Raw genomic sequence first — 46226 nt, 5'->3', positions numbered from 1 at the left:
TCTCGGAAGCTCCCGTCTACAGCCCGTCAGGGCTTAGCGGGAGAGGATGTCACTTGGATACGCTCTATGCCTGCGTTAAGCTGCTGGAATACTCTCTTCAGCCGGGGGCCCGTTCGAGTTGCGGATCCCCTTGGTAGCCCCTTAACTCTTGCGGACTATGCTTGAAAACGCCATTGTGCTCATCACCGGCGCCAGCAGCGGCATCGGGGCAGCCTGTGCCACGCTTTTTGCCCGTTCTGGAGCCAAGCTGATCCTGGTGGCCCGCCGTCAGGAGCGGCTACAGGAGCTGGCCGCGGAGTTGCAGCAGGCTTACGGTGCTTCCTCATACTTGCTGACTTTGGATGTGCGAGATAGGGCAGCCGTGCAGCAGGCGTTCCAGTCTTTGCCGCCGGCCTGGGCTGAAATCGACATTTTGATCAACAACGCCGGCCTCAGTCGCGGCTTGGACAAGCTCCACAGCGGGGCTGTGGAAGATTGGGAGGAGATGATCGATACCAACCTCAAGGGCTTGCTGTATGTTACCCGCGCCGTCTTGCCCGGCATGGTGGAGCGGGGCCGGGGCCATGTGGTCAACATCGGCTCCATTGCCGGTCGCCAGACCTACCCCGGCGGCGCCGTCTATTGCGCTTCCAAGGCCGCCGTGCGGGCCATCTCCGAGGGACTGAAGCTGGATCTGCTGGGCACCTCCATTCGCGTCACCGAGATCCAGCCCGGCTTGGTGGAAACCGAGTTCAGCCAAGTGCGCTTCCGCGGCGATCGCGAGCGGGCGGCAGCCGTCTACCGGGGCCTCACCCCCCTGACGGCGATGGATGTGGCCGAGGTGGTGCTGTTTGCCGTTACCCGTCCCCCCCACGTCAACCTGAGCGAAGTCTTGCTGCTGCCCACCGACCAGGCCAGCACGACGATGGTGCATCGTCGCTAGGGATGTGATGCCGTATCCGTCGTTGTTGGGTATTCACTCCCCCATGCCTGGGCGACAATGGCGGCAAAGGGGGTGGGCCCATGGGACTGGAAAGCGGGATCCTCATTGGGTTGGGCATCGGCCTACTCGGCACGCTGATTTTGCTCTGGCAGAGCCGGCGCCGCTTCGGCCGCCAATTGCAACAGTTGGGATCCCTGATGCACCTGGCCCTGCCTCTCAGCTCGCCTGAACAGATGCTCAGCCGGCTCAGCCACCACCTTCGCCAACAAGAACTGGAGTGGGCCCGCCAAAAACGATACCTACAGGACTGGCGGTATCTCAGCCACCACCTGCCCTGGGGATATCTGCGGGTAGACGAGAACAACGTGGTCTGGGAGTGTAACCCTGCCGCCCAGCGTCTGCTGCGCATCAGCCAGTGGCAGCCGGGCATCAAGCTCCTGCTGGAGTGGGTGCGCTCCTACGAGTTGGATCAGCTTATCGAAGCCACCCGCCGCCAGGAAGCTACCGCTCCCATCCAGAGCCGCGAGTGGATCTTCTACCCTTCCGGGGGCGAGGACAAACCGGTGCCGCTGCGGGCTTGGGGGCTGCCCCTGCCCCAGGCCCACGTGGCCATCTTCTTGGAAGACCGCCTAGAGGCAACTCTGCTGGCCCAACAACGGGATCGCTGGGCCTCGGATGTGGCCCACGAGCTGAAGACCCCCCTCACCTCGATTCGCCTGCTAGCGGAAACCCTGCACAGCCGCGTCGATGCCGCGCAAGCAGTTTGGGTGGAACGATTGCTGAACGAGACGCTGCGCCTCAGCCAGTTGGTGCAAGACTTGCTGGAACTGAGCGCCCTCAACCTGGGGGCCGCATCGCGATCCCAATGGCGCTGGGTGGATCTGGCAAGCTTGGTGCGCGAAGCCTGGCAGAGCCTGGAACCGCTGGCCAAGCCCCGCCAGCAGGAACTGGATCTAAGCGGCCCCTCCCAGCTCTATCTCTGGGGAGATGAACAGCGCCTCTACCGCCTCGTCCTTAACCTCTTGGACAACGCCATCAAATATGGCGGAACCGACTCCCCCATTCACGTGGCCCTGTCGGAACAGGAATCGCAAGTGCGGCTGGAGGTGTACGACCATGGCCCTGGCCTGCCGGAGGATCAATTTGAGCTGGTCTTTCAACCCTTTTACCGCACCGACGCGGCGCGGGCCCGCAGCAAAGGCGGCACCGGCCTGGGGCTGGCGATCGTGCGGCAAATCGTGGAACTACACGGGGGTACAATCCGTCTGCGCAATCACCCGCAAGCAGGTGGGCTGTGGGTGCAGGTGGAGCTGCCCCGGAAACACGCCGATGCCCTGTGAAAGCTGCCCAGAAGCGCTCCCATCAACATCACCAAGCCCTTCGACCTGAGAACTGCCCCAGATTTTCCTCCGGCGGGGCTATCCATGTTGGAGGGGATCCCCTAGAATTGGTCTAGGTAATCCTTACAGTTTGTACACTGGGCATTCGGAATGGGCGCAGACTATCATTCCGCTGATTTGTTGTCGGAGCGTGAGCTGCAGGTTCTCGAGTTAATCGCAGCGGGCCTGACCAATCAGGACATTGCAGAGCGCTTAGAGATTAGCAAGCGCACTGTTGACAATCACATCAGCAATATTCTGAGCAAGACGCGAACGTCAAATCGCGTCGCTTTGGTGCGCTGGGCCTTGCAATGGGGAAAAGTTTGCCTAGATCAGGTCAATTGCTGTACGTTGGCCAACGACAAAATTGCTTAGCCACATCTCGGAGACTCTCTCTGCCCCCTCTTTGTTTTGGCAGGCAATTAAATGCAGAGCAGGGCTTTTTTACCTCAAAAGTAGCGAGACATTCGCAAGATGTCATTGGCCGTTGTGGTGAAGCTGTTTGTTACCTGGATCCCTAGTTTCTCCTTTCCTTGCCTATCGTGAGCCTTGCTGAGTTGAAACGCTACGCTGTTCGTTATGATTCCATGCCCCTGATGGTTTATCGAGAGGTGGCTGCCCATCTGGCCTGCATTCCAGGGGTGGAAGCAGAGCTGGAATGCAGAAAAGACTCCATCTTTCGCTACTCCGATAGCCAAATCGAGGCGCTGCAAATTCGCCAAGAGGCCGACGCTGACCCAGAGCAAGTTCAGCGCGTTCTTGACCACTACGGGACATGGCAGTACAGCCCGTTACAGGACTAGCCCTCCTGCATTGCCGAAGAGGGATTACCGGAACGCCAGACCTTTGGGTTGTTTGGTGAGCACTACCACCTCCCCGCAGGGCGATACCGACCCACCTCCCAACTGGAACCGATAACTGGGCAGCCGCTCCAAACCAAGTCGAGACAGACCTTGAGCGCTCTGCGCCGCTAACGAGCTCGCGCTAGCGCATACAGGCCCCTCACCCTTAACCCCTCTCCCAAAAAAGGGAGAGGGATCCGCCGAGCAGCACAACGAACTGTCTTAGCAGGAATTGCCCGTACGACGGGGGTAACTCTGTCGATGGTTCTAGAAGCTCTGAGGCAGAGACTGTTTAGCGAGTTGGCTGACTTTGAGCAGGCAAGTGCAACTTACGAGCCAAACCCAGTCTTGCCAACACCCAAATGACCCAGTAGGTCATGTCAATTTCCCACCAGCGCAAACCTGCTTTCACGCACTTCGGGTCGGCGTGATGGTTGTTGTGCCAGCCTTCACCGTAGGTGAGGAGAGCCGCCCACCAAAGGTTACGGGCATTGTCGTCGCTCTCGAAAGTCCGGTAGCCCCAGAAGTGGCTGGCAGAGTTGATCAACCAGGTGCAGTGCAGCAGCAGCACTGTCCGCACGAAGATGCCGTAGATAACGAACGGCCAACCGCCGAGCAGGTAAAGCACTCCAGCCAGCGGCAGTTGCAGCAGCAGCCCATACTTGTCTAGCCAGCGATAAAAAGGATCCCGAGCCAAATCCGGCGCAAAGGCAGAATACTTCTCACGGTTAAAAAACTCTTCCCGTTGGTAAATGAGCCAGAGCATGTGGCTCCACCAAAAGCCCTTGCGAGCAGAGTAGGGATCCCGCTCTTCGTCTTCAGTAAAAGCGTGATGCTGACGATGGCCGGCCACCCAAAAGATCGGCCCCCCCTGGATGGCGAGAGCACCGAAGGTAGCAAAGACATATTCCAGCCACTTGGGCACTTGGAAGCTGCGATGGCTAAGCAGACGATGATACCCCAGGCAGATGCCCAAGCTGCCGAAGCACCAGTGAAGCAATAGGGCCACCCCCAAGGCTGGCCAGGAAAAGCAAACGATGCCGCCCACTAAAGCGAGGGCGTGAAAAACAACGAAAAAAAGAACAAATTCCCAGGCAAACCGAAAAGACTTTTGGGGCTCAGGCTGAGCTAGCGAAGCAAAACGGTTGGGATTGTCCAGCGATTGGGTGGGAAGGGAAACGGCCATGAACCAGCAAAACCTCAGAAAAGGAGTAAGGGCAGCGCAGGATCAAATACCTCCTCGCAAAGTTGCTTCTCATGCATAGGCCACCGCATCCCTGGCTTAGCTTACAACGAGCTCATGTCCCTGAAAGGCAAGCCGGGATCCCCAAAGGCCTGGCCAAGCAAGCTTCAGCAGTGAGAGCCGCTATGAGAGAGCAGAAAGGCAGCAGGTTTGATCTCGCCTGAGGCTAAGCTTAACGATATTTCACCTCAAATGCAAGTGCTGCTTGCAGATTGCCACTACCTTGAGCGCCTTCTCTTGACTCCTTACCCCATCACCTACCATGGCACGTCCTTCTTCCCGGCAAAGGCTGCTGAACGCGGCTCGAGACCTCTTCGTCCGCCAGGGCATCACTCAGACCACCACCCGTCAAATTGCAGACTTGGCCGGCGTTCATGAAGTAACCCTGTTTCGTCACTTTGGCAGCAAGCAGGGGCTGCTCCTGGCTGTATTTGCTGAGCTGGGAGTTTTCTCCGGCATTGCCGACTTACCCCTCCCAGCAGACCCCACTACCTTCCGGGGCTCTGAGCTACAAGCCATTCTCCTCCGCTATGTCCAAACCTGCTTCCAAGCTCTAGCTAATAACCCTGAGCTGGTGCGCTCGTTGGTGGGAGAAGCAGGCTTCTACTCCGAGGAGCATCGCCGCGCCTTGAGAGCAGGCTTCCTGCAGGCCCAAGAGCAGCTAGCCCACTACCTCCAGCAGCTCCCTAGCCCGGAGCTACAAGCCGTCGACTCTGGGTGCCTTCACGCAGCTGCTGGAGTTCTCCATCTGATGATTTTGGGGACGGCTGTATTAGCCGTTACCGCTGGCTTGCCTGCTGGCGACGGCGACCAGCCCTCCTCCGACCCAGCGGACAAGGGCACTTATGACAACAACAGCAGCACTCCCCCTCTCCTCTACGCCTGCGTAAAGCTGTGGATGGCAGCCTTGAGGGGCATGAAGGAAACCTAGTGCAAAAGACTCTCTCGGGGTTGGAAGGAGGCAATCCCAAAAAAAGAAGAAGAGATGAGGAGGTTGTAAGCCGGGTTCTGTAGTGGGGTGCTCCAAGGAGCAGCCCGCACTGGCGGTCATCTCTCTGGGAGTGATGTTGCCATCACCCTCTAGCGGCTCACCACCACCGAGACCACCCTCCCCCAACCGCTTGGCTGAGTACCGTGACCTCGGTGCAGCCGACAGGGGCGAAGAACAGCCATAGTCCTGCGGCTGCGGCCTTGCTTTCCACCGGGGTTTACCGAGCCAGCGCCTCACGACGCTGCTGGTGGGCTCTTACCCCACCTTTGCACCCTTACCTGTGCTGGGATCCCAGCCATCGGCGGTATGTTTCTGTGGCACTATCCTCGCGGTTTCCCGCACTGGGCTTTCCCCAGCGGTGTGTTCTTCTGAAAGCCCGGACTTTCCTCATCCTGCTGCCTGGTGGCGGCAGCGAGGACGCGACCGCCTGCCCCTCCTATCTCTTCATTTCAATCCTAGCGCATCCCCCCAGCGCAGAAAATCTCTCTGCGCCTAGGCTCCGCGTTGCTGGCCAGCCGGCCTGCAAAGCTGACCCCGCTGTTCCTGCTCCGCAGGGACTCCATCCCCCTAGGTCTACGTTCCTGGTCGAGGAAAGCGCTGCATCAGCTCTTGGACAGCCTCGGCATGGTAGGAGCTGCGGGTAAGCGGGGAGGACACCACCTGCAAAAAGCCCAACTCTTCCCCCACCTGTCGCCAGTGGTCAAACTCCTCTGGGGGCACGTAGCGCTCCACCGGCAGGTGTTTGGGGCTGGGAGGAAGGTATTGGCCAAGAGTGAGGATGTCGCAGCCTACCCGGCGTAGATCTTGCATTATCTGCAAAATCTCCTCGGCGGTCTCTCCCAAGCCCAGCATCACCCCCGACTTGGTGTAGAGGCCGGGATCCCATTGCCGCGCCAGTTCCAAAAGCCGCAGGGAACGCTCGTAGTTCCCCTGGGGGCGCACTCGCCGGTAGAGGCGGGGCACGGTTTCCGTGTTGTGGTTGAGCACCGTCGGGCGGGCGGCGAGAATTTGCTCCAAGGCCTGCCAGTTGCCGCACAGATCTGGGATCAAGACCTCGATGGTTGTCTGGGGCATGCGGCAGCGGATTTCGGTAATGCAAGCAACAAACTGGCTGGCTCCCCCATCGGGGAGGTCGTCCCGATTCACCGAGGTAATCACCGCATGGCGTAGCCCTAGCCGTTGCACCGCTGTGGCCACCCGCAGCGGCTCAGTGGGATCCAAAGGCGGAGGCCGTTTGGTGAAGTCGATATCGCAGTAGGGGCAGGCGCGGGTACAGGCCGGGCCCATGATTAAAAAGGTGGCGGTGCCGTTGGCAAAGCACTCCCCTAGGTTGGGACAGGAAGCCTCCTCGCAAACGGTATTCAGGCCCAAGTCCCGCAGCAGTTGCTGGACGGATCCGGCCCGCTGGGGGGCTTTGGCCCGCAGCCAGGGAGGTTTGCCGCTAGGCGAAGAAACAGCGCTCAATGAAACCCTCCAACCAGAAATGGCGGCAAGCGTATCTCTCAGCTTAGCCTGTCATTATTGCCCAGCCGAGACCGGGCTCGGTGGCCAAAGCCCGAAAAAGGATAGCTCAGTAGCCCCGCCCTTAAAGGCGAAGCAAACTTTAGCTGCTCGCCAATGGTATAGTTGTCACCGAGGCGTACCGTTCTCAGGCGAGCCCCTAGTCACGGTGAAAAACCCAACCGGTGGCAAGCGTCCGGGAAATGCCAACGTCTCAGCCAACCTGCCCAGACAAGCCAGCAGAACCTTGGGGCCTTGCCTCAAGGAACTGTCTAGAGGCATCTTGACAGCGCCTTGACGAGAATCCCCCGCCTTTAGGCGGTGGGCGTGTCAAGGCATACTGGAAAGCGAATGTCGAGCGATAGGGATCCCCACATGGTTGTTGCTGCTCCTCCCTCTCTGGAACAACTTGCCATCAACACGATTCGTTTTTTGGCGGTGGATGCTGTTCAGAAAGCCAACTCGGGTCACCCCGGCCTGCCAATGGGGGCAGCACCCATGGCCTATGTGCTTTGGCAGCAGTTCCTGAAGTTCAATCCCCGCAACCCCAAATGGGTGGATCGGGATCGCTTTGTCCTCTCGGCAGGCCACGGCTGCATGCTGCAGTATGCTCTGCTGCACCTGACCGGCTTTGATGTGAGCCTAGAGGACATCAAGCAGTTTCGCCAGTGGGGATCCAAAACCCCCGGCCACCCGGAAAACTTTGAAACCCCCGGTGTGGAGGTAACCACCGGACCGCTGGGGCAGGGGGTGGGCAACGCCGTTGGGCTGGCCATTGCCGAGGCCCACTTGGCCGCCCGTTTCAACAAGCCCGGTCACACCATTGTGGATCACTACACTTATGTGATCTTGGGCGACGGCTGCAACATGGAGGGGGTGGCCTCGGAAGCGGCCTCGCTGGCCGGCCACCTCAAGCTGGGCAAGCTGATCATGCTCTACGACAGCAACCACATCTCCATCGACGGCAGCACGGAAATTGCCTTTACCGAAGATGTGGGCAAGCGCTACGAGGCCTACGGGTGGCATGTGCAAAAAGTGGAAGATGGCAACCACGACCTGAAGGGAATTGCCGCCGCTATCCAGAAAGCTAAAGAAGTTACCGACAAGCCTTCCTTGATCATTGTCGAGACCACCATCGGCTACGGATCCCCCAACAAAGCCGGCACGGAGAGCGTCCACGGGGCGCCGCTGGGGCCAGAGGAGGTGAAACTCACCAAACAAAATCTGGGCTGGCCGCTGGAGCCGGAGTTCTACATTCCCGACGAGGTGCTGGCCCACTTCCGCCAGGCCATCGATAAGGGGGCCAAGGCCGAGGCGGAGTGGAACGAGCGCTTTGCCGCCTACGAGAAGGCCTACCCGGAAGAGGCCGCCGAATTCAAGCGCATCATGGCCGGGGAGCTGCCCGCAGGCTGGAAAGAAGCGTTGGCTCCCATTGCCGAAACCGGCAAAGAATCCACCCGCAACCTCTCCAAGTTTTGTCTCAATGCTTTGGCCAAGGCGGTGCCAGAGCTGCTGGGCGGATCCGCCGATCTGGCCCACTCCAACATGACCTATTTAAAGGGGATCCCGGAGTTCCAGGCCGGCTCCTATCATGGGCGCAACTTCCGCTTTGGCGTACGGGAACACGGTATGGGGGCGATTGCCAACGGCATAGCCCTGCACGGCGGCCTCATTCCCTACGACGCCACCTTCTTGGTCTTCAGCGACTACATGCGGCCGGCCATTCGCCTGTCGGCCCTCTCGCGGGCGCGGGTGCTCCATATTATGACCCACGACTCCATTGCCCTGGGAGAAGACGGCCCCACCCACCAGCCCATTGAGACGCTGGCTTCCCTGCGGGCCATCCCCAACCTCTACGTCATCCGCCCCGCTGATGCCCGCGAGACGGTGGGAGCCTACCAAGTAGCCCTTGAGTCCACCTCCACCCCTTCGGTGCTGGTGTTTACCCGGCAGGCGGTTAACCCCGTGGAAGGCACCTCCATTGAGGGGGTGGCCAAGGGGGCCTATGTAGTGGTGGATACTCCCAACCCAGAACTGATCCTAATCGCCACCGGCTCAGAGCTGGAGCTGGCGGTGAAGGCCGCTGCCCAACTGCAGCAGGAAGGCCGGGCGGTACGGGTGGTCTCCATGCCCTGCATGGAGCTATTTGAGGCCCAGCCCCAGAGCTACCGCGACGAGGTCTTGCCCCCCAAGGTCACCAAGCGCGTCTCCGTCGAGGCGGGATCCACCTTTGGCTGGCACAAGTACCTGGGCTTTGAGGGGGTGGCCATCGGCATCGACCGCTTCGGCGCTTCTGCCCCCGGCCCCGTGTGCATGGAGAAGTTCGGCTTCACGGTGGAGAATGTGCTCAATACCGCGCGCCGTCTCCTAAGCTAAGGTTTCTGCTCCTCCGGCCTAAACCCAGCAGGGATCCCTTCTCTGCTGGGTCTTTTTTGCTGCCCAATGGTGGCACAACTTGACAAGACTTAGCGAAGGCTGACAACTTGTTCAGCAGGACTTGCAAAACATTGCAGTTGTTTCAAACAAGGTTAAGACCCTTGCCCCCTCCCCCCCACCTCCTTTCCCCTTGTGGGAGAGGGGAGCGAGAAAGTTGTTTCATAGTTTCATAACTTTGTTTAAAACGACCCCAGATCCGCTTTCCTCTGGAAAGCTAACCCTTTCCACCCCCGCCTTGAAGGGAAAACGTTGGCTTCTGGCGACATGCTGATGTTCCTGGAGCAACTGAGGATCTGACAGCTCGGCCTACTGCAGGAAGCCCGCCAGCAAAATCACCGCTCCCCCCACGACGGCCAAAATCGTCAGTACCCGGCCTGCGTTGGCACTGCCCTTCCAGGAGTAGTTTTTCTCCGGTTTTTCCAGTTTTTCTGGCATAGCCATGCCTCTTTATGCCCCGTTAACTCTAATTTAACCTTCTCCCCCGGAATTTCTGCCGTGCGGTGCTGCGGTAGCTGGAAGGGGAGCTTGCTGAGGCGTACCCTTGAAAAAACAGCGACCACCTGGCCCGGCCAGCCCTTTTTGGGAACAATACAAGCAGGCAAGGAAGGGGATCCCAATTTCAAGGCGCATTCTGAGGCAGAGGCATGAGGTACGCGAAAGGAAGCAAAAGACTCGGCTTGATCATGGTCGCTTTGTCAGCCTGGGTGGGTGGACACCGTGCTGTCGCTCAGCCTGCCTTTCGGACAGTGCCGCTGCCTCGCCTGCCGGTGGGTGTGGATCAATTGGTCTTCGATCGCCCGGTGGCCCGCTTCAACCCCAACCTGCCTGCTGAGCTGGTGATCCACAATCGCACCGGCCTGCCTCTGGAATACGGCTTTACCGATCCGCGCCAGAAGGTGTCGGAACTTCCGCCGGGAGAAACGCTGCGTCTGAGCAACCTGCCGATCCCCAACTGCATGGCCATCAACACGCCGATGTTGTCCCCAGTGGGCTACCGGGTGAGCGTGGATCCCTTGAATGTAATCACCGTAGAGGTGCGCCTGGTCAACGATGTCTCCGGCGACCATTGTCTCGATTTACAAGAGACAGGCGCTATTTTCGTGAATTGATGCCAGCTTGAACGGGCAAAAGATAGCCTTTGGGATCCCGACCGGGTTCTAAACTTTGCGAAGATGAACGCCGCATCCCCCTATATCCCCCCGTACACGGGGGGACTGGGGGGCGGGGGGATCCGGGAACGTAGCCACCGACCGCCGCGCAGCAAAACCGAGCGTCGGCGGTCCAATAGTTGGGCGTTCTATCAACTGAGGCAGTTTGTGCACTACAAGGCAGCGAGAGCAGGGATCCAGGTTGTGGTGGTGCCACCTGCCTACAGCTCGCAGACCTGCCACCAGTGTTTTTGGATTGAGCAACGGGAAGGGAAGCATTTTCGTTGTGTGAACCCGCTCTGTGGTTGGGAAGGGGATGCAGATTTTAACGGTGCCAACGGGATTGCACTTTTGGGGGTTGCTGTAAACCAGCCCCCCTACATCCCCCCGCATGCGGGGGGATGTAGGGGGGCCCGTGGTTGGCTTGCCAACTGCAGGCCTACCAAAAGCCCGCTTCGTACCCCCCTCAATCCCCCCGCCCCCCTGCCCCCGTATACGGGGGTTGGGGGCTGGAAGGGGGGCGGTCGGAGCCGGGTAGTTTACATGGCAGTCAACCTTACTCGAATCTGACGTTGGAGCTGGGTCTGTTGGAGAGCCAACCCGAGGTTTAGGCGTATCGACAGCAATCGACCCCTATGACAGGATGCAAACAGGATGTCCAGGTCGATGTTCTTGTAGACTTTGCTCTGCCTTTGAGCTACTCGCCTGTAACCTAACTGAAGTGTCCTTTACTTTTACTTTTTTTGGATGGTCTCATGAGCGATAACTTGTATTCTTGGTTTCCCCGTGCCTTGGTGATGGGCGCTGCGGTGGTGGGGTTGTCGGGCCTGCCGGCAAGGGCTCAACAAATTACGGATCCCAGCCCGGCTCAAGCGGCCACCAATGTGGAGCCCACCTCGCCAATCTCGGCTTCTTTTCGCAGCCAAGATGGGGTCAGCGTGCGTCCGGAGACGGTGCGGGTTTTTGTGGATGGCAAAGATGTTACTGCCGAGTCGGTGATTACCCGGGATTTCTTCACCTACCGTCCCTCGCAGCCGCTACCGCCGGGACGGCGGGAAGTCCTGCTGGAGTTCACCAATACCCAGGGGGTGACCCGCCGCGTGACCTGGAGCTTCACCGTGGGTAACCCCGTCCGCGCCTCTATCGACCTGGTGGATCACAACGCCGGCAATCGCCCCTTGGCGGCGGGCGAGATCCTGCTGGTAACCGTCAAAGGCACTCCTTCCAGCCGGGTAACCGTTTACCTTGTCCAGGACGGGCGGCAGGTGCAAACCCTGCCGGCTCAGGAAGTTTCCAGCGGCACCTATGTGGTCAACGCCCTGATCGAGCCAAAAGATGCCACCCGCGAAGGGATCGTCATCGCTCGCCTGGAAAACGGCGGCCAGGTGCGCTTTATGACCGCAGAACAGCCCGCCCGCCTGATCGAGGGGGCCGCCGGTGGTATCCAGCGGCTCGCCACCCAAGAGGTTGCCGCGACGATCAGCCTCTCCAGCCTGCTGCCCCAGATCACCAACCTGCGCGATGGGGATCGGGTTTCCGGCTCTTCCTTTACGCTGCAGGGCACGACGGCTCCCAACGCTTCGGTGCGGGTGAATGTAACGGCTTCGACCTCGCTGGGGGGCATCATCAGCGCCCAACAGACGGTGACCAACCAAACTGTGCAAGCCGATGCCCAGGGCCGCTTCACCGTTACGGTGCGGCCGCCCATTCCGGCCTCCGGCACGGTGTATCAGATCAATCTCACGGCCACTTCCGGCAACCAAACCAGCCCGACGGTAACCTTGCGCCTCACCCAGCAGTAGCCTGTCCCCTTGGCTGGACTGAGAGTGTCGCCCTGCCGGCCTGGCAGTGGCGCCCAAGCTCCCCTCTCCCAGAGGGAGAGGGGGTGGGGGTGAGGGTCAATGGAAAGGCGGCTGAGAGATTTTTGGATTCTCAGAGTTTGCAGTTGGCGGGGATCCCTGGCGGTCTTGAGCGCGGGTTGGGGAGAGAGAAGACCGCTGTTGCCAGCGCCACAGGATCCCGGCCATGACCAGGGCGGGCGAGACGATCATGGCCAGGATCACCGGCAGGGTCTCCGGCAAGGCCAAGTAGGGGCCGCCATATTTGATGGCCGCGCTGATCCCGGCAGCGGCCACCATCAATTGCAGGGCAAACCAGAGGGTTTTGGGTTTCATGGTTGGCTGGGATCCCCTACCATGGCCGTGAGGATGCCGGCAACGCTCTCCAGATCTTCCGGTACTCGGTACAAAGTCAAGTCTTGTCGGATTGTCCGCGGATCCCCAAGGATCTGCCCGAACTGCCAGATAGATCCAATGGTAACAGCGCCGTAGATCTGCGCTTGCGGCTCCACCTGGGCCAGGGCGATCATCTCCACCGCCATTTGGACAAAAGCCCGCGTCAGATCGTCCTTTTTGGCTTCAACCACCAGCAGGATGTTCTTGCCCCGCAAGAGATAATCAAGGCTGCCCTTGAGCCAATTGTTGACCATCAGGGGATATTCCAGCCGCAAAGGAACTCGACAGTGAAGAGCCACTTCCGTCAGCACAGGGGCCACCAGCAGCTCTCGGCGGGCTGTCTCGCTGGTGAGGCTGACCAAAGGCAACAATTGTCGGATCCGGTTTTTCAGAGCTGGGGTTTGGGGTGGGGCAGGGGCAACGGGCCATGTCCACTCTCCTATCTCCAGACGGTAGCTAAACTGAGCCAGGATTTCCTCTGGCTCGTAGGGCATCTCAAAATAAGAGCGAAAAGTATAGGATTCGTCTTCCTTGAGAAGAGAGAGGTTCAGCATTGGTTACGACAAAAGCCCTGCTCAATCTGGCACAGCCAGAGCGGCAGCAATCCGCTCTTTGAGGGTAGCCACCACTTCCTCAATGGGAATTTCTACCGCTTGGCCGGTGGCGCGCTCGGCCAATTCCACCTTGCCTTGCTTAAGGCTGCGCCCGGTGGTAAGGCGGTAAGGGATCCCGATGAGATCCGCATCTTTGAACTTGACGCCGGCCCGCTCGTCCCGGTCGTCCCAGAGGGTCTCGATGCCGGCAGCAGCCAGTTCCTGCACCAATTTTTCCGCCACCTTCGTCTGCTCTGGGTCGGAGACGTTGGGCACCACCACCACCACGTGATAAGGGGCGATCGCCACCGGCCAGATGATCCCATTGGCATCGTGGGACTGTTCCACCGCCGCCTGGGCCAGGCGCGATACCCCAATGCCGTAGCAGCCCATCCACAGGGGCTGCTCGGATCCCTGCTCGTCGGTAAAGCTGGCCCGCATCGGCAGCGAAAACTTGAGGCCCAACTGGAAAATATGGCCGATCTCAATGCCGCGGGCGGTTTCCAGAATCTGGTCGGGGTTGAGCAGACAGCGATCCCCGGCTTGCGCTTTGCGCACGTCCACCACCTCCGGCAGGGGGTACTGCTCGCCCCAGTTGGCCCCCACTACGTGCCGCCCCACCTGGTTGCTGCCGGTTACAAAGTTTTTCAGCAGGGCTGCCGTCTGGTCGGCCAGGCGCAGGATCTGAGGGGCCAGGTTTTTCTGCCGGCCCAGGCAGCTATCCGGCAGGTCGGGCGCGATGTAGCCCACGGGGATCGGATCCCCTTGCCAGCTTTTTTGGATCTCCGCATCCGCCAAGGTGAGCTTGAGCAACTTGTTGGCTTGGTAGCGCTCCGCCAGACGGTTGAGGTGGTTGGCCAGCTTCACCTCATTGACTTCTTGATCGCCGCGGATGCTCAGCAGCACCACCACCCGTAGGCCGTTGTCGTAAAGGGCTTGGTAGAGGACGTTTTTGACAATCAGAGTGGGGGAGATCTTCAAGAAATTGGCCAGCTTCTCGATGGTTTCCGTTCCCGGCGTGTCCAGAACCTGGAAGGTGGTGTAGGGGGAGTCTGCTGCTGGCGGCGGAAGGGAGACGGCCTTCTCCACATTGGCGGCATAGGAGCCATCAGGAGTGTAGAGGATCTCGTCTTCTCCGGCAGAGGCCAACACCATAAACTCCTGCGAGGCTGCCGATGGCCCCCCGATGGCGCCGGCGTCGGCCTCCACCACGCGGAACTCCAGCCCGCAGCGGCGCAGGATGCGGCCGTAGGCCCGGTACATGTCCTGGTAGGTCTGGCGCAGGCTCTCTTCGTTGGCGTGGAAGGAGTAGGCGTCTTTCATGAGGAATTCCCGCCCGCGCAGCAGGCCAAAGCGGGGTCGAATCTCGTCGCGGAACTTGGTCTGGATTTGATAGAGAATTTGCGGCAACTGGCGATAGGAGCGAATGAGATCCCGGGCCAGCAGGGTAATCACCTCTTCGTGGGTAGGGCCCAGGGCCTGCTCGCGCCCCTGTCGGTCTTTGAGGGCGAACATGATCCCTTCCGCTTGGGTGTACACGTCCCAGCGGCCCGACTCCCGCCAGATCTCGGCTGGCTGCAACTGGGGCAGCAGACACTCCTGAGCGCCGATGGCGTTCATCTCCTCCCGGACGATGTCCGAGATCTTTTGCAAAACCCGCCAGAGGAGCGGCAAATAGGTGTAGATCCCCGGGGAGAGCCGCCGGATAAAGCCGCCCCGCAGCAGCAGCTTGTGGCTGATCAGTTCTGCTTCGGCAGGATCCTCCCGCAGGGTTACAAACAACATCTGACTCAATCTCTGGCTCCGTTGCATCCCTCCCCTCCACTTAGCAACTGCTTCCGTTGTTCTGGAGCAAATCCTCCCTCCTAGATCCCCTGGACTGGGATCCCTGCGACGCTAGGCCACCCAAATTAACTAGGCAGGAGCCAGCGTCCGCCGCTTGGTAACCATCTGGTAGACCTCGATAAGGTCCCCTTCTTGCCAGGCATCGAACTTCTCGATGCCGATCCCGCACTCGAAACCGGCGGCCACCTCCCGCACGTCGTCCTTGAAGCGCTTCAGAGAATCGAGACGGCCCTGGTAGACCACCTCCCCTTTGCGGCGAACCCGCACCAGAGCGTTGCGCTGCACCTTGCCGGAGAGCACGTAGCTGCCGGCAACCGCACCGCGGCTGATGGGGATGACTTTGCGCACTTCCGCCTGGCCCAGCGGCTCCTCCACCTCCTCCGGCTCCAGCAGGCCCTCCATCGCTGCCCGCAGATCGTCCAGCAAGTTGTAGATGATGTCGTATTCGCGCACATCCACCCCCTTGTCGTCGGCAGCCTGCCGCGCGCCGGGGGCGAAGCTGGTGTTGAAACCCAGAATAATGGCGTCGCTGGCTGCTGCCAGATCCACGTCAGTCTCGGTGATCTCCCCAGGAGCTGCTAGAAGCACTCGCAAGCGCACTTCTTCTTGCGGCAGATCCTGCAGCGCCGTCTGGATGGCCTCGGCGGATCCCTGCACGTCCGTCTTGATGATCAAGTTCAACTCCTTGAGCTGGCCTTCCTGGGCCTTGGCAGAGATGCTGCCCAAACTCACCCGCCGCGACAGCAGCGCCTGTTGCAGACGGGCTTGCCGCAGGGCTTCCGCTCGCTCCTCGGCAATCCGCCGGGCTTCTTTCTCGTCGGCGTACACCTGGAACTCATCCCCCGCTGCGGGCACCTCCTCCAGGCCCAACAGTTGCACCGCCGAAGAGGGCCCCGCTTCCTGCAGCCGTTGGCCGCGGTCGTCCATCATCGCCTTGACCCGGCCCAAGACGGCGCCGGCCACCAGGGTATCGCCCACCCGCAGGGTACCGTTTTGCACCAACAGAGTAGCCACCGGGCCGCGAGCCTTGTCCAGGTGGGCTTCGATCACGGTGCCGCGGGCAGGCCGGTTGGGGTTGGCCTGCAGCTCCGCCACATCGGCCACCAACAGGATCATCTCCAGCAGCGCGTCCAGGTTGCGGCGAGTGAGGGCGCTCACCTCCACCATGGGCGTGTCGCCGCCCCACTCCTCCGGCAACAGGCCGTGCTCTGCCAACTGCTGCTTGACGCGCTCCGGCTGGCTGCCGGGCTTGTCGATCTTGTTGATGGCCACGATGATCGGCACCTGGGCTGCGCGAGCGTGGCTGAGGGCCTCCAGCGTCTGCGGCTGCACCCCGTCGTCGGCAGCCACCACCAAAACGGCAATGTCGGTGACGCGGGCGCCGCGAGCGCGCATGGCGGTAAAGGCCTGGTGGCCGGGAGTATCCAGGAAAACAATGCGCCGCTTCTGGCCTTCGAAGTCCACGTCCACGTGGTAAGCGCCGATGCGCTGGGTGATCCCGCCGGCTTCTCGCTGGGCCACATTGGTGTGGCGGATGGCATCGAGCAGAGTGGTTTTGCCGTGATCCACGTGGCCCATGATGGTCACCACCGGCGGACGTGGCACCAGATGGTCGATGTCCTCCAGATCGAGGATCTCGGTTTTCTTGGCTTTGGGCTCTGCCTCGGGCCGACGTACTTCGTAGCCCAACTCTTTGGCCACCGACTCGGCCAGCGACTCGTCCAAAACCTGGTTGATGGTCACCCTCACTCCTTTAAAGAAGAGGGTTTTGATGATCTCGGTTTCGGCTACCCGCAGGCGGCGGGCCAATTCTTGCACGGTGAGGCTGCCCTCCAGGAGCAATACCTTCTCTTCTGGCAAGGATTCTGCTGCGGCCTCAGGAGCAGTAGCTTCGGCGGAGGCCGAGGGCCGCTGGGGGCGCTCAGCAGCCGGGCGAGGGCGAGCTGCTGCCGCGGGCGGACGATAGGAGGGGGGCTTGGCGGTGGGGCGCGCCAAGGGTTTGAGCGCGTTCAGCTCCGCCTGCTTGACGCTGGAGAGGACGGTCAAGGGATCCAAATCCAGAACGTCTCCGTCTCCTTCCTCTCTTCTGCGGCTGCGTTTGCGCTTGGCCTGGGTGCGGCCGGCCCGTCGTTCGAGGGCTTGTAGTTCCTCGTCCTCTTCTTCCACCGTCTTGCGCTTGAGTTTGGGCGCAGCAGGCCGCACGGGAGCTTCGGCCAACACCGGCGTGGGGCGTTCCTCAGGGATCCCTTCTGGCAAGCGAGGGGAAGCATCCGGCTCAGGGGGAAGAGGCTTAGCCACAGGACGGGTAGGAGGCCCTACCAATTCCAGCCGCCGCTGCGGACGAGGAGCCTCGTCAGCTTTGCCGCTGTCGGAGCTCTCTTCCTTCTTGGCCACCGGCGAGCGCGGCTCGGGACGAGTGCCAGGGCGGACAGGCGCGCCCACCAATTGCGGACGCGGGCGCTGTTCAGCTTGAGGGAGAGAAACCTTTTCCTCGACAGGAGGAGAGGTACGAGCGCCGCTGGGGGAGGGCGCCTCCGCAAGGCCAGGGCGACGGGATTCAGGGGCCCGTTGCGGCGGCTCGGGCCCAGAGGCGGCTCGTCGAGGGGGGGGGAGCACTGTCGGTCGCTTGGCCGCCGGAGCAGGGCTAGGTTCGGGGCTGCCGGCTTTGGCGGCAGCCTCAGGGCGAGTAGAAGCAGCTGCCGGCTGCGGCTCCTGGGCAGCCGGGCGCGCAGGCGGATCGACTTGCCGCCGCGGCGGGCCTATCAATTCGAGGCTGCCACCGGCAGCCCCTTTTTCAGAGGAGAGCTGGTCGGGTCGCTGCGGCGAAGGCTTGGAAGAACTGGCCTCACCAGCAGCAGCTTGCTGCTGAGCAGGAGCGGGCCGGCGAATGCCGACAATGTGCTGAGGGCGCTCACTTGCTTTGGCTTCGACGGGAGGCTGCGGTTGAGAGCTCTCAGGTTGCAGCTTGGGCCGGAGCCGGGGACGAGTCGGTTTCACAACGCGAGGTTCACTCAGTTTGCTGCGCACCAACTCGGCTTGCTCTGGAGAAATGGTGCTGCTATGGCTTTTGAAAGGGATCCCCAACTGCTCACAAACCTCCAGCACCTCGCGATTGTCACATCCCATTTCGCGGGCAATCTCGTAAAGTCGGACTTTATCGGTCATTCGTCTGCTAGCCTCTGCTCCTTGCTCCTTGTCAGTTTTACAACCCAAGTTAATACGATCCAAATCGCCAGATGGGACTGAACCTGTTGGGTGTGTGGCCACTTCCTTCGGCACAGCGAGAGCATCTCGGCGATCCTCCAAGAGCGCGGACTGGAGGGAATCCAAGTCCGAAGCTACTTTGGAAACATCCGCAGGGGACATAAAGCTAGGACAACCGGGGAAGAAACCAACATCAACAGTGCTTTTTAGAATAACCTTTCTGCGGCTCATACAGGTTGGCCGCAGCCAGTCCTCATTCTGACAGTTGAGAGGGGCTGCCGTGTAGTTCGCGACTGGATGAACCTGAAAAGGTGTTTCAATATCTTAACTTGGCCAATTCTGGAGCTGCCTAGGTTTTGTCTAAAGCGCTTGCCCCCGGGGCTGATGTTTCCGGGGGGCTCTGGGCCTCAGAATCGCGCAGCAGTTGCTGCTCCAGCAGTTGCCACAGCGAGTCGGGCACTGCTGCCTTGAGGGCTCTGCTCATCTGGTGCTTACGCCGGGCCGCCCGCAGACATTCGAGGCGGCGACAGAGGTAGGCAGAACGCCCCATGCCCTGATCCAAAAGCACCTGGTGAGTGTCGTATTGCCTAACCAGCCGCCACAACTGGGAGCGGGGAAACAGTTGGCGACAGCCGACACAGCGACGTAGCGGATCTGCCCCTGCCAAAAGACGCCATCTCGCTGAAGCACGGGAACTAGTCCAGTCTACTCCAAATGGGGCAGCCGCGACCTGAGAAACTCAAAGAAACGCTCCACCAAGTAGGGATCCCGCCAGCCCTTGGTCGTTTCTTGCCGCAGGATGTCCATGGCCTCCTGGACAGTGAAGGCTCGCTTGTAGGGCCGCTCCGAGGTAAGGGCGTCGTAGATGTCGACAATCTGAAAGACGCGGGCCACCAGGGGGATTGCTTCTCCCTTGAGGCCGTCGGGATAGCCGCTGCCGTCCCAGCGCTCGTGGTGGTGGCGGATAAGGGGCAGCACATCCCTCATGGTGCGCAAGGGGCGGCAGATTTCCTCTCCAATTAGGACGTGGGATTTCATCACCTCCCACTCTTCCGGCGTGTGCTTGCCCGTTTTGCCCAAGATGGCGTCGGGTATGCCCACTTTGCCGATGTCGTGCAGGTAACCTCCCCAGGTCAGCACCTTGATCAGGGGACGGGGTAGCTGGAGAAACTCGCCAAAGCTCTTGGCCAGGGCTGCCAGCCGCTCGCAGTGATCCCCGGTGGTCGGATCCCGGCTTTCTACACTGCGGGCAATGGCAAATAAAACCTGGGCGGCATGATCCAAGTCTTCATTGAGATGCTTCTGGCGAACGAGGGAGCGCACCCGCGCCAGCAACTCGGACTCGTCAAAGGGCTTGCTCAAGAAGTCGTCTGCCCCCGCCTCAATCCCGCGCAGGCGATTTTTGCGGTCGCTGGCCGCTGCAATCAACACCACCGGGATCAGGCGTGTCTCTTCATCAGCCTTGATGCGCCGACAGACCTCGAATCCGTCCAACCCCGGCATCATCACATCCAACAGGACCAGATCCGGCTGCAAGCTTGGCAGCATCTGCAGGGCTTGCTGGCCGTTTTCCGCCTCGCTGACGCGATAACCAATGCTCTCCAACAGATCCCCCAGCAACAGGCGACTGTGGGGCTGATCGTCCACGATGAGGAGATGGCCCGCCGGCTCCTGCTCTCCAAAAGGTGCTATCTCAGGGATCCCAACCCTCACGGGCCTCTCAGCTTGGGCGGATTGCATCTTGGTAGAGACTACTCCTAGCTCACCGCTTCCACCGTAATTTCAGCTCCCAATTGCAAGCATCCGCCTTTCCACTGAACTTGCCAGGGCCTCAAGCCGCCGCCAATCCCTTAAAACACGGGTAAATAAGGGGATTTTTTCTGTCGCAATTCCCTCGCTAGGGATCCCATTCCTCGGCCACAATGGGGATAATGGAGGTAGTCTTGGCTACGTTTTTGGCACCCGTTTTGACTTTACCATGCCGTCTTTTTCCTCTGAGTCTCTGCAGGAGCAGGTGCGCCGCATCGATGACCAGCTTTCCCGCCGATCCCTGGAGCTAGACCCGGCAGGCTACTTTGTCATCTATGTGGATCGGCAGCAGCAGCTCATTTGCGCTAAGTACTACAGCACTGTGATCAACGAGCGGGGGCTGGCCACCGACCCGGAGACTGGAGCGGTGATCCCCGCGCGGGGGCCGGTCAATCGCTCCCCGCAGCGGGTGTACGTTGGCCGGACGGCCAAAGAGTTGTGCGTCCAGATTTTTGAAAAAGAAAGCGAAAAGGTCGTCTCTCAGCTCAGCCACGCCGCCTACCTGGGGCGGGAGTTTCAGAAGGCAGAGGCGGCCCTGCTCTCTGGCGAAGAGTACGTGCAGGACTAAGACCAAGCTCGCTGCAGGAGGCCAGCCTATGGCAGAATCGAGCCAGCTTGCCGTGACCAAGATCACTGCAGGGCAAGCTTGGCCATGGACGACAAGGTTAAGCCGGGAGCCATTCTGCGGGGACGCTACGAAATCCTCGGCCTTCTGGGGCAAGGAGGGTTTGGGGTTACCTACAAGGCGGTGGATCGCGACACTTTCAACACTCCCTGCGTGGTCAAGCGCCTGCGCCCGCTCTCGACGGATCCCTACACCCTGGCCACGGCGCGCAAGCTGTTGGAACGGGAGGCCAAGGTTCTCAACCGGCTCAACAACTACGACCGGGTACCTCGCCTCTTGGCCCACTTCGAGCAGGATCAGGAGTTCTATTTAGTCGAGGAGTTCATTGCCGGGCACGACCTCACCCACGAGCTGGTAGACGGCAAGCCGCTCAGCGAGCCAGAGGTCGTGCAACTCCTGTGGGAAGTTCTCGAGATCCTGCGCCATGTCCACGCCCACCAGATCCTGCACCGGGACATCAAGCCGGCCAACCTGATGCGCCGCGACTTCGACGGCAAGTTGGTGTTGATTGACTTTGGGGCGGTGAAGGAGGTGGGGAGATTGGTTAGCCACGCCCCCGGTCAAACCCAGGTGGCGACGGTAATCGGCTCGGTGGGCTACATAGCCCCAGAACAGCTTGGCGGCAAGCCCCAACCCTGCAGCGATATCTACTCGGTGGGGGTGCTGGCCATCCAAGCGTTGACTGGCCGTCCCCCCACCAAGATCCGGGACGATCCCCGCACCGGCCAGCTGCTTTGGCGGGATCTGGTGCCAGTTAGCAAGGAGCTGGCCGAGATTGTAGATCGCATGATCTGTCCCCGCTGGCAGGAGCGCTTCCAGTCGGCGGCTGAGGTGATGGAGGCGCTGCGGCCTCTCCTGCCTACCCCCCCCGAAGGTGTAGCGCCTGCTCTTTCCCAGCTTTCGGTGGATCAACTCTTGGCGATGCGCTTGGTAACCCGCGGCCAGGAAAAAGCTCGCCAAGGGGATCTGCAGGGAGCAATTGCCGACTACACCCTGGCCATTCAACTGGATCCCCAGAATGGCCGCGCCCACAGCCAGCGGGGCAGCGTCCGCTACAAAAGTGGCGACTGGGCAGGGGCTGTGGAGGATTTCACCCAGGCCATTCAACTGACAGGAGACGCCCGTGCCTATGTCAACCGCGGCATCGCCCGCTACCGACTGGGGGACTATGAGGGGGCAGTTGCCGATTACACCCACGCCCTCCACCTCAACCCCAGCTGGGCCGTGGCCTACTACAACCGCGGCAACGCCTACCGCCAGCTCGAGCAAAACCAAAAGGCCATCGAGGACTATTCCCGCGCCCTTGAGCTCAACCCCGAGGAAGTACGGGCTTATTTCAACCGCGGCGTGGTGCGCGGCCATCTGGGAGATGCGCAAGGGGCCGTGGCCGATTTTTCCGAGGTCATCCAACGAGATCCCCAGGATGTGGAAGCCTATTTCAACCGGGGCGTGGCGCGGGCGCAGTTGCTGGACTTTCAGGGAGCGATTGAAGACTACACCCAGGCGCTGCAGCGGGATCCCGCCCACTCTAAGGCCTACTACCACCGCGGCCTGGCCCGCCAAGCTTTGGGGGAGTCCCAGGGGGCCATCGAGGATTTTTCCCAAGCCATTGCGCTGCAGCCTGCTGGGGCCTCTGAGGCGGGGGTGGCAGCGCAGGCGGAGCTCTATCTGCAGCGGGCTATAGCCTACCTGGGCAGCAACGCCCTGGAGGCAGCGCTGGCTGACTGCGAACAGGCGCTCCGCCTTAATCCTGCCCTGGCGCTAGCCCATTTCTACCGGGGGCTGGCCCGCCAGGGGTTGGGGGATCCGGCAGGCGCTTTGGCCGACTTCAACCGCGCCCTGGAGTTGGATCCCCGGCTGGCCAAGGCCTACCTCAAGCGTGGGATTGCCCATCTGGAGCTGGGTCACCTGGAAGCGGCTCTGGCAGACTTGAATCAGGCCATTGCTTTAGATGCCAGCGATGTCGGCGCCCGCAGCAGCCGCGGGCAGGTTCACCGGCTTTTGGGGGATCCCTTGGCGGCCCTGCAGGACTACACGGCTGCCCTGGAGCGGGATCCCCGCAACCCGCAGCTCTACTTCGACCGCGGCCAGATCTACTTTGAGCAAGAAGATTGGGCAGCAGCCTGTGAGGATTTCTCCCAGGCGCTGCAGTGGGCAGGCCAGCCGGGGGGCCCCCATGGGCTGGATCTGATGGCTCGTATCCACTTGTACCGGGGCATGGCGCGGCAGCGGCTGGAAGACTGGCAGGGAGCGCTGGCCGATTTCACGGCCTTGATCCAAGAGCAGCCGCAGGCTTCCCAGGGATTTGCCCTGCGGGCAGCGGTACACCTAGTCTTGGGAGACGAGGAGGCAGCGTTGGCTGATCTCGACCGGGCCATAGGCTGCAACCGCGACTGGGGGCTGGCGGATGCGGCGCTGGCCTACCGGCAGCGGGGGGATCTCCACCGCCAGGCCAACCGGCTGCAGCAGGCCATTGCCGACTACACCCAGGTCCTGGCCTTGAACCCGCAGGAGCGCCACGCCCTCCTCTGGCGGGCTCTCCTTTGGGATCAGGCGGGGGAAATAGAGAGGGCCCTGGCCGATTACACCCAGCTCCTGCAACTGGAGCCAGATCCGCAGACGCGCCTCTGGGCCTTGAACAACCGCGGCTGGGCCTACGCCCAACAGGGAGATTTTGCGGCAGCTATCCGCGACTACACGCAGGTTCTCGAACGGGATCCCAGCCACATCAAAGCCCACTGCAACCGTGCCCTAGCCCGCGCTGCCGTTGGTGACTGGCAAGGAGCCTGTCAGGACTTCCAAACTGCTCTCCAGTTGCAAGGATACGAGGGTCGCCTTTGGGAAGAAGAGACTCACTCCCTAGGCAGCTCTTAGCGATCCTCTACCCTGAGCCTAACTTGCTCCCGTCGCTCCTCGAAGTCGCTCACCAGCAGCCTTACCTTGAGCTGCCATTCTCCCGCTAAGGGCAAGAGGACATCTTCCACCTCAAACTGGCCAGGTTCTCTTGGCAGCGCCTGGCGGCGCAGAGGCGGGATCCCACGTGCGGGGAGGTCAAACTCCAGGCTCAGCTCCTGGGCGGGGATCCCCTTAACTTCCACTTGGATGCGGTTGTTGCCAGGGCGGCAGGGCAGGATCTGCAGGCGGAGGCTGCCTTCCGGACAGCTCAATGTCTCTTGGCAAGCCGGTCCCGCTCCTTGGCCAGGAGGGGCTTGGGCCACCAGAAAGCTGGTCAAGGCCAGCACCAGAACTAGCCCCACCAACTCCAGGCGGACAATTTGGCGCAGGGATCGGCCCGCCGACCAAACCCCCTCTCGCAACGCCGGCAGCAGCCGCAACTTGTTGTGGGCGCCCAAACCCACGATCATCAGCACCAGCAACAGCTTCGCCCAGAGGTACTGCCCGTAGGGGTGCTCCCAGTCCCAGCCGCGGTGGATCCCGCCCATCCCCACTCCCGCCAGCACCAGCCCCGGCACAGCCCAGGTGGCCACATCGGAAAATCGTTGGATGACACCTGCCGATTGGGAAGTCCATTCAAGGACTCCGTCCCGCTGGCGCAATCGGCTCAACAGGCGCTCCACCCCCCACAGCCCCCCCAACCAAAAAGCCGAGCCGGCCAGGTGCAGCCCCAAGAGGGCCATCGTCCCTGCTGGATACTCGCTGGTGAGGGCATGGCCGATGGGCAAAAACGACCCTATCACCGCCACCGACCCCAGGCCGTTGGCCCAGCGGGGCCCGCCCTCGCAGGCCCAGATCAGGATCCCCAGCCCCACCAGCCGCAGCCCTGTGCCCCATCCGTAGGGAGAGATGAGCACGCTCAGCAGCTCTGGCCCGGCAAAGTGGGGGTAGAGCTGGGCCAAATGCAAACCCAAAGCCACCAGCGTCAGGCTGAGGGTGAGCCAGGCGGCAGCAAAAGCCCAGGCCTCAGCAGAGAGCTCTATTTCATCGGCAGTGCCCGACCGCCCCCGCACCAGCCGCCACCAGCCCAGCACGCCGACAACAAACAGGCTGCCCAGGTAGATCCCCCAGCGCACCCCCACCAGCGGCCAATAGAAGGGATCCCCCGCTTGGGCTGCCCTCGCCGCTCGCAACAGCTCCGGATCCGCCGCCCCCACCAGGAAGACAAACGAGCCCCCTACCGGATGAGAGTCGGCAGAGATGGCCCGCCAACTGACGATGTAAACCCCCTCCGGCATCTCCGCAGGCAAATCTCCCTGGGGCGCGTTGCCGCTGCTAACCAAGTTTTCCAGGGGCAGCACCTGGCCGTTGCTGTCCAGCACCTGGAGCTGCGTGAGCTGCACGGGTTCATTGAAGACCAGCCGCACCTGCGCCGGGGCTTCCTGCAGCATCGCCCCATCTTCGGGAAAGGTGGAGAGCAAGCTGGCGTGGGCAAAAACGGGTCGGATCCCGCCCACCCACAGCAGGGCGCACAAGAGACCCACCCGAATCCAGAAGAGGATAGACATCATCCCAACGGCAAACCCGGCTAGCGAGCGCCATGCCCGTGGCTGTGTCCATGCCCGTGGCCGTGGGTCTCTCCTTTGCCCGTCAGCTTCAGCAGGGGTGCTGGCTCCGGCAAGCTATGGGGATCCTCCCCCGGCTGCGCCACCTGGATCCAGCGGTACATGCCTTGCTCACATTCCTGGATAACCGGGATGGGGAGGGTCTCGCCGGGGCGATCCGGCAACCTGAGAAGAATACTGAACTCATCCATAAACTCATCCGGCAGCGAGCCGCCGCTCCAGATCACCTCGGCCACCGTTTCGGTGATCATCTTCCCGTGGGACTCGTAAGGTTTGTCCAGCGGCTTTTTCACCGTCTCAATTTTCCACAGGGGATGCACCATTGGCTTCACCGAGGTCGCCCCTTCCGGGATCTGCACCCGCAGGCGAATGGTGGGGGATCCATCGCAGCCATGGGGCACGCGGAAGGTGAGCTTGGCAACGCTGCCCGCCGGGGCCTCTTTGGGATGGACGGTTACATGGGCCCAAGCAGAAGCAAGGGGCAAAACGCTCATCCCCAGCGCAAGCAGAGATTTCTTGGCCAAGGCCAAGTAACTTTGCAAACTGAACATTGCAAACGCTCCTTAACAACGCTAGGTGGAAAGAGAACCAGGCAGGGTCTGGCTGGCAAAACCTATGGATGGTGATGGGATCCGTGGGATTCGGTTACGCTCATGCTGTGCTGACCCCAACTGGAGAGGCCCATGGACACCAGGCCGGCGCTGGCCAGGCCCATCGACACCAGCCCAAAAGAGAGGGCGCCCATCGCCACCAGGCCAATGGAGAGAATGCCGTGGGTCACCACGCCTATGGCCACCACCCCGTGGGCGGAGATGCCGACGGCCACCAAACCATGCGCCCCCACACCAACCGACAAGATTTTGCGGCGGGATCCCTGTGCTCCACAGCCCTGCTCCTGCGGCACCGGGGCGACAGAATTTTTCGGAGCCAAGGTCAGATCTTGAGTCCTCTCCTGAGCCATCAGCCTTTGCTCCAGTTGTGCTCAGCCCGGTCGAGAACATAGGCGGCCACGGCTTCGATTTCTTCTGGTTTGAGGAGCTTGCCAAAAGCGGGCATGGCCCCTTTGCCGTTGCGCACCTGGGCTTGGATCAGCTCAGGGGTATCCACGTGGTACTCGTGCAGGGCAGCCAGGGAAAGGTTTTTCGCCGCCACCAGAGTGTTGCGACCGTTCAAGTGACAGCCCACACACTTGGCCTGAAAGACCTTGGCACCCAAAGCCAAATCCGGTTCCGCAGAAGCCACCTGCGGGCCCCAGAAGACGGCGGCGCCGACCAGCAAAAGGAGCAAGAAAAACTTGATGATCCGCATTTTCCTCTCAACAATCTGCAAAAAACCGCTCATGGAAAAATCCAGCTTTTGAAGCTAGACCATTATCTCCACTAGGTCAGGTTAGGTCAAAAGACAGCCTGTCAACTCCCCTGCAGGTACCATAGGGTGCAGGATCCCCAGGGCCATGAGCAGTCTGCCGCCGGAGTTCATCCAGTTGGTGCGCCAGAAGGCCGACATCGTCGAGGTGGTGGCCGAAAAGGTGGTGTTGCGCAAGCAGGGCAAGAATTTCGTCGGCCTCTGCCCTTTCCACAACGACCACAAGCCCAGCTTTCAGGTCAGCCCCAGCAAGCAGATCTACAAGTGCTTTGCCTGCGGGGCGGGGGGAGATGTCATCCGCTTTGTCAGCCAGATAGAGGGCCTTTCCTTTGCCGAGGGGGTGCGCCACCTGGCCCGCCGCTACCATGTGCCGGAGCCCAAGGGATCCCTCTCCCAGGACTACGAGCGCCAACTCTCCCACCGGGAAAAGCTGCTGGAGATTTTGGCCCTGGCTGCCGATTTCTATCGGCATGCTCTCCGCTCCCAGATAGGATCCGCCGCCCGCCAGTACCTGCACAGCCGCCGCCTGAGCGAAGAGACCTTGCAAAAATTTCAAATCGGCTTTGCTCCCCCCGGCTGGCACTCGCTCTACGAGTACCTGGTCAACCAAAAGCGCCAGCCGGTCAAACTTCTAGAAGAAGCCGGCTTGCTGGTGCCGCGCCAGCAGGGATCCGGCCATTACGACCGCTTCCGCAACCGCATCATGCTGCCCATTTTCGATTTGCAGGGGCGGGTCATTGGCTTTGCCGGCAGAGCCCTGGGAGAGGAGCAGCCCAAGTACCTCAACTCCCCGGAAACGGAACTTTTCAACAAGGGCCAGGTGGTCTATGGTCTCAACTTTGCCCGCGAGGCCATTGCCAAAGCCGACCAAGTCTTGGTGGTGGAAGGCTATTTCGATGTCATCGCCCTGCACCAAGCCGGCATCGCCTATGCCGTAGCCGCGATGGGCACAGCCTTGACGCCGCACCAGGTCAAGACTCTGCTGCGCTATACCCAGTCCAAGCGGCTGATTCTCAACTTCGATGCCGACCGCGCTGGGTTGAATGCCGCCAAGCGGGCCATCGAGGCCATTGAAGAGCAGGCGCGGCGGGGGGAAATCGAGCTGCGCATCCTCACCCTTCCTGCCGGGAAAGATGCCGACGAGTTCCTGCGGCAGCACTCGGTCTCCGCATTTGAGGCCCTGCTGGCTCAGGCTCCCCTGTGGCTAGATTGGCAAATTGACCAGGTGCTGGCCGGTCGGGATCTCGCTCAAGGTGCCGATTTCCAACAGGCCTATCAGGCGCTGGTACAACTGCTGGCTGGTTTGGGCGGGCAATGGCGCTCTCTGTACATCCACAAAGTGGCGGAATTGCTCAGCCGGGGCAACGCTCGCCTCTGCCGCGATCTGGAAGAGGACCTGCGCCGGGCCGTGCGCCAGTACCGCTGGTCCAAACCCCGGCAACTTGCTGCCCCCAAGGGATGCAAACTTTTGCAATCGGAGTCCCACCTTCTGCAGATCTTTTTGCACTTTGCCGAGTACCGCCGCGAGATCCGCCAAACCTTGATGGAGCGGGAGCTGCAGTTTAGCTTCCGTCCCCACCGGGAGCTGTGGCAGCGGATCTTGGAGCTGCTCTCGGCCCAGCCGGAGCTGGAAGACGAGGAGGAGGGTCTCCTGACCGCCCTGCGCACCCTCTGCGCCCAAGACGAGGACCTCAACGAGCGCCTCAGCCACCTGCTCTGGCTGGACGAAAATACCCGCTTGGCCCTGATGCGTCCGCGCCTGGTGGTGCGGGCTGCCTTGGCCAACATGGAGTTGGAAATTCGCCAGAAGCGCTACCGCTACTGGACGCAGCTCTGGGATCAGGCCTTTTCCGAGGGCAACACCGCTCTGGCTGCCCAGTACCAGGCCAGCATTCAACAGGAATATCAGGCTATTCAGGCCTTGCAGCGCCAGGTGCAACTCAACCTGGAAGACCTGCTGGAGGCACCGCTGGCTGAAGACTAGGGGGGCTCTTCTCCCTAAGGGAGCGGGGCAGGGGGTGAGGGCCCAGCAAAGCGCGCTGGCGAGAGGCTGGGGAGCCACTCATCCTCTTGTCCATAGGCCTGCTGGGCAAAGCGGCGAGCCAGGGCCGGCAGGATGGCCAAAGGGCTGCTGAAGCCGGAGAAGAGCTGCAGCCCTTCCCAGCCGGGCAGGGATCCCACCAAAGGCTGGTGATCGGCGCTGAAGGCCACCAAGCAGTGATACCACCGCCCAGGCAGGCGGGCCACCTGAGGCAGGTAGCGACCGGCCTGTTCCCGGATCTGGGCTTCGCTGGCAGCGGCATCTACCTCGGCCATGGGATCCGTCAGCACCCGACTAATCTGCCCCAGGCGAAGGCTGCCGTCGAGAAACTGCACGATCCCGACATCCAGGATGGGCGGGCAGAGCTCCTGTCCCGGCTGGTCCCAGAGGGGATCCCGGTCGGGGCGGCCAGCTTGCCGCTCCAGCTCCAAACGCTGCACGGGCGCGCCCATGACGATGGCTCTCAACCGCACCTCCGCAGGATCCAGCTCCAGGGATTCGGCGTGGGTGAAGTAGATAGGAGCCCAGATCCCGGCCTGGCGCAACAAAGCCCGTGTCCAGCCGCCGGCGCACACCACCACCTGAGCCGCTCCGCAGAAGTCGGTATCCGTCTCCACGCCCGTAATGCGCCGGCCCTGGCGCCGCAAGGCCCTTACGGTTTGCAAGAGGAGGGATCCCCCTAGGCGTTGGAAAGCCTTCTGAAAAGCCAGCGTCGTCAACCAGGGGTGGATGTGGCCATGCCGCGCCCAGAGTACACCCTCGAGGGCGGCAGGGTTTAAAAGCGGCTCTAGCTCACAGGCCGCCTCTACAGAAATTCGCTGCGGTGGGATGCGACAGTCGGCCAGATCGGCTTCCACTGCCTCCATCCTGTAGCCAGGGGCAACGGGCATGAGCAGATCCAGCTCGCGAAATTGAAGATCCGCCTCCAGCTCCTCTGACAGGGTGCGGTAGCGCTGGATCCCTTCTTCCCCCAGGGCTTTGAGCAGGGGGGTTTTCCCGGCCCAATGGGCCAGGCCACCGTAGCTGTAGCGAGTGGCACTGGACGGCAGCGCTTCCTTCTCAACGAGGAGAACGGATCCCCCCTGGCGGGCCAGCTCGTAGCTCAAGGCTGCCCCCGTGATCCCGCCGCCGACGACGATCCAGTCGTAGTTGGCCATGCTGCGGCCCTGAAACCTATCTTGCGGCAGAGTGGCTCTTTCAGGGTAGCAAGCACAGCAGAACCTAAGCCGTGGCGGATACCAGCTGAGGCGGAACCCACAGAGAGCCTCCCTGAGTCCTGATCGAGTGTTCCCGCCGAAGTCGAATGGCGTTCTCTGGCGTTCATCGTGATCGATAGCGTAGCAAGGGTGAAGATATGAACGAACTACTGCAAACCATCAACCGCAGTCTTCTAGAGATGGCGTTCGGGCCGTGCGGCGCCTGGCGGGATCCGCAGCCAACCGGTGGATCCCCAGCCCTTCCCTACAAATGCTGCTGGTGCAAGTCAGCCAAGTGGGTGCTTGGGTGGCAGGGATCCTGGCAGCCAGCGTGGTGGCTTTCCCAGATCTGCGCCTGGGAGATCTGATCGGGCTGTTGGGGTTAGGGTCGGTGGCCATCGGTTTTGCTTTTCAAGATATTTTCAAGAACTTCCTGGCGGGCGTGCTGCTGCTTTTGAACGAGCCTTTTCAACTCAATGACCAGATTGTCGTCGGGGATTTTGAAGGTACAGTTGAGGAAATCAGCATTCGCTCCACCCAGATTCGCACCTACCAAGGAGAACGGGTGGTGATCCCCACCAGCCCGATCACGGTCTTAACCGATCGCCCCTTTCGCCGCACCGATCTGGAGATTGGCCTCGACTACAACACACCCCTGCCCAAAGCCTTGGAGGTGCTGCTGGAGGCGATGCAAGGCGTGGAGGGAGTGCTGGCGGAGCCCCCTTTGAGCTGGACATCGTCGGCTTTGGCGACAGCTCCATCGATTTTGTGGTGCGCTACTGGACTCGGCCTCGCAAGGCGGAGGTGCGCCGCGTCCGCACTCAGGTGATATCGCCCTCAAGCAGGCCTGTGACCGGGCCGGATTGGTCATTCCCTACCCGATTCGCACGGTGTACCTGTTCGACCAGCAGGATTTTCAGGATCACCTCCCCACTTCCAGAGCCGCCTAGGGATAGCGGGCCGGCAGCATTTGGAACCGGCTCTCCCCCAGCAACACCGCCTTGGGGTTGGGATAGGTATCTTGCAAAAGGGCGCAGGCACTCCCCGCCCTCCGGCTACTGCCTGCCAGCAGGCAAGAGTCTCATCCGTAGAGGAGCCGCTCCACCGCTGCCACAATATCTGCCGGCTGCACAATGGTGGCCGCTTCTAGCGTGCCGTTGTAGGGGGTGGGAATGTCTTGGGAGGCCAGGCGCACTACGGGCGCGTCCAGCTCGTCGAAGAGTTCTTCCATGATGCGGGCCGTCAGCTCTGCCCCAATGCCGCCCGTTTTCATGTCTTCTTCCACGATGACCACCCGGTGGGTTTTGCGCACCGAAGCAGCAATCGTCTCCATATCGAGGGGCTTGAGGGAGATCAAGTCGATCACTTCCGGATCGATCTCCTGCTCCAGCAGGGTGTCCACGGCCTTAAGCACGTGGTGGCGCATGCGCGAGTAGGTGAGGATGGTAACGTCAGATCCCGTGCGGACAACTTCCGCCTTGTCCAGGGGCAAGAGGTACTCCTCCTCCGGCAGGTCTTCTTTGAGGTTGTAGAGGAGCACATGCTCGAAAAAGAGAACGGGGTTGTCGTCGCGGATGGCCGACTTGAGCAGACCCTTGGCGTTGTAAGGGGTGGAACAGGCGACGATCTTCAGACCCGGCACTGCCTGAAAGTAAGCCTCCAGCCGCTGCGAGTGCTCGGCTCCCAATTGGCGTCCCACCCCGCCTGGCCCGCGGATCACCAGCGGGATCTTGAAGTTGCCGCCGGACGTGTAGCGCAGCATGCCGGCATTGTTGGCAATTTGGTTAAAGGCCAGGAGCAAAAAGCCCATGTTCATCCCTTCCACCACAGGCCGCAAGCCGGTCATGGCTGCCCCGATGGCCAAGCCGGTGAAGCTGTTTTCGCAAATGGGGGTATCCAGGAGGCGCATCTCCCCGTATTTGCGATATAGGTCTTTGGTGACTTTGTAGGAGCCGCCGTAGTGGCCCACATCCTCTCCCAGAACAAACACATTGGGATCCCTGGCCATCTCTTCGTCGAGGGCGGCACGCAAGGCATTGTAAAGGAAGGTCTCGGCCATAGAGGGCAACCGCTGCTCAAAAATGTTGCTAAGTTTCCATTAAACCATTTTGCCGGCAGGGATCCGCTGGCAGACAACCCGCTGGACAGGGCACCTCGCCCCTAGGGATCCCAACCCCGGTCATGTTGCCAAAAGCACACCAAAACGGTATCAGCAGCTCTGCGAGCGCCTCGCCAAAACCCGCAAAGGCCGATTCTTTCGTTGACCCGCTCGATGCCTTGCGCCACAAGGCTTTCAGGCCTCTCACCCCCCCTCTTCGGGGCCCTTTTTTGCCGTTTTCGACCGACCCCCTCGCAAATAGGCCTTGCATTCCTTGCCCCGCTTGGGTTTAATAAGGGTAGAGTTCCCCCTTCGGGGGGATCCCTAGAAATTGGAAACTTTCTTAACTCACAGAATTTGGAGAGCACCCATTCTGGTTCCCCCTTCGGGGGGATCCCTAGAAATTGGAAACTTTAACTAGCTACTCCCACTTGTATGGGACTAGGTGTTCCCCCTTCGGGGGGATCCCTAGAAATTGGAAACGGGGTTAGGTTGATGAAGGTGGGCATAGATAACCTCCTAGTTCCCCCTTCGGGGGAATCCCTAGAAATTGGAAACTTTTACCCTCTGTGACTGCATGGAGCACAGCCCATGGTTCCCCCTTCGGGGGGATCCCTAGAAATTGGAAACCTCTGTTCCAGCCCTGTTCCAGTACAATCCAGTGACGTTCCCCCTTCGGGGGGATCCCTAGAAATTGGAAACTGCTTCTGGGCTACAACACAGGCCTGTACGGCCATGTTCCCCCTTCGGGGGGATCCCTAGAAATTGGAAACAGTAAACCGTAGCGCCTCGCTTGCTCCAAAAGCACCTTGTTCCCCCTTCGGGGGGATCCCTAGAAATTGGAAACTTCTCATTGGTCTCCCCGTCGATGCGTGCATGCTGGAGTTCCCCCTTCGGGGGGATCCCTAGAAATTGGAAACACACTCTGCCGGTGGTGTTAATAAGCAAAGCTCCGATCTCAAAGTTCCCCCTTCGGGGGGATCCCTAGAAATTGGAAACGGATAATCGGCGACGTCTTTGTAAGGCTTACCGATGTTCCCCCTTCGGGGGGATCCCTAGAAATTGGAAACTCCAATATCTCAGCTGAAGGAAACTGTTATTATTAACGTTCCCCCTTCGGGGGGATCCCTAGAAATTGGAAACTTGACCTAAGTGGCAGGGGGGATATGCATTGCCACGTTCCCCCTTCGGGGGGATCCCTAGAAATTGGAAACGTTCCAATACATCGTTTTCCCGGCAATCTGCCGAACCGTTCCCCCTTCGGGGGGATCCCTAGAAATTGGAAACACTGGGTATCGTTTTGAGGGTACACTTTAAACGGGTTCCCCCTTCGGGGGGATCCCTAGAAATTGGAAACTACAAATGTAGAAGAAGTCATTACTACCATATGTAAAAAAGTTCCCCCTTCGGGGGGATCCCTAGAAATTGGAAACTCGATGTACCACCCGTCCTCATGTCGGGCAGCGAATTTAAGTTCCCCCTTCGGGGGGATCCCTAGAAATTGGAAACGACTAGATCAAACACGAGGTTGCCCATTCAGGGCAAGTTCCCCCTTCGGGGGGATCCCTAGAAATTGGAAACTCCAGTCGATGAAACAGCTTGTGTCCTTTTCATCGGTTGTAGTAGTTCCCCCTTCGGGGGGATCCCTAGAAATTGGAAACGCCCAACAGCTCTTCCTTGATAAATCCTTCTCTAATAGGTTCCCCCTTCGGGGGGATCCCTAGAAATTGGACTAGAAATAGAAAATGAGCTTGCTGCTGCCGAAGCTAGCCCTGACATTGGGAGATCCGGCGGGGATTGGGCCAGAGATTGTGCTCAAGGCGCTGGCGGATCCCCAGGTGCAGGCCTGCGCCCAGATAACGGTGGTGGGCGAGCGGCAGGTTTTGGAAGCTACCTACTGCCTTCTGCGCCAGCGAGGGGCAACCGACCTGGCCGACCCGGCAGGGATCCCGGTGCTGGAGGGCGGCAGCGGCTTCTACCTAGAGCTGTCGCGCGTGGGCCGGGGGGATGTCGCAAGCGGGGCGGCCAGCTTTGCCTACCTGAAAACAGCTATTGAAGAAGCGCTGCGGGGCCAGTTCCAGGGGATCGTGACCGCTCCCATTGCCAAATACCTCTGGCACCAGGCGGGCTACCCCTTCCCTGGCCAAACAGAAGTTCTGGCCCAGCTCAGCGGGAGCGAGCGCTACGGCATGCTGTTTGTGGCCCGTTCTCCCCACAGCGGCTGGCAGATCCGGGTTTTGCTGGCCACCACCCACATCCCCCTGAGCCAGGTGCCCCTCACCCTTACCCCGGAGCTGGTGCGCGCGAAGTTGGACTTGCTGGTTGGATCCCTGCGTAAGCTCTTTGGGATTGTCAATCCGGTGATTGCTGTGGCTGGCCTTAACCCCCATGCTGGCGAGCAGGGGCAGCTTGGGCAGGAAGAGAAAACGTGGCTGGCGGAGCTGCTAAGAACCTATCCCCACGCCAAAATCTGGGGGCCGCTTCCCCCCGATACCATGTGGCTAGCGCCCGCCCAGGCCTGGTATGGTCAAGGAGCTCCTGCTGTGGCCGATGCCTACCTGGCTCTCTACCACGACCAAGGCCTGATCCCCGTGAAGCTGCTGGCGTTTGACCGGGCCGTCAACCTAACCCTGGGGTTGCCCTTTATTCGCACCTCCCCCGACCACGGCACTGCCTTTGACCTAGCCGGGCAGGGGGTAGCCCGCGCCGAGAGCCTCAAGCAGGCCATCCTGCTAGCAGCCGAACTGGCCCCTACGGCCGCCACAGCGTCTCGATCCCTCCAGGGCCAGCAATAATGGCCTCGGTGGCCATGCCGATAAACAGGCCGTGCTCCACTACCCCCACCGTTCCCTTGAGCTGCTCGGCCAGCTTGGCCGGATTGGCGATGGGGCCAAACTGGCAGTCGAGGATGTAGTGCTGCTCGTCGGTGAGGTAGGGATCCCCCTCGGCAGTGCGCCGCAGCACCGCCTGACAGCCCAGGGCCTCCACCCGCGCTAGGGTCGTCTTCCAGCCAAAGCGCACCACCTCCACCGGCACCGGGAAGCGGGTGCCCAGGTGGGCCACCTTTTTGGAGGCATCGGCGATGATGATGAGCTCAGCAGCGCTGGCCTCCACCAGTTTCTCCCGCAGCAGAGCTCCCCCTGCCCCCTTGATGAGGTTGAGGGATCCCACTTCGATTTCGTCGGCTCCATCGATGGCAAGATCTAGGCGCGGCTGCTCCTCCAGCGTGGCCAGCGGGATCCCTAGAGAGCGGGCCTGTTCTGCCGTGCGCTCGGAAGTGGGCACCCCAATGAACTGCAGCCCCTCCTTTTGCATTCGCTGGGCTAGGGCGCCCACAGCAAAGGCGGCTGTGGATCCCGTGCCCAGCCCCACCACCATGCCCGACTGCACCTTTTGGGCCGCCGCTTGGGCTGCCGCCTGTTTCAGCTCATCTGCACTGGCCATCTCGCCTTTCCGAAGTTCAACCGAATTATTCTACCGTCCGCTCCAGCTAAAGCCTGCTGGCGCCTCCACCACCTGGCCAAAGAGATCGTAGGGCTCGGCCCGCGTAATCTGGACCGGCACCAGGGATCCCAGGGATCCCGGCCCGCGCACATACACCACCCCGTCCACCTCAGGGGCAAAGCGGGGGGAACGGCCAATCCACTCGCCGGTGCGGGGGTTTTCCTGCTCCAAAAGCACAGGCACCACCTGCCCCACCTGCTCGCGGTTGCGGCGGAAGGCGATCCCTTGCTGCAGCTGCATCAGGCGGGCGCGGCGCTCTTCCTTGAGGGGCTCCGGCACCTGCTGGGGCAGATGGTAGGCGGGCGTGCCCTCTTCCGGGGAAAAGGTGAACACCCCCACATGGTCAAATTGGTGGCGCTGGACAAACTCCAAAAGATGCTGGAAGTGCTCCTCCGTCTCGCCGGGAAAGCCGACGATAAAGCTGGTGCGCAGGACAGCCTTGGGCAGGGCCTGGCGCAGCCGTTCGATGAGCCGGTCGTTAACCTGGCCCTGCCAGGGGCGGTTCATGGCCTTGAGGATCGCTGGGTGGCTGTGCTGCAGCGGCAGATCCAGATAGAGCAAGAAATTGGGCGTCTCCTGAATGGCCTCCACCACCGCCGGCGTAATGCCCGTGGGGTAGGCATAGAGCATGCGGATCCAGGGGATGGGGATCTGGCCCAGAGCGCGGATAAGCTCGGCCAGCCGCGGCTCCCCGTAGAGGTCGAGCCCGTAGTTGGTGGTGATCTGGGAAATGAGGATTAGCTCCTGCACCCCTTCTGCAGCCAGTTGTTCTGCTTCCCGCAGAATGGACTCGATGGGGCGGGAGCGTTGCTTTCCCCGCAGGTGGGGGATGATGCAGAAGGAGCAGCGGTAATCACACCCTTCCGCCACCCGCAGGTAGGCCACCGGGGCATGGGTGGTGCGATAGCGGGGGACGGTCTCGTCGGCAATGTAATCTAAGCTCGAGGTAACGGCGTTAACCCGCTCTCCCCGCTCTGCCCGCTGGATAACCTGGACAATCTGGTGGTAGTCGCCGGTGCCGACGATGGCCACCGCCTCGGGGATCTCCCGCAGCAGCTCCTCTTGGAAGTGCTGCGCCAGGCAACCAGCGATGATGATCTTCTTGCCCTGCACCGCCAGCTCCATCAGGGTGCTGACCGACTCCCGCCGCGCCGCTTCGATGAAGCTGCAGGTGTTGACGATGACGTAGTCGGCGCTGTCTTCGTCGCCCTCCACCCGGTAGCCTGCCTGGGCCAGCAGGCCCAGCATGTGCTCGGTGTCCACCCGGTTTTTCTCACAGCCCAGGTGCAAAACGGCAACAGCCGGCGCTTCCTTGAGGGAAGAGGTAGACAAAGCGGTTTCTAACCAGTTCATAGCCCCAGGAGAGGACGCGCAAATGGCGACAAGAGCTGAGAAGATTAAAGCCTTCTTATTCTAGTTCTAGTTGGGTTTTGCTTTTAAAGGCGGGGAAGAGAACCGTCTATCTTGTCTAACTCGCTGCCAACCCGCTCAATCGGGATAGCCCCCAAAGTTAACCAAAACCAAGCCAACAGCCACTGCCAGCGCCAGCCCGGTGGCCGCCCAACTGCAGGGATCCCCGCCAGCCGCTGGCGGCACCAAGGGCGCCCGCCCGTAGCCCCGCAGGCGCAGCGCCTGGTAAACTCGCTGCGAACGTTCGTAGCTGCGAACCAACAAAGTGCCCACGGCAGCAGCCAGAAAGGGCAGGTCTTGCCGCCAAGTTGGCCCAGGCTGCCACAGGGATCCCCGCGGTCGCCAGCCCCTCAGCCGCGCGGCCCGCTGCATCCGCTGCCACTGGCTGCCCACTTCCTGCAAATAGCGCTGGGTTAGCCAGGCCAGTTCCAGGAGGAGGTCGGGGATCCCCAGCGCCCGCAAAGCTGCCAACAGGGCCGGTAGGGGAGTGGTCTCCAACAGCAGCGTCGCCAGCGCTAAAAGCGCCAGGCTGCGCCCGCCAAGGCAGAGGGCCCTCTCCAGCCCCTCCCAGCGCAAAGCCAGGGATCCCCAGCGCCAGAGGAGGGTGTCCCCAACGGCAAAGGGCAGGAAGAGGACAAAGGCTATCAACAGAACGCCGGGAGCGGCCAGGCGTCTGAGCCCTCGGCGCAGAGGCAATCCGGAGAGCCCCCAGAGAAAAGCCACCACCGCCCAGACCAGGGGTAGCAAGGCCAGGCGCTGCACCTGGGCAAAGGCCGCCATCAGTGCCAGCAGGCCAACCAGCTTGGGCAGGGGCCGCCAGCGGTGCAGCCAAGAAGGGGGCGGCGGCAGGGGAGCTTGTGAAGAAAGCATCCTCTCCCTAACCGGCATGGCCCGACGACAGGGATGAACAGCCTCAGCCCTATCTTTGGGCATCTTCTCCCAGCAGCTCCGGCTGCACCCGCTGCAAAAACCCCACCACCCAACGGGTAAACAGCCCCTCCACCACCGCCAGCGGCAGGTGGGCAGCTACCAAACTGGTCAGAGCCAGGTGCTCTGCCGAGGTGGAAGGGATCCCCTCCCTGCGCAGCGCCGCCAGCACCACGCCGTAAAACAGCAGCGCCGCCAGCACCACCCCCACCGCTCCCGCCCAAAAAGCGGCCCAGCCCGTGCCCAACCAGCGCCGGCTTGCCCGGAAGATCCCTCCTGCCAGAAGCGCCGGGATCCCCATAATGGCGGCGTTGATCCCCAGGGTGGTCAACCCCCCATGCCCAAAAGCCACCGCCTGAAAAAACAGGCCCACCACAATTGCCGGGTAGGCCAAGGCCCCCAGCATCACGCCCATCAGCCCATTGAGCAGCAGGTGCAGGCTGGCCGGGGGAAAAGGCAGGTGAAGGGAGGAGGCGACAAAAAAGGCCGCCGTGAGCAGCGCTGCCTTGGGGAGCTGGCGGCGGGGATCCTTTTCCAACCGCTGGAGGAGGTGTAGGCTCCAACCCGTAAGCAGGGCAGTGATGCCATAACCCCCCAGCCAAAGCGGTGCTGGCAAAAGGCCCTCGCTGATGTGCATGGCTAGTCTTGGCTCAAAGCGGCAGCATCCACTGGGGAGTCGGGGAGTTCTGGGCCTTGGAAGGGGCGGGGCCGGGAAAAAAACAGGGCCGTGCCCAAACAGCCCCAGATAACACAGGCAGCCATAACCCCCCGCTGCAGGGGGCCAAAGCCAGGGGAGGAGGGGCTGGGGATCCCTTCTGCCTGCATACCCTCCTCGCCCACCGGCACGTTCACCACCCCGCCGTGGCCGGCCTGGCGAATGCGCACCTGCCACAGTCCCTTAAGCTCAGGATCCGGCTGCAGCCAAAACCGGCCCTCTCCGTCTGTCTCTCCCTCCTGCCAGGGGAGAGTGGGATTGGTGGGCGCAAACACCGTAACTCGGGCAAAACGCATCGGCTCGCCGGAATCGTAGCGGGCCTGGATCTCAAAGGTGGGAACAGCCCGCCAAGAGGCCTCCACCCCATGGCCCCAAGCCGGCGGAGATAGGAGCAGGCCCAAGGCCAACCAGCTCAGTTGCCAGGAAGGGGAAAAAGGGATGCGCTTTGGCCAGACTGAGTTCATCGGTCAGCAAAAGACAGAGGACACCCTTCGATCTCAAAAGCCACCCAGGCCTAAAACCTAAGGCAAGGATCCCGTCCCGCCGAGGCCGCCAGAGGAGGCGCGGCAGTGGCCCTCTCCCACGTGCCCCAAGCTCTGCAGGCTCTGCAAGACGGCCTGGGCCCTAGGGGATCCCTCCTGCAGGCTGCCCCAGTCCACCTCCAGCGGCTGGGATCCCGCCTTTAGCCCTTGCTCGAGGGAGACTGGGTCGACTGGGTCCAACTTCACAAGGGAGGCAAACCCCAGCGCCGCTGAGTTGAGGTCGTCCTTGGGAGGCAGGCTGCCATTCCCAAACAGGTGGTCGAAGTGGAAAGTCGCCTCCAGATCCGCCACCTGGCCTGCCCGGACAAAGCCCTTGCGCGTCTCCCCCACGTACTCGCCGCAGACAAAAGCCAGCTCGGGGCTGAACTTGAGCACAAAGGGGATCGCCTCTCCCTCCCCTTCTGCCGGTCGAGCTCTGCCCTCGATCCAGAGGGAGTAGCCCTTTGCTGGCCCCTCCGCTGCCGGCACTAGGCGCCAGGCCAGGGCGTTGTAGTGCCCAGGGGGGGCTTCCAGGGATCCCAGCAGGGCTCGCTCCGGCACCAAATCCACCGTAAGAGGCCCTGTCAGGCTGACCAAGGCCTTGGCCTCGAGCTCGCCTTCCCCTTGCGGATCAAAAGGGGGATCCGTCTGGTAGGCCGTAATGTCCGCCAGCGTCACGTACACATGCTCAAACTGCAACGCCCAGCCCTCTTTGGAGACCAGCCCCTCCCGCAGGAACGCTTCGCCGTTGGCCCACAGCTCCAGCGTGCCCGTAGCCGAGGCAGAGATCGCCTGCCCATCCCTGGCTGGCCCCGGCTCGACAGGCGGGCGACAAGCCGTCATGCCGGCTCCCAGACCCAGGGCCACCAGAACCATCCCTTTGGCCAGGGGTCGCAGCAATGACCACTGAAACCAAGACATCAGGTGCTGCCACCAGTGTAAGAACTCCCTCCCGCTAGCGCGCCTGCCCCTCCCGACAGCGGCTGGCGGTACTGTCCCAGCCAACCACAAGCTCTCGCCAACCTACAATCCCCCACCGGGGCATCTTGCTACTCTTGCGCCAGGTTGCCGGCCCGCACCCAACCTTCCTGCCCGTTCTGGCGCCGGATGCGCTGCCAGCGGCCATCGGCGCTGTACTCCAACACCGTCACCACCTCATTCATGGGCAGGCCACCAATGTAAGCCCCTTCCCGGTCGGGAGTGGCCCGTAGCGCCAGGCCAATCGGCTCGATCACCCGCCCCTGCGCACCTGGGGCAATGCTTGTTGCTGCGGGGGGCCGAGTCGGCAAAGGAGTGGACTCTGGTGTGGATTCGACCGCAGGCGTTGCAGCAGTTGTGGCTGAAGCAACCGCTGCCCCACCCTCCACGGGGCCCAAATTGCCGGCCCGCACCCAGCCTTCCTGGCCGTTTAGCTCCCGCCGCACCCGCTGCCAGCGGCCATCAGCGCTGTACTCCAGCACCGTCACCGTTTCCCCCGCCACAATTCCCCCTTGGTAGGCTCCGTCAGCAGAAGGCTGGCTGCGAATGGCTAGACCTATGGGCTCGATTACCCGCCCGCGGCTGCCGGGGGGAAAGGCCTCAGGGTCGATGGTGCCCGCCGCCGGCAAGGACTCCGTCCCACTGACGCGAACAGAGGGGGAGGAAGGCAAACTTGTCGGGCTGGGTAAGGGATCCACACGCACCGCGCGAGGAAACTGAGGCGCCGCAGGAGGAGCCAGCAGGGGGGCAATGAACCGCCACGCCTGCCAACCCAGAGCAGCCAAGACCCCAACCGAGAGGCTCAGTGCCATTAAGGTGCCGAAGGGAAAACCGCTGGCAGCAGGAGAAGAACGGCCTCGCATTGGGTAGTTAGCCATCCAAAACTCAGCTCCCAAAAGCCGGAGACGAAAGCAAAGGGCTTTGCCAACGCTTGCAAGTACCAGAGCATCTCTGGTACTTCTAGTTTCGCCTCTGTGTACTGCCTTGGGAAGCCACCTACCCAGGGGCAACGCTGTCTGGAGCAAATCAGTAGCAAGTTTAGTTTCTACTTAGTGAACATATTCTCCCAGTCGGTGGTGAGAACCTCGTGGCCAAATGTCCACCCGGCCAGGAGCAAGGGCAAGGCCAAGCCCAGGAAGCCGAAGAAACTGATGACCTGGGCAATTTGTCGCTGGGCCCTTTTCTTTTTCGGGTCGGGGATGTAATTAGCAGCTACTGTGAGCTTTGAGCAAAAGGCCACCACCACCGCCCCCACCGGTCCCAAAACCAGCGAAGGCCACAGCCAATCCGCTACCTGCGCATACTCGTAGGCCCGGGTAAACGGCATGATGACAAAACAGGCCAGCTCCAGGATCCCCCAGGTGAAGAGGGCCAACTGGATATCTTTGCGAAAGACTTCGTTGGGATTGTACATAGGCTTCTGGGATAAACCGGCGTGCAACTTTAAGGTTTGGCCTGCAAGTACAGAAGTGGCGAGGTTTTTGAATGGGCTTCTCTCTGCGGGCAAGAAGCTGCTGCGCGAATCCCTTTTACCTTACCCTTTCCCTTTCCTCCGGACAACCCAGTAGAATGAATAATGCCTGAGATTCTTGGGTTAGCCTCCCTTGATTTACCCAGAGAAAGAGGGTTCCAGAAAGGCCAAGCTCCTGGTGCAATCCAATGGGTAATGTAAAAACTTGAAGCTATCTGTTGTAGTCTGGATGGGCTGCCCTCTCCTGCCCAGGCGCAAAATGCGTTTGCCCTGCGGGCAGGGCTTTTCTACAACTCTGCCTCGTGCTGACTGTGAGAGCGTCAAGCTGCCATGTTACGCATCCTCATCATCGATGACGATCCCAGCATTTGCGCGCTGCTCAAGCGGTATTTGCAGCGGCAGGGGTACTCAGTCGAGGTAGCGACGACGGGGGCCGAGGGCCTCCAGCAGTTGCGCGCTTTTCAGCCAGGCTTGGTGATTTTGGATCTGAATTTGCCGGATGTGAGCGGCTACGACCTTTGCCAGCAGATGCAAAAAGAGACCGGCGTGTATGTGTTGATGTTAACCAGCCGAGTGAATCCTGCCGACAAGCTGCAAGGATTTCAGCTAGGCGCAGATGACTACCTGACCAAACCCTTCAGCCTGCCGGAGTTACAGGCGCGGGTACAGGCTATCCTGCGCCGAGGGCGGACGAGAACGGAAACAGGCAGCGCGCCGGTTTTGACTTTTCCCTCCTTGGTGATCGACCCGACCACCCGAGAAGTTATCCGTGACCGTCGCCCGATTAACCTGACCGCTCTAGAGTTTGATTTGCTCTACGCCATGGCTCGACACCCAGGACGGGTGTGGCGACGGTCTGAGCTGATTCAAGAGGTGTGGGATTTTAACCACGAGGGAGATGAACGGGTGGTCGATGTCCACATCGGCCAAATTCGCAAGAAGCTGGAAACCGATACCAGCCAACCGGAGCTGATCCGCACCGTGCGCGGAGTTGGCTACAAGTTCGAGCCCCCCACTCCAAAGGAGGGATGGGGAGAGGAAAAACCGTAACCTCCCTCTTTCCGAAGGAGAGAGGTTGAGGCTGAGGGCGCGCTAATCCAGGCGACGGCCCGTCAAGCGTACAAAAATATCTTCTAAGTTGGCAGGGCGCACCATCAGGCCGGTTTTGTCGGGTTCCGCTTCCAACTGCCGCTGGGCCTCCGCCAAGCTGGGGAAAAAGGTGTAGCTCACCTCCTGGCCAGGGCGGGAGCGCACCAGCAGGGCTTCTCCGTACTTGGCCCGCAACTGGTCGGTGCTGCCCAGCTCGATTAGCTTCCCGCCGTCCATGATGCCGATGCGGTCACACAGCTCCTCGGCCTCTTCCATGTAGTGGGTGGTAATCAGCAAGGTCATCCCCTGCCGGTTCAGATCCCGCAGGATCTCCCACAGCAGCCGCCGCGCCTGGGGATCCAACCCAACGGTTGGCTCGTCCAAAAACAAAATTTGAGGCCGGTGCAACAGCGCCCTGGCCACCTGGAGGCGCCGCTTCATGCCGCCGGAGAGGGTCTTCACTTTGTCGTGCCGCCGGTCGGCCAGCTTCACGTACTCCAGCCACTCGTCGATGCGCTGCTGCCGCTCCGGGTTGGGGATGTGGTGCATGCGCCCATGGAACTCCAGGTTTTCCCAAACCGTCAGCTCTGCTTCCAGGGTGATGGGCTGCAACACCACGCCGATCTGCCGCCGCACCGCCAAGGGATCCCGCACCACATCATACCCCCCTACGCGGATGGATCCCTGGCTGGGGCGGGTCAGGCTGGTGAGCATGCGGATGGTGGTGGATTTGCCGGCGCCGTTGGGCCCTAGCAGGGCAAACACCTCCCCCTGCGGGATCCGCAGGCTCAAGTCCTGAACCGCCACCTGCTGCCCAAAACGCTTCCACACCCCCTGCATTTCCACTGCCGCCGGCTGGGTCTGGGACAGGGCCGGGGCCATCGAAAGAGCGCTTACAGTCGGCTCCATCTGCGGGTGTAAAGAAATCTTTCTCCTTTAGCATACGCCAGGGCAGCCCCCCAAAACAGGTTTCTGGCGGGGAGCCCTTGGGCGGTCTCCTTTTGCTTTTTCAACTTCTCTAGGGCTGTGATCTCGCTCATCATCGTTTTCCCGTCAGCATTGAAAATGGTGAACGAGACCCAGTATTGACAAAACCACACCTAGCCCAGCAAATTGCGCAGAACAGCTCAGGCATTGGCCTAGCTGCTGAGCAACAATGAAGAGGCAAGGTGGGGTCAAGCCCCAGCTTTTCCCCAGCCAACAAAACGCAGCAATAGCCAGATGCAAAACAGAGACCGATTTGACCAAATTGATTTCCGCCTCGATCGCCTGGTAGGGGCGGTACTGACTTTGGCTGAAGCCGTCAATATCCCTCACCTTTTGTCAGCTCAAGATCCCAGGTCGTAAGGGATCCCCAAAAGGCGTGCCAAAATGGCAGCAGAGCTGAGGTTGTCCGCCGTTGGAGTTCCAGCAGGGTTCTGTTGACGCAGAAGAGTTGCTGGCCTTTTTTCGCTGTCGGCGCCTGCCCTACCTAGATCGCTTTGGGCCTCAAGAAGCCAAGCTGCCGCCGGAAAGCCTGCTGGAGCAATGGCGTCGGGATCGTCAAGCCCTGCAAGCTGCTGTGCTGGAGCGATTTCCGGGAGAAGAGGTGGCGCCGGGCAATGAAGCTCTCTTAGCAGCTATGGCAGCAGGGGCGGAGCGGATCTACGGCGGCCAAGTCGTCGCAAAGCTGTTTTGGGAAGTGGATCCGGAGGGAGCGGCAGAGGCGGAGCCTACCGACTCTGAAGTTGCCCTCGCCCCCTCCCTTGAGACAGAGGTGGAGCTCACCGAAGACAACTCCACCGACAAGACATCCTCCAGCCTTGCGCTGCCGCCTGAGGCTATTCCAGAGTTTCGTTCCGTTTGGGTAAGCAGCTCACTGGATCTCTTGATTCGGGATCCCTCCAGTATCGGCAAGGGCCAGCTCTCCTACCTACCGGTTCACATTCGCATTGGCAAGCGCCCCAAGCCGGAGTACGAGTTGTTGTTGGCGTTGCAGGCCGAGTTGCTTGGATCCCTGCAGGGTCAGGTACCCAAATGCGGCTTCTTGATCTTAAAAGACGGGAAGTGGCACCTTGTTCACCTCAGCCGACGCCGCACCCAGGTGCGTCGCTTGCTGCAAGATTATCTGCACTCCCTTGAGCAGGCGGAGCCGCCGCAGGTGTTTATGGCCCGCAGCCGCTGTCATCTTTGTCACTGGCGGGAGCACTGTCGGCAGTTGAATGCCGTCGCCCAGCCCCTCAGCCTGCTGCCGGGCGTAACCGGATCCCGCTATCCCCTTTTGCAGGAGGCAGGGATCCATTCGATTGAGGCTTTAGCTAACGCTCGCCTGGAGATGCTCCAGGCTATCCCCAAGCTGGGAGCCGGCGTGGCCCTGCAACTGCAGCTTCAAGCCCGTGCCACCCTCAGCCGCAAGCCCCTCTGGCTGCAATCCCCGCCTCAGGCTCTGCCGACAGCGCCCGTGGAGCTGTACTTCGATATCGAGGCGGATCCCCGCCACAACGTCGCTTACCTACTGGGCTTGCTCGTGGTAGAACAAGCAGAGGAGAACAAGGTTGTCAACTACTACAGTTGCCTAGCTGCTGAGCCGCGAGAGGAAGGGCAAGCCTGGCAACAATTCCTACAGCTAGTTCAACGCTACCCTGAGGCCCCCATCTATCATTTTCACAGCTTTGAAGTACAGACTTGTCGGCGACTGGGGGAGCAGCACCAAACGGATCCCCGAGAGGTGCGGCAACTGCTGAAGCGCTTTGTAGATTTGCACAGCTGGGTTCAGCGCTCGGTAGTGCTACCCATCGAGAGCTACTCCCTGAAAAACATCGCTCGCTGGCTGGGGTTTAAGTGGCGACTACCCGAGGGCAGTGGGGCCCACTCCATCTACTGGTACAGCCAGTGGCTGGAAACACGAGATCGCCGCTATTTGGAGCAGTCGCTCATCTACAACGAGGACGACTGCCGGGCTACCTATTGCCTTAAAAACTGGCTAAGCCAAGGTTCGGTTCTTGCCCCCGTCGACGGCCCAAGCCCAGATACTTGGGCCGGACATTGATCGAACCAGCACCATCTCGGTGGAATCGAAATCTGCCTCTCCTCATTTTGCTAACGAAAGATGCTGATCTCAAGCGCATGCTCTTGCAAAAGCCTATTGACCCAGATGCTATCTTTAAGATTCTCAACGAGCAACTAGATTATGCCAAAAATGAAGCCTCAAACCTCGAGAGAAAAAGGATTTTAGTTGTGGATGACAACAAGTCATTCGTCCTTGCGCTGAGAGAACCACTGGATCCCTGGAGACTTGACCTGTACTCCCTCTCGATCCCAAAAGACTTTTGGGAGCAGCTTAATCAAATAATGTCGGAATTAAACGACCGAGATTGGAGCAAGATCCCGATACTCTTCCTAATCGCCCACCCAGACCCTCACACACTCGAACAAGTCTTTCAAGCGGGAGAGGATGACTTCGTTGGTAAACCCATCGTCGGTCCAGAGCTGATCACGCACATCTTCAACCATCTGGAACGCACAGAACTCTTACGGCGAGCTCAAGGGAGAAACTTCCCGTAAGTTTTACCCCCAGATGAAAATTAACCCCCCTTGTATTGGGGGGTTGGTGTGGAGAGATGAGCCTGGCACCGAGCTAG

Annotated in this window: 40 protein-coding genes, 1 other RNA gene, 1 pseudogene and 1 CRISPR repeat array; of the genes and pseudogenes, 17 read left to right on the top strand and 25 right to left on the bottom strand. The window is 61.0% G+C overall.

What is annotated here, in order from left to right:
* Positions 1-157: 157 nt before the first annotated feature.
* The 4 genes from NW855_RS13375 (at position 158) to NW855_RS13360 (ending at position 3104) form a co-directional block, all read left to right on the top strand.
* Positions 158-922, top strand: coding sequence for an SDR family oxidoreductase (locus tag NW855_RS13375; RefSeq protein WP_414508901.1), 765 nt, complete (start codon positions 158-160; stop codon positions 920-922).
* 80 nt (positions 923-1002) lie between these two features.
* Positions 1003-2262 carry a sensor histidine kinase gene (locus NW855_RS13370; protein ID WP_011431152.1) on the top strand — a complete coding sequence of 420 codons (1260 nt, stop codon included), beginning with the start codon at positions 1003-1005 and terminating at the stop codon, positions 2260-2262.
* A 150-nt stretch (positions 2263-2412) separates the two neighbouring features.
* Positions 2413-2676 carry a helix-turn-helix domain-containing protein gene (locus NW855_RS13365; protein WP_011431151.1) on the top strand — a complete coding sequence of 88 codons (264 nt, stop codon included), beginning with the start codon at positions 2413-2415 and terminating at the stop codon, positions 2674-2676.
* Positions 2677-2888: 212 nt separating this feature from the next.
* Positions 2889-3104: a hypothetical protein gene (locus NW855_RS13360; RefSeq protein WP_071813563.1), complete on the top strand. Its 216-nt coding sequence runs from the start codon at positions 2889-2891 to the stop codon at positions 3102-3104.
* A 331-nt stretch (positions 3105-3435) separates the two neighbouring features.
* Here the strand turns inward: NW855_RS13360 and NW855_RS13355 are convergent, their stop codons facing one another.
* Complete coding sequence (locus NW855_RS13355) at positions 3436-4329, bottom strand: acyl-CoA desaturase (RefSeq protein WP_011431149.1); 894 nt, start codon at positions 4327-4329, stop codon at positions 3436-3438.
* A 319-nt stretch (positions 4330-4648) separates the two neighbouring features.
* Between NW855_RS13355 and NW855_RS13350 the strand changes: the two genes are divergently transcribed.
* Entirely contained in the window at positions 4649-5317 is a 669-nt protein-coding gene (locus NW855_RS13350; protein ID WP_099812859.1) for a TetR/AcrR family transcriptional regulator, read from the top strand.
* Positions 5318-5366: 49 nt separating this feature from the next.
* Here NW855_RS13350 and rnpB read toward each other — a convergent pair.
* Positions 5367-5818, bottom strand: an RNA gene (gene rnpB / locus NW855_RS13345) — RNase P RNA component class A.
* Between the two features lie 132 nt (positions 5819-5950).
* Positions 5951-6841, bottom strand: a complete 891-nt coding sequence (gene lipA / locus NW855_RS13340) for a lipoyl synthase (RefSeq protein WP_011431147.1) — start codon at positions 6839-6841, stop codon at positions 5951-5953.
* Positions 6842-7252: 411 nt separating this feature from the next.
* Between lipA and tkt the strand changes: the two genes are divergently transcribed.
* Entirely contained in the window at positions 7253-9253 is a 2001-nt protein-coding gene (gene tkt, locus NW855_RS13335) for a transketolase (protein WP_011431146.1), read from the top strand.
* Between the two features lie 366 nt (positions 9254-9619).
* Here tkt and NW855_RS13330 read toward each other — a convergent pair whose 3' ends face one another.
* Positions 9620-9754, bottom strand: a complete 135-nt coding sequence (locus NW855_RS13330; RefSeq protein WP_255322487.1) for a hypothetical protein — start codon at positions 9752-9754, stop codon at positions 9620-9622.
* A 242-nt stretch (positions 9755-9996) separates the two neighbouring features.
* Here NW855_RS13330 and NW855_RS13325 point away from each other — a divergent pair, with 242 nt between their 5' ends.
* The 3 genes and pseudogenes from NW855_RS13325 (at position 9997) to NW855_RS13315 (ending at position 12263) form a co-directional block, all read left to right on the top strand.
* Positions 9997-10422 (top strand): hypothetical protein, encoded by a 426-nt coding sequence (locus tag NW855_RS13325; RefSeq protein ID WP_187147158.1) that lies wholly within the window; start codon positions 9997-9999, stop codon positions 10420-10422.
* Positions 10423-10539: 117 nt separating this feature from the next.
* Positions 10540-10923 (top strand): annotated as a pseudogene (locus NW855_RS13320) (zinc ribbon domain-containing protein); the annotation flags it as partial.
* Positions 10924-11216: 293 nt separating this feature from the next.
* Positions 11217-12263, top strand: coding sequence for a hypothetical protein (locus NW855_RS13315; RefSeq protein WP_228375300.1), 1047 nt, complete (start codon positions 11217-11219; stop codon positions 12261-12263).
* A 96-nt stretch (positions 12264-12359) separates the two neighbouring features.
* Here NW855_RS13315 and NW855_RS13310 read toward each other — a convergent pair whose 3' ends face one another.
* The 6 genes from NW855_RS13310 to NW855_RS13285 all read right to left on the bottom strand — a co-directional run bounded on the left by NW855_RS13310 (position 12360) and on the right by NW855_RS13285 (position 20050).
* Complete coding sequence (locus NW855_RS13310; RefSeq protein WP_011431141.1) at positions 12360-12635, bottom strand: hypothetical protein; 276 nt, start codon at positions 12633-12635, stop codon at positions 12360-12362.
* Positions 12632-13249 (bottom strand): hypothetical protein, encoded by a 618-nt coding sequence (locus NW855_RS13305; RefSeq protein WP_099812861.1) that lies wholly within the window; start codon positions 13247-13249, stop codon positions 12632-12634. The genes NW855_RS13310 and NW855_RS13305 overlap by 4 nt, the downstream gene beginning before the upstream one ends.
* Before the next feature lie 21 nt (positions 13250-13270).
* Positions 13271-15100, bottom strand: coding sequence for a proline--tRNA ligase (locus NW855_RS13300; RefSeq protein ID WP_099812862.1), 1830 nt, complete (start codon positions 15098-15100; stop codon positions 13271-13273).
* Between the two features lie 102 nt (positions 15101-15202).
* A complete protein-coding gene (infB, locus tag NW855_RS13295; RefSeq protein ID WP_099812863.1) occupies positions 15203-18298 on the bottom strand; it encodes a translation initiation factor IF-2 in 3096 nt (1031 codons plus the stop codon).
* Positions 18299-18686: 388 nt separating this feature from the next.
* Entirely contained in the window at positions 18687-19004 is a 318-nt protein-coding gene (locus NW855_RS13290) for a YlxR family protein (RefSeq protein ID WP_099812864.1), read from the bottom strand.
* 38 nt (positions 19005-19042) lie between these two features.
* Entirely contained in the window at positions 19043-20050 is a 1008-nt protein-coding gene (locus tag NW855_RS13285) for an HD-GYP domain-containing protein (protein WP_414402686.1), read from the bottom strand.
* Between the two features lie 265 nt (positions 20051-20315).
* Here NW855_RS13285 and NW855_RS13280 point away from each other — a divergent pair, with 265 nt between their 5' ends.
* Together NW855_RS13280 and NW855_RS13275 are read left to right on the top strand one after the other, a co-directional pair.
* Positions 20316-20714 carry a DUF4346 domain-containing protein gene (locus NW855_RS13280; protein ID WP_099812866.1) on the top strand — a complete coding sequence of 133 codons (399 nt, stop codon included), beginning with the start codon at positions 20316-20318 and terminating at the stop codon, positions 20712-20714.
* Positions 20715-20798: 84 nt separating this feature from the next.
* Positions 20799-23645 (top strand): tetratricopeptide repeat protein, encoded by a 2847-nt coding sequence (locus NW855_RS13275; RefSeq protein ID WP_414402687.1) that lies wholly within the window; start codon positions 20799-20801, stop codon positions 23643-23645.
* On the opposite strand, the gene NW855_RS13270 is transcribed toward NW855_RS13275, so the two are convergent.
* The 4 genes from NW855_RS13270 to NW855_RS13255 form a co-directional block, all read right to left on the bottom strand.
* Complete coding sequence (locus NW855_RS13270) at positions 23642-25237, bottom strand: copper resistance CopC/CopD family protein (RefSeq protein WP_414402688.1); 1596 nt, start codon at positions 25235-25237, stop codon at positions 23642-23644. The two genes, NW855_RS13275 and NW855_RS13270, sit on opposite strands and share 4 nt — an antisense overlap.
* Positions 25238-25254: 17 nt before the next feature.
* Positions 25255-25842, bottom strand: a complete 588-nt coding sequence (locus NW855_RS13265) for a YcnI family protein (protein WP_099812869.1) — start codon at positions 25840-25842, stop codon at positions 25255-25257.
* Positions 25843-25904: 62 nt separating this feature from the next.
* Complete coding sequence (locus tag NW855_RS13260; RefSeq protein WP_099812870.1) at positions 25905-26252, bottom strand: hypothetical protein; 348 nt, start codon at positions 26250-26252, stop codon at positions 25905-25907.
* Positions 26252-26599, bottom strand: a complete 348-nt coding sequence (locus tag NW855_RS13255) for a c-type cytochrome (RefSeq protein WP_011431130.1) — start codon at positions 26597-26599, stop codon at positions 26252-26254. Before NW855_RS13255 ends, NW855_RS13260 begins: the two co-directional genes overlap by 1 nt.
* A 145-nt stretch (positions 26600-26744) precedes the next feature.
* On the opposite strand from NW855_RS13255, the gene dnaG reads away from it, so the two are divergent.
* Complete coding sequence (dnaG, locus tag NW855_RS13250) at positions 26745-28640, top strand: DNA primase (RefSeq protein ID WP_414508900.1); 1896 nt, start codon at positions 26745-26747, stop codon at positions 28638-28640.
* A 14-nt stretch (positions 28641-28654) separates the two neighbouring features.
* Here the strand turns inward: dnaG and NW855_RS13245 are convergent, their stop codons facing one another.
* Complete coding sequence (locus NW855_RS13245) at positions 28655-29854, bottom strand: NAD(P)/FAD-dependent oxidoreductase (RefSeq protein ID WP_099812872.1); 1200 nt, start codon at positions 29852-29854, stop codon at positions 28655-28657.
* A gap of 253 nt (positions 29855-30107) precedes the next feature.
* On the opposite strand from NW855_RS13245, the gene NW855_RS13240 reads away from it, so the two are divergent.
* The gene (locus NW855_RS13240) at positions 30108-30722 is read left to right on the top strand and encodes a mechanosensitive ion channel domain-containing protein (RefSeq protein ID WP_049749784.1); all 615 of its coding nucleotides are present in this window, start codon (positions 30108-30110) and stop codon (positions 30720-30722) included.
* A 252-nt stretch (positions 30723-30974) separates the two neighbouring features.
* Here NW855_RS13240 and NW855_RS13235 read toward each other — a convergent pair whose 3' ends face one another.
* Positions 30975-31952, bottom strand: a complete 978-nt coding sequence (locus NW855_RS13235; RefSeq protein WP_011431127.1) for an alpha-ketoacid dehydrogenase subunit beta — start codon at positions 31950-31952, stop codon at positions 30975-30977.
* A gap of 342 nt (positions 31953-32294) precedes the next feature.
* Positions 32295-33726: a CRISPR direct-repeat array (repeat unit 36 nt; unit sequence GTTCCCCCTTCGGGGGGATCCCTAGAAATTGGAAAC).
* 10 nt (positions 33727-33736) lie between these two features.
* On the opposite strand from NW855_RS13235, the gene pdxA reads away from it, so the two are divergent.
* Positions 33737-34786, top strand: a complete 1050-nt coding sequence (gene pdxA, locus NW855_RS13230) for a 4-hydroxythreonine-4-phosphate dehydrogenase PdxA (RefSeq protein ID WP_414508899.1) — start codon at positions 33737-33739, stop codon at positions 34784-34786.
* Here the strand turns inward: pdxA and rpiA are convergent.
* The 8 genes from rpiA to NW855_RS13190 form a co-directional block, all read right to left on the bottom strand.
* Positions 34743-35435 carry a ribose-5-phosphate isomerase RpiA gene (rpiA, locus tag NW855_RS13225; RefSeq protein WP_414508898.1) on the bottom strand — a complete coding sequence of 231 codons (693 nt, stop codon included), beginning with the start codon at positions 35433-35435 and terminating at the stop codon, positions 34743-34745. The genes pdxA and rpiA overlap by 44 nt on opposite strands.
* Positions 35436-35465: 30 nt before the next feature.
* Positions 35466-36848 carry a 30S ribosomal protein S12 methylthiotransferase RimO gene (rimO, locus tag NW855_RS13220; RefSeq protein ID WP_049749783.1) on the bottom strand — a complete coding sequence of 461 codons (1383 nt, stop codon included), beginning with the start codon at positions 36846-36848 and terminating at the stop codon, positions 35466-35468.
* A gap of 135 nt (positions 36849-36983) precedes the next feature.
* Positions 36984-37775 (bottom strand): cobalt ECF transporter T component CbiQ, encoded by a 792-nt coding sequence (gene cbiQ / locus NW855_RS13215; protein ID WP_099812875.1) that lies wholly within the window; start codon positions 37773-37775, stop codon positions 36984-36986.
* Positions 37776-37824: 49 nt separating this feature from the next.
* Positions 37825-38469, bottom strand: a complete 645-nt coding sequence (gene cbiM, locus NW855_RS13210; protein WP_099812876.1) for a cobalt transporter CbiM — start codon at positions 38467-38469, stop codon at positions 37825-37827.
* A 2-nt stretch (positions 38470-38471) separates the two neighbouring features.
* Complete coding sequence (locus NW855_RS13205) at positions 38472-39011, bottom strand: hypothetical protein (protein ID WP_011431121.1); 540 nt, start codon at positions 39009-39011, stop codon at positions 38472-38474.
* 57 nt (positions 39012-39068) lie between these two features.
* Entirely contained in the window at positions 39069-39989 is a 921-nt protein-coding gene (locus NW855_RS13200) for a hypothetical protein (RefSeq protein WP_414402810.1), read from the bottom strand.
* A 128-nt stretch (positions 39990-40117) separates the two neighbouring features.
* Positions 40118-40924 carry an SH3 domain-containing protein gene (locus NW855_RS13195; protein WP_011431119.1) on the bottom strand — a complete coding sequence of 269 codons (807 nt, stop codon included), beginning with the start codon at positions 40922-40924 and terminating at the stop codon, positions 40118-40120.
* A gap of 167 nt (positions 40925-41091) precedes the next feature.
* Positions 41092-41460 carry a hypothetical protein gene (locus tag NW855_RS13190; RefSeq protein ID WP_099812877.1) on the bottom strand — a complete coding sequence of 123 codons (369 nt, stop codon included), beginning with the start codon at positions 41458-41460 and terminating at the stop codon, positions 41092-41094.
* Positions 41461-41847: 387 nt separating this feature from the next.
* Between NW855_RS13190 and NW855_RS13185 the strand changes: the two genes are divergently transcribed.
* Entirely contained in the window at positions 41848-42567 is a 720-nt protein-coding gene (locus NW855_RS13185) for a response regulator transcription factor (RefSeq protein ID WP_011431117.1), read from the top strand.
* A 42-nt stretch (positions 42568-42609) separates the two neighbouring features.
* Here the strand turns inward: NW855_RS13185 and NW855_RS13180 are convergent, their stop codons facing one another.
* Positions 42610-43515 (bottom strand): ABC transporter ATP-binding protein, encoded by a 906-nt coding sequence (locus NW855_RS13180; RefSeq protein WP_240527937.1) that lies wholly within the window; start codon positions 43513-43515, stop codon positions 42610-42612.
* A 490-nt stretch (positions 43516-44005) separates the two neighbouring features.
* On the opposite strand from NW855_RS13180, the gene NW855_RS13175 reads away from it, so the two are divergent.
* Positions 44006-45634 carry a TM0106 family RecB-like putative nuclease gene (locus NW855_RS13175; protein ID WP_240527826.1) on the top strand — a complete coding sequence of 543 codons (1629 nt, stop codon included), beginning with the start codon at positions 44006-44008 and terminating at the stop codon, positions 45632-45634.
* Between the two features lie 77 nt (positions 45635-45711).
* Positions 45712-46149: a response regulator gene (locus NW855_RS13170; protein ID WP_099812879.1), complete on the top strand. Its 438-nt coding sequence runs from the start codon at positions 45712-45714 to the stop codon at positions 46147-46149.
* Positions 46150-46226: the final 77 nt, after the last annotated feature.

This window comes from Synechococcus sp. RC10B2, assembly GCF_047502635.1.
The sequence above is the reverse complement of the archived record's forward strand: the minus strand, read 5'-3'. Positions and strand labels throughout refer to the sequence as shown.

Bases quoted from the DNA above. Each gene is read 5' to 3' on its own strand.
- NW855_RS13305 (WP_099812861.1), bottom strand. From the start codon at position 13,249: ATGCTGAACCTCTCTCTTCTCAAGGAAGACGAATCCTATACTTTTCGC.
- NW855_RS13355 (WP_011431149.1), bottom strand. From the start codon at position 4,329: ATGGCCGTTTCCCTTCCCACCCAATCGCTGGACAATCCCAACCGTTTT.
- cbiM (WP_099812876.1), bottom strand. From the start codon at position 38,469: ATGCACATCAGCGAGGGCCTTTTGCCAGCACCGCTTTGGCTGGGGGGT.
- NW855_RS13350 (WP_099812859.1), top strand. From the start codon at position 4,649: ATGGCACGTCCTTCTTCCCGGCAAAGGCTGCTGAACGCGGCTCGAGAC.
- NW855_RS13200 (WP_414402810.1), bottom strand. From the start codon at position 39,989: ATGTCTTGGTTTCAGTGGTCATTGCTGCGACCCCTGGCCAAAGGGATG.
- rimO (WP_049749783.1), bottom strand. From the start codon at position 36,848: ATGAACTGGTTAGAAACCGCTTTGTCTACCTCTTCCCTCAAGGAAGCG.
- NW855_RS13260 (WP_099812870.1), bottom strand. From the start codon at position 26,252: ATGGCTCAGGAGAGGACTCAAGATCTGACCTTGGCTCCGAAAAATTCT.
- NW855_RS13300 (WP_099812862.1), bottom strand. From the start codon at position 15,100: ATGCAACGGAGCCAGAGATTGAGTCAGATGTTGTTTGTAACCCTGCGG.
- NW855_RS13330 (WP_255322487.1), bottom strand. From the start codon at position 9,754: ATGGCTATGCCAGAAAAACTGGAAAAACCGGAGAAAAACTACTCCTGG.
- NW855_RS13190 (WP_099812877.1), bottom strand. From the start codon at position 41,460: ATGTACAATCCCAACGAAGTCTTTCGCAAAGATATCCAGTTGGCCCTC.
- NW855_RS13245 (WP_099812872.1), bottom strand. From the start codon at position 29,854: ATGGCCAACTACGACTGGATCGTCGTCGGCGGCGGGATCACGGGGGCA.
- NW855_RS13325 (WP_187147158.1), top strand. From the start codon at position 9,997: ATGGTCGCTTTGTCAGCCTGGGTGGGTGGACACCGTGCTGTCGCTCAG.
- NW855_RS13185 (WP_011431117.1), top strand. From the start codon at position 41,848: ATGTTACGCATCCTCATCATCGATGACGATCCCAGCATTTGCGCGCTG.
- NW855_RS13170 (WP_099812879.1), top strand. From the start codon at position 45,712: ATGCTCTTGCAAAAGCCTATTGACCCAGATGCTATCTTTAAGATTCTC.
- rpiA (WP_414508898.1), bottom strand. From the start codon at position 35,435: ATGGCCAGTGCAGATGAGCTGAAACAGGCGGCAGCCCAAGCGGCGGCC.
- NW855_RS13360 (WP_071813563.1), top strand. From the start codon at position 2,889: ATGCCCCTGATGGTTTATCGAGAGGTGGCTGCCCATCTGGCCTGCATT.
- dnaG (WP_414508900.1), top strand. From the start codon at position 26,745: ATGAGCAGTCTGCCGCCGGAGTTCATCCAGTTGGTGCGCCAGAAGGCC.
- NW855_RS13180 (WP_240527937.1), bottom strand. From the start codon at position 43,515: ATGGAGCCGACTGTAAGCGCTCTTTCGATGGCCCCGGCCCTGTCCCAG.
- NW855_RS13375 (WP_414508901.1), top strand. From the start codon at position 158: ATGCTTGAAAACGCCATTGTGCTCATCACCGGCGCCAGCAGCGGCATC.
- NW855_RS13275 (WP_414402687.1), top strand. From the start codon at position 20,799: ATGGACGACAAGGTTAAGCCGGGAGCCATTCTGCGGGGACGCTACGAA.
- NW855_RS13265 (WP_099812869.1), bottom strand. From the start codon at position 25,842: ATGTTCAGTTTGCAAAGTTACTTGGCCTTGGCCAAGAAATCTCTGCTT.
- NW855_RS13315 (WP_228375300.1), top strand. From the start codon at position 11,217: ATGAGCGATAACTTGTATTCTTGGTTTCCCCGTGCCTTGGTGATGGGC.
- NW855_RS13195 (WP_011431119.1), bottom strand. From the start codon at position 40,924: ATGGCTAACTACCCAATGCGAGGCCGTTCTTCTCCTGCTGCCAGCGGT.
- cbiQ (WP_099812875.1), bottom strand. From the start codon at position 37,775: ATGCTTTCTTCACAAGCTCCCCTGCCGCCGCCCCCTTCTTGGCTGCAC.
- pdxA (WP_414508899.1), top strand. From the start codon at position 33,737: ATGAGCTTGCTGCTGCCGAAGCTAGCCCTGACATTGGGAGATCCGGCG.
- tkt (WP_011431146.1), top strand. From the start codon at position 7,253: ATGGTTGTTGCTGCTCCTCCCTCTCTGGAACAACTTGCCATCAACACG.
- NW855_RS13365 (WP_011431151.1), top strand. From the start codon at position 2,413: ATGGGCGCAGACTATCATTCCGCTGATTTGTTGTCGGAGCGTGAGCTG.
- NW855_RS13280 (WP_099812866.1), top strand. From the start codon at position 20,316: ATGCCGTCTTTTTCCTCTGAGTCTCTGCAGGAGCAGGTGCGCCGCATC.
- NW855_RS13270 (WP_414402688.1), bottom strand. From the start codon at position 25,237: ATGATGTCTATCCTCTTCTGGATTCGGGTGGGTCTCTTGTGCGCCCTG.
- NW855_RS13255 (WP_011431130.1), bottom strand. From the start codon at position 26,599: ATGCGGATCATCAAGTTTTTCTTGCTCCTTTTGCTGGTCGGCGCCGCC.
- infB (WP_099812863.1), bottom strand. From the start codon at position 18,298: ATGACCGATAAAGTCCGACTTTACGAGATTGCCCGCGAAATGGGATGT.
- NW855_RS13205 (WP_011431121.1), bottom strand. From the start codon at position 39,011: ATGAACTCAGTCTGGCCAAAGCGCATCCCTTTTTCCCCTTCCTGGCAA.
- NW855_RS13370 (WP_011431152.1), top strand. From the start codon at position 1,003: ATGGGACTGGAAAGCGGGATCCTCATTGGGTTGGGCATCGGCCTACTC.
- NW855_RS13310 (WP_011431141.1), bottom strand. From the start codon at position 12,635: ATGAAACCCAAAACCCTCTGGTTTGCCCTGCAATTGATGGTGGCCGCT.
- NW855_RS13235 (WP_011431127.1), bottom strand. From the start codon at position 31,952: ATGGCCGAGACCTTCCTTTACAATGCCTTGCGTGCCGCCCTCGACGAA.